Here is a 56,041-nt window from a genome sequence, read left to right as displayed (position 1 = left end):
GTGAGCCGTTACCCTTCATAGCTGGCGGGCTGTCCAGCGACCCGCGCCTGTACCGCGCCAGTGAAGCCTTCGTGCAGGCACTGGACCACCCCCTGGAAACACTGGAAGAGCAGGACGCCGTCTATGACCTGGCCATGGCCTTGCGTGCAGTCGGCGGCAAGCCACGCGGTCGCAAACGCCTGGACTACCGCTCGGCCGAGCGCGCCCGGGCATTCATCATGGAGCACCTGCACCTGGGCATCACCCTGGAAATGCTCGAACAGGCCAGCGGGCGCGAGCAGTGGAGCTTGTCACGGGACTTCCGCGCCCTTTACGGCACCAGCCCCTACCGCTTTGTCACGCTGCGGCGCCTGGACACTGTTCGGCGGCTGATGCTGGATGGCTTTACGCTGGTCGATGCAGCCCTGGCTGCAGGCTTTCACGATCAAAGCCACATGACCCGGCACTTCACCCGCAGCTATGGCGTGTCGCCGTTGCGCTGGCTGGAACGGCTGCGGCCTAAGCGCTGACTTGCAGGATCGTACAAGCGCCGCGCGCTTTGGGTTCGATAGGCTGACTACCTCAACTACAGAGAATCCGTCATGTCCGACACCAACTTGCAACCTGTAAACCTGGCCCAAAAGGCTTCGCTGATCGATCGACAGTGGAGCCCGAGAGTGGTCGCCGAAATGAACGACTACCAGTTCAAGGTCGTGCGAATCGAGGGTGAATTCATCTGGCATTCGCACCCTGAGACCGACGAAGCGTTTCTTGTGCTTGAAGGCACGTTGCGCATCGACCTGCCCGAGGGCTGCGTCTATGTGAACCCGGGCGAACTGTATGTGGTGCCACGTGGGGTGGAGCACAGAACAGCGGCCCAGGGCGAAGCGAAACTGATGATGATCGAGCCACGCGGCGTGCTGAATACCGGCCATGAAGGGGGTGAGCGCACAGCCTTGAACGACGTGTGGATCTGAGTCGGCGCCGCTTCAGGGGCGGCATTACGGCAGAATAACAGGCTCAACGCCGCCCCCTGTAGGAGCGGCCTTGTGCAGCGAAAGGGCCGCATAGCGGCCCCAGCGTTTCAAGAAAAGGCCCACGTTGAGCGGTAGTAAGGCCGCTCCAGTTCCGCCACAATCGGCCACTCAGTTCAAGCTGGGACGCCCCGCATGCTCACCACCCTCGCCATCGGCAACTACCGCTCGATCAACCACCTTGTGTTGCCATTAGGCCAACTCAACTTGGTGACCGGTGCCAACGGCAGCGGCAAATCCAACCTGTACAAAGCCCTGCGCCTGCTCGCCGAAACCGCTCAGGGCGGCGTGATCGAAGCGCTCGCTCGCGAAGGCGGGCTGGATTCGACCTGGTGGGCGGGGCCTGAGATGAGCGCACGCATGAAGCGCGGTGAAGTGCCCATCCAAGGCCAGCACCCGAGCGACGCCAAACGCCTGCGGCTCGGCTTCGCCACCGAAGATTTCGGCTTTGCCATCTCACTCGGCCTGCCGATTCCCCTGCCCTATCCCAGCGCATTCATGCTCGACCCCGAGATCAAAACCGAAGCCATCTGGGCCGCCGGCGCGTACCGGCCATCGTCCTTGCTGGTTGAACGTAAAAACGCGATGGTTCGTGCCCGGGAGGGAAACAGTTGGACGGTACTCGATCAACATGCCGACAGCTGTGAGAGCTTTTTCAACATCGTTGGCAGGCCACGCCAAGCACCTGAGATTGGGGAGCTGCGGGCGTTCATCAACAGCTGGCGGTTCTACGATCACTTCCGCATCGACCGCGACGCGCCTTGCCGTCAACCACAGCTCGGGACTCGCTCGCCGGTTCTGCATCACGATGGGCGCAACCTTGCCTCGGCATTGCAGACCATCATCGAGATTGGTGAGGTTGAGGACCTCGTAGCGGCACTGGATGACGCGTTTCCTGGGAGTCGCCTGGCGATTGATGCACCGCCGGGTGGGCTGTTCAGCGTACAGCTCTATCAGCATGGGCTTTTGCGCCCGCTGGGGGGTGCTGAATTGTCGGATGGGACCCTGCGTTATCTGCTGTTGATGGCAGCACTGCTGACGCCACGGCCGCCGTCATTGATGGTGCTGAACGAGCCGGAAACCAGCTTGCATGCTGACCTGCTTCCTGCGCTAGCGCGGTTGATCATTCGCGCTTCGCGTCGTAGCCAAGTTTGGGTTGTGTCTCACAGCGCCCCGTTGATAGAGGCGCTGTCGGCCTGTGATGGCTGCAATGTGCTGGAGCTGGAGAAGATCCAGGGGCAAACGCAGCTGCGCGGTGTTGGGCTGTTAGATGAGCCGCTGTGGCGCTGGGTGGATTGATCGCGACCTGAATGCTCTTTCGGGACTGTCAGATTCTTGGTGTGCGGGCCGGTAACGGCCTGCCGTCAGGTAGCCGTGGCTGCAAGCCTGGAATGCCCCTTCGCTGGGTCAATTTTTTGTAAATTTTCAGTAAATTATTTTTAACATTTTCTTTTAAACAATTCTCATTTGCGTTAGTGTCCTGCCCCGATTGCATTCTGCCCCTGGAATCCAACCGCTCGACAAGGACTGTTTCACGATGCCATGCCCACCTTTTTCCCGTGCCCTGCTCACCGTCGCGCTGCTCACCGCGACTGCCGTCCAGGCCGAGGAAGCCCATGAGCTTGAACCGCTCCCCGCCACAGAACTGGAAGCTTCGTTCGTCACCGCCACGGGCGGCGGCACTGATGTGCGCGACGCGCCGGCCAGTGTCAGCGTCATTACCCGGGAAGAAATCGAGCGACAGCCGGTCTACGACCTGAACACCCTGCTACGCCGCATACCCGGCGTCACCGGGGGCTACGGCCCGGTGGGCGAGCAGTCGAAAATCAAGCTGCGCGGCCTCGACGACAAATACACCTTGATCCTGGTGGACGGTAAACGCGTCGGCAGTTCAGCCGACACGAATTACCGCCGTGATCTGGGTCGCCAGGACATCAACTGGATCTCGCCGAACATGATTGAGCGGATCGAGATCGTGCGCGGGCCGATGTCATCGTTGTATGGGTCAGACGCCATGGGCGGCGTGATCAATATCATCACCCGCAAAGTGTCCCGTGAGTGGAGCGGCTCGCTCAACGTCAACACCACGATCCCGGAAGACTCCGACCGCGGTCAGACCAACCAGACCAGCGTTAACCTTTCTGGCCCTGTCACCGACTCCCTGGGGCTGCGCCTGGGCGCCAACCTGACTCGGCGCGCTGCCGACGAAGCCGCGCCACGCCTCGACGCACTGGGTGACTTCGTTTACAACGACGGCGCCGGCGGCGCCAAAGACCACAGCGTCAACGCGTTGCTTAATTGGCAGTTCAACGAAAACCATGAGTTGTCCTTCGAAGCGATCCAAGGCGTCGAGCGTTCGTGGTCGTCGAAGAAAACCTACGGCGACTGGGGTGACACGGTAGGTGAAGCCTTCGGTGCCGGACGCCTCACCCGTGATAGCTTCGTAGTCTCCCACCACGGCGACTGGGGCTTTGGCACCTCGCGTATCGACGCTTACCTGAACAAGTTCAACAACGACCTCAGCGAGGGCAAGGCTAACTCGGAAGAAAAAATCGTCGAGGGTAGCCTTAACATCCCGTTTGACCTATTGGTAAACCAGCGCCTCACCGTTGGCGGCCAGTGGAAGCGTGAGCAACTGACCAACACCGACACGCTGGGCACCGTACCCGTTGATTACCAAGGGGCAGCGGTGGGCGGCGCGGACCTTGAGGGCGACTACTCTGCGCTGTTCGTCGAGGACGAGCTGTTTCTGCTCGATAACCTATCGCTGACGTTGGGGAACCGCTTCGACCACAGCGACGAATACGGCAACCATAACAGCCCACGTGCTTACCTGGTCTATCACCCTCACCCTGACTGGACGGTGCGCGGTGGCGTGTCACGAGGTTTCCGTGCCCCCAGCCTGAAAGAAGGCAGTGCTGGCGCGGCGACCAACTCGGGCGGTCGCGGTTGTACATCGCTACGCCCGCTGGGTTACGTCACCGGCAGTTGCTGGATGGCCGGCAACCCGAACCTACGCCCAGAAATCAGCACCAACAAGGAGATTGGTGTCTCCTTCGACCGCGACGGTTGGGAGGCCAGCCTCACTTACTTCCACACCGACTTCGAGGACAAAATCGAGTACGCGCCGCTGGGGTATTTCCAGGGCCGCTGGTGGACCATGCTTGAAAATGCTGAGGAGGCCCGCACCCGCGGCTGGGAAGGCAGCACCAAAGTGCCGTTGTGGGAAAATGCCAGCTGGCGCACCAACGCCACCTACATGCTCGAAAGCCGCAACCTGTCGACCGGTGAAGACCTGATCAGCTCGCCGAAGCTGTCGTTGTTCAGCGCCATCGACTGGCAGATCACCGAACGGATCGGCACAGAATTGTCAGCTCAGCACGTGGGCAAGCAACGCGGCCTGGGCACCGACTTCGTCAAGTCGTACACCACGTACGATCTGACCGCCAACTGGTCAGCCACCCGCTGGCTGACCCTGAACGTCGGCGTGCAGAACCTGCTGGATGAAGATCCACGTGATGACTCGACCAGCTTTTATGTACCCGGTCGGGCGTACTTCGCCGGGGTAACTACCTACTTCTAATTGGAAGCGTACAACCCAGAATTCGCACTTTTACGCGAATTCTGGGTGAGTTGAGTGAGGCGCCGTCGGCGCTCAAGCGGCAGCGACCCGTTCGCCATCACCGCTGACCTCGAACTGCCCCACCAGCTTCTGCAGCTTGCCGGCATCCACCTTCACCTTCTGCGCGCTGTTTTGCAGCACCACTGCGGTTTGGCGCATCTCGCTGGAGGAGTGGTTAACCTGCTCGATGGTCTTGCCGTACTCGATGCTGCGGCGGTTGAGCTGCTGGATGATGGCGAACATGCCCTCCACCGCCTGATGAAGTTGCACGTTCTCCGACGATGCATCCTCGGCCAGGCGCAAACTATCATCGACGTTCTGCACGCCCTCCTCCATAAAACTCACCGCTAGCTGCGTTTCGTTCTGCAGGCCTTCAACCATGTGCCGGATATCGTCGGCCGCCCGCGCGGTGCGGGCCGCCAGGCTGCGCACTTCATCGGCCACCACCGCGAACCCACGGCCATGCTCGCCCGCCCGTGCCGCCTCAATGGCGGCATTCAGCGCCAGTAAGTTGGTCTGGTTGGTGATGTCGCTGATCAGCCCGGTGATATTGCCAATCTGCGCCATGCGGCTGTCGAGCAGCTGCACACTCGAGGCCGAGCGGGCCACCACATCGCGAATCGATTGGGTGCCTGCCTGCACAGCCAGGTACTGCTCGCGGGCGCGGCTGACCACCTCGTCCATGGCCTGCTTCATCTGTTCGGCGCTGACCGACGCCTGCTGCAGCTCACCGAGTTGCTCCTCCATGATGATCATCATCTGGTGCACCGCATCGGCCACCTCGACAGAGCTCACGCTCGCTTCCTGGCTGCGCCCGAGCATCATCTGGTTGGTGCTGCCAACCGTGCGGCTGGCCTTGACCACCTGCCCCACCACGGCATCCAGGCGGTCGATGAAACTGTTGATCCAGCGCGCCATGTCGCCACTCTCGTCATTGGCCAGGGCGCCCGTGTCCAGGCGCTGGCGCAGGTTGCCCTCACCCTCGGCGATGGTACGCAGCACACCGCTCATGCCGTTCAACCTGGCCGCCAGGCGCCTGGGCCCGAGCACGCCGAACAGCAGCGTAGCGCCGAGCATGCTGAGGGCCTGGATGGCGTCGTTCACCCCCTGTGGCAATCCGGCGTAATGCTGCACCAGGTAATTACAGCCGAACAGCCCAACCATGGTCGCCACGTAGGGTTTCATTAACCGGTAGCTCAGCGAACGGCGGCGGTAGACCTCCTCCAAGTCTGCCTCGCACATCATGCCCCAGCGGTCGGGCGACCCTGGTAACTGGAAGGTCACGCCCTTGCCGACCACCGGCACATGGCGGTAGTCCGAATAACCCGGGTACGTCACGAACAGGTTGGCGCCACGCCGTATGGTTTCCCGCACGCCGGGGTGCAGTTCACGCGTCGCGGGGTCGGTGAAGCGCAGCTCCAACTCGGTATGGCGCTGCACCTGCACAGTGCTCCAGGGCGTACGCACGCCGCTCTTGAGGTTTTCACCATGGGTAAACGTCCCGTCTTCGAAGCGCGAACGGGACAAGGCGGTGCCTGGCTGCACGGTCGGGTCGAAGCGTGACTGCACCATGAACAGGTAATTGTCGCCCGACTCGGCATAGATATGCCCGGCCTCGCGTTGGATCAGGTCGCCCAGCACATCATTGGGGACCCGGCCACACAGGCAGCCCAAGACTTTGCCCGCGTGCCTGATCGGCTGATAGAACATCAGCGTCACCTCATCGTGAAAACGCGACGAGGATGGGCCGATCTGCAAGGTCAATGGGTCGCTGTAAGGCCCGTGAAGAAACGGCGCCTTCAAACCATGGGCCAACGCCGCGAGCTGCTCGATCTGCATGCTGCCACGCTTTGGCCAAGTGGATACCCTGACGTTGCCCGTGCAGTCGATCACACTCAGTTCGGAAAAGTCTTCGGCCTGTGCCAGCTTGTCGAGTAATGCCGAAGGCTGCACATGAGCGAAGTCTGCTGCCAGGTATTCCGCCAACTCTGCCAGGTGATCCCATTGTTCGCGCGCCCAGTTGTGCAGCAACTGCACCCGCGTTTGGGCAATGGCTTCGAATGTCTGCTCGATTTCTCCATAGTTCGAACGATTGAGGCGGCACGCCCACCCCATGCTGAACTTGCCGGCTTTGCCGAACCAGGGCAGCCAGCCCCGCTCGCTCGATGACAACTGCATGGAACTACTTGAAAGCGACATTAAGTTCACCATAAGCGACACAGATGCCAAAATGCCAGCAACTTCTACGCCAACTGTAATCCAAGCGTATTGAGGGGTAGTAGCTAGCACTGGACGCTTACTGATGGTGCATAAAGGCTGTTATTTCAGGCCACTTTGCACCCTGAAGGGGCGCGGGGAGAATGAAGCGATCGTTGTGGGAGCAACTGTCTTGTGGTGCTTGTGCCGGCCTCATCGCTGGCAAGCCAGCTCCCACAGGTGCGGCGCTAGCCTTTGAGGCTACACAGTTCGGGTGGGAGCGGCCTTGTGCCGCGATGGGCCGCAAAGCGGCCCCACTACAGGCGATGAATAACTTAACTGAACAGCATTACGCACTAGGCGGGCTCTAACGACTATTGAGGTGTACGTTAGGAAGGCTGGAATCTCGTGTTGCAGGCATGGCACAGCCAGGTACGACGCCACTCTTCGTACTGATCATATTGCACAACGTTGTGCCGCCAGTGCCGCACAAATCCAATCACACCGATGGTGATGAACGTCACACCAATGAAGAACCTGGTCCAGTCCACTTCCCAGGACAATTTGAGCCCATCGTAAAGGATGATGCCCCCCACCACTGTAAGCACCATCGGGCCACGCAGACGTTTAGCGCCTGGAGGTGCGACGCTAGCGCTCAAGTTAGTCTGCTGGCGCCCGGTCGTTTCAACAGTTACACGCGGCCCGAATCCTGAGTGCGCCTCATGAGTGGCTTGGAAATGAGAGGTTCCGGCGGCATGAATGACAGAAAGAAGCTGTACGTTTTGACCCTGACAGTGTGGGCAGGTGATGGCATTTTGACTTACCACAAATTCAGTCCTTTGAGATGGTAGAGGCGCGAATTTTAAACTAATTCTGAATATCCGTGCACTCACATGGCGTTACGTTTCCCTGTGCGGTGAGCGCGATACATGTAGTTACGCCTAACCGCTGAAAAATCAGATTTAGCCCCTTTCTTGTAGGGCATTTCCCAAAGATACTCGCGACGCCTATTTTTCGTTGCGCACGCAAAACGTGAGTCATAGTCTCGGCCTGTCGCTGCTAATCGGCGATACGGTTTTGACAGACCGTGGGTCACTGAGTGCATGTGCAATGCCAGTTATGGCAGCTGTGCGTGGGGCACCTTTGTGTGCGCCGGGACTCTCAGTACCCTCGGTCTGTCAACCCACACACAGCTGCCACCCTTCCGTTTGACAGCGGGTTTGCGGCAGCCCTTGAAGGTACTGAGAGGGTTTATGCTGAAGATAGTCCCCGATCCACCCCACAACTTCCACTCCCTGGAAGACACGCTAATGATGGCTGCGGACTACGCACTCTGTGCCGAAGCCGTTGCCCAGCAGGCGATGATGATGCAACCCAAGTCGCCCTCCTCCTTGTTGATCATGGCCTCAGTGCATGAACTCGAAGCCCTGCGCAGAATGCTTGAAGTGGCATTGGCACAGCTGCAAATGCCGACGGGTCCGACGAGCCAGCACTGAAGGGAGATCAAACCATGGCCACCGAAGAAACCAAATTCACTGTCGGTAAAACCACCTTCTACCAAGGTGAAAACCAGACCCACCCATTGTTCCGCATCGAACCCGGCATCCCCTGCCAAAGCGCCCGCGAACAAGCCTCGGAACTGATGGGCTATGCCCGCGACCTCTCCATCGACGGCCTCATGGAAGACAAACCCCAACTGCTCTGGGCCTCGCACTACCTCTGCGCCCTGGCCAAGGCCCTGCTCGACGATGCTGAACTTGGAATGATGGCCACCTCTTGATTACAAGCCCCTCCACAGGCCCGACGCCTCCACTATAGGTGCGGCCTTGATAGGTGCGGCCTTGCCGGGGCGCCGGACCAGTGGAAAGGGCCACAAAGCGGCCCCAGCGATCCAAGCACAATCGCAGACATCCAGGAGCCTCCATTAATGCCCAAAGACGACATCACAACCGTCGCTCGCGAACGCAATCCCTATCATCTCTACGGCGTACCCCAACGACTCTTCACCGTCGTCCCCGGGATACCTGCCAAACAAGCCAAAGAACAAGCCTTCAAATTGATGGACTGCGCCCGCTACCTCAACCACACCGGCGTCATGCTGGGCGACCACCAAATGGTCGCAGCGTCCTATCACATCAATACGATGGTTCGTGCGCTTTTAGACCATTTTGAGCTTTAGTAAGGCAGCTCCAGTTCCGCTACGATCGGCAACTCGGTTCAAGCTGGGATTTCCAACATACTCACCCCTTCGCCAGCGGCAACTACCACTCGATCAACCACCTTGTGTTTCCATTGGGCCAACTCATCTTGGTGACCGGTTGGTGAGATGAGGGCGCTCATCAATAGCTGGCGGTGTTACTACCACTTCCGTATCGACTGCGACGCGTCCTGTCTTCAAACGCAGTTGGGGACTCGCTCGCCTGTGCTGCATCAAGATGGGCGTAACCTTGAATCGGCATTGCAGACCATCATCGAGATTGGTGAGGTTGAAGGTAAGCGCTCCATGAACCCCACATTCAAAGCGCTTACCTGATCCCCGATGCTGTGCTCCCGATTTCTTTCTGGAGCTCGCTGACCATGATGCGACCCGACGCCAAAGTCGAAAAAGTGTACCTCTACCCCAAGCCCGTCGACTTTCGAAAATCCATTGATGGCCTGGCCGCACTGGTCGAACTCGATATCAAGGTGGCGGTGTTCGACCCGGTGCTTTTCGTCTTCCTCAACAAGCCGCGCAACCGCGTGAAGATCCTGTATTGGGAGCGCAACGGCTTCTGCCTCTGGCTCAAACGCTTGGAGTCCGAACGTTTCAAAACCTCGCCCGATGTCACTGACGAAGCCATTGTCTTGACCGTCCAGGAACTGAACTGGCTACTCGACGGCTTCGACCTCTGGCGTAACCGTCCGCATGAGGTCTTGACCCCTCGTTTCGTCGCCTGATTCGGTATAATCCGCGGCATGATTTCCATGCCCGAAAACCTCCCTGACGATCCTGTTCTGCTCAAGCAACTGCTTGAGCAGATGATCAACGAGCGCGCGTCCGACAAGGGCAAGATCGTTCATCTCGAAGAGGAGGTTGCGCTGTTGCGCCAGCGCCTGTTCGGGCGCAAGACCGAGCAGACAGGCGATGTGGCGACGCCACAATTGCCGCTCTTCGACGAAGCGGAAAGCCTGGCAGAACCCTTGGATGAAGCTGACGACGAAGAAGTCGTTGCGCCGACCAAGCGCCGTGGCAAACGCAAGTCGCTGCCGGCTGATTTGCCGCGTATCGAAGTTGTCCACGAACTGCCCGAGCATGAACTGACTTGCGCTTGCGGCTGCCGCAAACATGCCATCGATGAAGAAGTCAGCGAACAGCTTGAAATCGCCCCGATGCAGATTCGCGTCATCAAGCATGTTCGCAAGGTGTACGGTTGCCGCGACTGTGAATCAGCGCCCGTAACGGCGGACAAACCCGCCCAGATGATCGAGAAAAGCATGGCCAGCCCGAGTGTGCTGGCCATGCTGCTGACCACCAAGTACGTAGACGGCTTGCCGCTTCACCGCTTCGAAAAAGTGCTGGGGCGCCACGGTATCGATATCCCGCGCCAAACCCTGGCACGCTGGGTGATTCAGTGCAGCGAGCACTTGCAACCGCTGCTGAATCTGATGCGCGAAAGCCTGTTGAGCAGTCGGATCATCCACTGTGATGAAACCCGTGTGCAGGTGTTGAAAGAGCCTGGTCGTGAGCCCAGCAGCCAATCCTGGATGTGGGTGCAAACCGGCGGCCCACCTGATCGCCCGGTGATCCTTTTCGACTCCACCACCAGCCGAGCGCAGGAGGTACCCGTGCGCCTGCTGGATGGCTATCGCGGCTATGTCATGACCGATGACTACGCCGGTTACAACGCGCTGGCCGCACAGGACGGCGTGGAGCGATTGGGCTGCTGGGCGCACGCACGGCGCAAGTTCGTTGAAGCACAGAAAGTGCAACCCAAGGGCAAAACCGGGCGGGCAGACATAGCACTGAATTTTATCAACAAGCTCTATGGCATCGAGCGCGATCTTAAGGAAGCCAGCGATGAAGATCGCAAGCTAGCCCGCCAGGCGCGCAGTCAACCGGTGCTGGCCCAGTTGAATAGCTGGATAGAGAAGACGCAGCCACAGGTCACGAGTCAGAATGCGTTGGGTAAAGCCATCGGTTATCTGGCCAGCAACTGGAGCAAGTTGGAACGCTACGTCGAGCAGGGAGATTTGCCGATCGACAATAACGCCGCCGAGCGCGCGATCCGCCCGTTTGCCATCGGCAGAAAGAACTGGTTGTTCAGTGACACGCCTAGAGGGGCGATGGCCAGTGCGCAACTTTACAGCCTGGTCGAGACGGTCAAAGCCAACGGCCAGGAGCCCTATGCGTGGCTGCGCCACGCACTGGAGCACCTGCCGCTCGCGTCCTCAGTAGAGGACTACGAAGCGCTGCTGCCGTGGAATTGCACGCCTAAAATACATAGCTGAGTGCTCTGCCCATCGCGGGTGAGCTGGAGCCTTGAAGAACAAGAGCGGAGTAACGACCATGGAATACGACGATAGGCTGATTGAAGACGCAGTGCTTGCCCTGTTGGCAGCCTATAGCTCCAACAAAGGTAACGCGTGGAAAGGATTCGACTTCGAGGTCATGAATCGACTGCATGAACAGGATTTCATCAGTGATCCTGTTAACAGAAACAAATCCATTTGGTTGACTGCGGAGGGACTGGAGCGAGGCCGTCAGCTAGCTGACCAATTGTTCGGGTTAAGGACTCAAGCGGGGCAAGCGCCCGACTCGAATACCTGATTTCCCCGTCCGTCATGTAACGGGTGGGGTTTATGGATCGCTTACGGTTGAAGATCTAATAGCAGGATTGGATGACGCGTTTCCTGGTAGTCGCATGGAGATCAATGCTCCACCTGGAGGACCGTTCAGCGGGCGGAGCCGGAGACTAGCATGCATGCCAACCTGCTGCCGGCCCTGGCGCAGCTGATCATTCGCGTTTGGTGTCGTAGCTAGGGTTGGGACGTGTCACACTGCACCCCGTTAATTAAGGCGCTGTCGGCGTGTGATGTAATCGAACTTGAAAAGGGCCAGGGCAGACGCAATTGCGTAGCGTCGGCTAGGTTGTTGAGCCCTCATCGCGATGGACCGAATGATCGCGATAGCCAACAGTATGAAGCAACTGACTAAACTACTTTTGGCAGCTCCCGGCTTGAAAATGAAATACAAGCGCCCTCGCTACGACCTCATTTAATTTTTAGCAAATATTGTCACACGACACTCAACTAGAGTACTGATTCAATTGCAAGAATTTAGAGAAAGCTCATGCGGGCAGATTCTGCAGAGAGCCCGCTACAGAGATCGGCTTATACATTGCTGCACAAAAACAAAACAGCTCATCCGAAAAAGAACTCCTCAGCAAGCTCAGGCAAGACATCAAGTTGAGCACCTGAATTGATTCGATAGAAGCTCTTCAACATTTCAATTGATGGGATTGGCAAAGAGTTCAAATCTGTCGCATTAATTTGTGTATGACCAGAGAACCGTCGTATAAATTTATCTATTGTAGACGTAGACAAGTAAGCATAGATTGACTTAGACAAGTCTTCATCCAACCGCTCACTCTCTCCCCATATATAATTCAAGTGATTATCAAGTGCAATGCAGCTTCTATTAATCGCTTTTTTGAGTAAAGGAGCAGCAACAATGCGAGTTCTAGATTCTTTAAATGAAATACGCCTAACAACTACAAAATTGCCTGAGTCTAATAGCCGCGATCTCGAACCAAAAGAGACATTTATATAACCTGGCTTTGCTGAAACGCCTGTTTTGAAATTCAATCCACCACCAAGTGTAACACTATGCTGATAAAGCAAGTAGGTTTTGTCAGGACCATCAACATCAGAAAGGTATTCCAAACTTCTAAAGTCGACAACCTTACCTGTCGACGCACGAAACCCCAGACTCAACAAAGTGTCAGTGTACCTGGAAACTTTTGATAGCAAATTTTCATCCCCCTCCATTAGTGGCACATGGATGAAACTTTGCAAGTCACCTTCAAAACAAATCAAAGAGATCGGCACCTCACGAGTTTTAACCAACCCATCTTTCGACTCATGGGATACTAAAACTTGCTCACATGGTGCCCTAGAAACCTTAAGCAAAAGAACTTCTTGCAAAACGCCGGACTCAGAAAAGAGCTCTCTACTCTCAAATAAATATATCTCATTGATATAAAACGATCCAAGCAAGTACTTCCTAAAGCCTTTGAACATGGGGCCATTACAAAAACTTCTAGGTATGATTGCTACTAATTCACCACATTCCGAAAGCCGCCCCAGACAACATGCTAAAAAAGCTGTATAGAGATTAGTTTCGCCATAGCCGAGCCGCTCCTTTAAAGTCTTGTATACAGGGTCTTTATTTAGAATTTTCGCATAAGGGGGATTAATAATAATCCTATCATAAAACTTAAGCTCATCATAAACTTGAAAGAAATCATTTGCAATAACGGAAACGCTGCCTTCAGCCTTGAAGTTTTCCGCAGCTACACAGGCAAGAGAATTATCACGCTCAATTAACAGGCAGTCCGCTACGGCAGAAGAATAATCACTTCTTTTTAATACTGCCGCAGCGAGATTACCAACACCGCAGCACGGATCTAACACACTCAATTTTTCGTTACTTGCAACTGCCGAAAACATGCCCGCCATCAAATGTGAAATACGAAAAGGCGTGAAATATTGCTCAGACAATTTACGCTTTTCAGCCTCAATACGATCTAGGCATTCCCGTCGACTCTTTTCGATCACGCTCAAAAAATCATTACTCACGCTTGAGCATCCCAACATATTTAAAATAGGCCACAACAAGCTCGCAAAGTTTATTTACTTGCTCACGGTCATCTTCGCCAAAATCTTTATTTAGAATCCTATGCGCGAGTTCCGTTTTCTGGATCTCCATTCGCTCCAACAACCAGCAAATTTGTCTTCTTTTCAAATTCAACTTGAGTTTTCTATGGATATAGCTTCCCAGAGGTGTGATCGCGTGTATCAATCCATCTGAGGATCTTTGCAAATGAGATTGGTACTCCTCATTGCATGGGTCGACATAACCTTTATCATCCAGCACCGAGATCGCGTGATCCTTACCTGGCCAATCATTACTCTTTCCTATATTGCAAACCGGGCAACAATATACCAAATTACTGTAGTCATTTTTTAAAAAATCAAATTTTGATTTGGGCGCAAAATGATCAATATGATAGCCTCGCTTCCCTCCAGAGTAATAATCTGGGGTATCACAGTATCCGCAGCGGGAATAAAAATCCTCGCGAAGCTCGTCTTTATACAAGCTATATTTCGAACGTAAAGGAAGACCTAAACGCCTCACAGGCCGAGTAATTTGTATAGGGTATTGCACTTCCACTACTCTCTCTTCAATATGACATCAACTTGAGAAATCAGTTCTATCAATAGCTCAATGCTTCGATCAGTTTTAAGCTCATCGGGCAAAGCAGCAGAAGTCAAACCGTGTTCTTCAAGATAAGTATCTAGCTGAATAATCCTTTGTCGTTGCTCAGCATTGAGAGCATTTTTTTGCACACCCAAAAGTCCAGTGAGCTCTTCTTCAGCAGAAGTGACTTCCGCCTTGTGGTCCTTTATGACCTTTGCTATTTGCGAGATAAACAGCGAGCGGAGCTCATCTCCACCAAGCATCACACCTTTAGCCTGAACTAGCCTAGCATCATGGGTAGCCTCTATTGCGTCGGGAGCGTGCGAAGTCAATAAAAAGCAAGGTATATGTTTATTACGTTTTTGGAGCGCCTCAATTAGACCTTGTCCATTAAATCCTACAGTGGCTTTTTCGTTCAGCATAAAATCCGTAACCACTGCATCCGGTGGTGAGTCTAATATTTCATCCACTAACTCATCCAAGGCCGTGCCGTTCATCACTTGAATAGCCTCGAGCTCAAATACTCCTTCTGTAAAGTCCTGGAAATACATAATATCTTCCGGATCTTCATCAACATAAATAATTCTTCCTTTCACCATCATTACATCTCCATAACAAGGGTAAAGCCTGGGCCCATTCCCAGCGTAGCTTTGCCATTATATTCATCAAGAGTTTTTTCAAGCAACCACATCCCGAGCCCAGTCCCTGTTTCTTCACCTAAGCTGTTTGTTTTTGTAGTAAACGTCGGCTTAAATATGTTCTTAGGTTCCAGAATATCTGGATGTAGACCTGGACCGCTATCCGTATATGTAAAAACGACATTAGCCGCCCCTGATCGAGCATGAATATTTATATTGCGAACACCGCTAAAGCCTGTCCGCTTAAATGCATCAGCAGAATTGATAATTAAGTTGTTAAATATGCAGTCAAGATCAATCTCGTAAGCGCGCATGGAAAGGCTTGTTTCAGGCACATCAACTGTAAGTTTAACCTGGCGCTCATCAAGAGTATTATTCCACTCATCTCTTAAAGTTTCAAGGTATGGCTTTATGTTGATTTTTACCCGTTTCCGCTTATCCTTACGAATAGTTCGCAAAGAATACTTAATCCAATTCTTTACGCGCTCATCATCTTTTCTTAGAATCTCGATTCTCTTGTAAGGACTTTTATGATCCTTGACATTAACCCGGTCAAAATCATTCAACAAAACAAATTCTTTAATCAGACTTTCAAGCTTTTCAAATCTATTACCTAACTTAAAATTCAAGCTTTCCAACTCATGAGTAAATGCAGCAATAGTAACACCGCTTGAAGCAAATACTCTCAGCAATGAGTTTTCCTTCTTCATATCTTCAAGCCTATCATCAAACTCACGAGTCTTAGCCTTTTCTTTTAGCAAGGCTAATGCAAGTGTCTCGGATTCACCCATCGATGAAGCAGCTTCTTGCTTTATATTTTCGTAGATTTTTTGAGCCAGCTTTTCTGCGTCTTCTTCTTGCTTAATACTCAAATCGTCATCTGAAGGGGCAGCCTGAATGCTTTGATGATATGCCCAAAACTCTTTGAAAATATTACTTCGATCTTGTTCAAACTCTTTGATTAATGATTCCATGACCGAACGAAACAAGCTGAAGGCGTGATTTTCTTGTATTCCTTCTCGGCTAGACTTATCTTCAAGACCAAAATTTGATATCCGAGAAATGCTAACAACCCCAGATATATTATTCGGCGTTACTTTCCACCTACCACTTCTTACAGACGATGGATCTTCGGCCTGTCGCCTGCCCAAGCCTAGCCAATCCCATGATGATTTACCCATTTCCCCATAGGGACGAACACGAAAATTGTCTCTATATATTCTGATACCGGCATTATAATCCAACCATTTTTTTCGAGAGGTTGAATCAACAGCCTTATGCCTATATATCTCAATATCTTTTTTATTAGTCGTGCGTTTAAGAAAATACAGAGTAAAGTCGAAAGCACCTACTGTTTTATGCGCACTAGCATCTGCATCCTTTAATCCTGGAATCAACTCATAAATTGTTTTTTCGTATTCAAAAGCACTGCCAAGCAGATACCTTTTATTGAAACGCTCAGCCTTGAAAAACTCCCGCCCCAAAAGCTCTTTAGGCAGAAGCCCTCCATCAAGCTCTTGACGAGTCAAACTAACTTTAATCAACCCACTATCATCCATGGATGCCTTTAACTTGTAATCAAAATCATCACAAATGTTTGGAAGCACCTGCCCGAAACTGCCTTGATAGCGCCGACTAAATACAAAAACGTCAAAGCCTCCTACTTCCGATGGAGGCACCAGAGATTCAAGCTCAGAGTAAACCTTCTCAATACCGCCATAACGCCAGTAGTCCCGAACCCCAAGTATTTTAATATGGGTACCAGTTTCAGGGTTATCGAAGTTAGTTTTCCTATTATCATCTACGACCAAAAAGTTATCTATACTCTGTTGCAGCGAGAGCCTAGTCGGCCTTAATGACGCCGTAACACCATCAATATTTAAACCCTGCTTATCAAAATCTGTCCAGTCGACTTTCCATAAGAGAGCCTTATCAGCGGACTCAGTCTTTGAAATCACCCTGCATTTATCCCCTAAGCGATCTAACGCAAAACGGCCAATGCCTTTCGCCCCCGACTTAACACGATTATTTTTGCTTAGGAAATTCTGTTGCTTGTTATCAGTTCCAATCGTCATCCATGCCTTTTCGATTATTTCTTCGGTCATCCCCTCGCCATCGTCAATTATGTATATTTCCGCACTTTTCTGCAGTTTGTACTCGAGATCTAACCTCTCGCCCTCAGTCAATTCCTGCTCGTATAAATCTCTTGAAAAAATATACTCTTCTTGCTCACTGCAATATGAAAAATAATTTCCGAGTTGACTGATATCTAACTGATGTAAGCGCTCTTGAAATTCTTTATATTCTTTAGGAGAGACACTAACTGGCAAATCAGTGAATCTATCATCGAAATAAACGATGCAATAATTAGCATCTGCATCATAACAGTTCTTGACAAGCTCGATTATAGCTCCCTCTGCAGAGGAAACGTTCTCCCTACCAATTAAACGTGCAGTCCTGGCGGAAACGTTGAATGGAATTTTTCTCATTAACCACCCATCCCTGTCTTAATAACTGGATTGGCTCACAACAACACTCAACAACTCGACTATCGAGCGCATGCAAGCATAATGACATCATATAATTTTAGCGTGCCAAATTACTAGAACTGACTGCTACTAATATAGAGGGATACATAGCACACACATTCTCAAAAAGACAATGCACGTTAAAAATTCTGAAAACGAAAAAGCCCAGTCGTCGCCGACTGGGCTTTTTCGTTTTCAATAATGGTCGGGACGGAGTGATTCGAACACTCGACCCCTTGCACCCCATGCAAGTGCGCTACCGGGCTGCGCTACGCCCCGACTGGGCTTTGAAGCATGTTCTCAATCTTGCCGAGAACGACGAACAATTTACCCTAACCTTTTGATAAATGAAAGCTTTTTCTCAAAAAAATTTCCATTCGTCGGAGCAAATCACTTCTTCAACACCACCAACACATCCTCCAACTCAACAATCATCTGCCGAATCAGCTGCTTGTACTGGCTTGACTCATCCTTCACCTCATCACTGGAGAGCCGCAACCGCGCCCCGCCAATGGTGAACCCCTGGTCATACAGCAGCGCTCGAATCTGGCGGATCATCAGCACGTCCTGGCGCTGGTAATACCGCCGGTTCCCCCGCCGCTTCACGGGGTTCAACTGAGGGAACTCCTGCTCCCAATACCGCAGCACGTGCGGCTTTACCGCACAAAGCTCGCTGACTTCACCAATGGTGAAGTAGCGTTTGCCCGGTATGGGGGGCAGTTCGTCGTTATGGCTTGGTTCCAGCATAGGCCTCAACCCGGGCCTTCAACTTCTGCCCTGGACGAAAGGTGACGACACGGCGAGCGGTGATCGGGATCTCTTCCCCTGTCTTGGGGTTGCGGCCCGGCCGCTGGCGTTTGTCGCGAAGGTCGAAGTTGCCGAAACCGGACAGCTTGACCTGCTCGTTCTCTTCAAGTGCGTGCCGAATTTCTTCGAAAAACAGCTCGACCAACTCCTTGGCCTCACGCTTGTTAAGCCCCAGCTCCTCGTACAGCCTTTCGGCCATCTCAGCTTTCGTCAGAGCACCCATGCCGTTATTTCCTTAACGTGGTGTTCAACCTTTGTTCGAGCGAGGTGAGGATATTTTGCAGGGTAACGTTCACCTCATCGTCGTTAAGAGTGCGCGATGGATGCTGCCAGGTCAAGCCGACGGCCAGGCTTTTTCTATCAGGATCAATGCCTTTACCTTGGTAGACATCAAACAGCCTGAGGTCTGTGAGCCATTCGCCTGCATTGTCACGAATTAATTCAAGCACCGCGTTAGAAGCTACATCACGTCCTGCAATTAACGCCAGGTCACGACGGGTTTCTGGGAACTTGGACAGTTCGCTGAACTTCGGCAGGCGGCCTTCGACCACGTCACCCAACACCAACTCGAACAGGAACACCGGGCGATCCAGGCCCAGGGCTTTGGCAAGCTCAGGGTGAATGGCGCCGAGGTGGCCGACGGGCTTGCCGTCGCGTTCGATGAGGGCGGTTTGGCCTGGGTGCAGGGCGGGGTGTTTGCCGGCGCTGAAGGTGAAGTCGCTCAGCGCGCCGGAGTAACCCAGCAGGGCTTCCACGTCGGCTTTGACGTCGAAGAAGTCGATGCCGTCGCGGCCATTGGCCCAGCCTTCTGGCAGACGGCTGCCGGTGACGACGCCGGCGATCATCGGTTGCTGCTCGAGGTTACCGAGTTGGCCGACGAAGCGCAGGCCGCTTTCGAACAGGCGTACGCGGTCTTGCTGGCGGTTGAGGTTGTGCTGCAGCGCCTTGACCAGGCCCGGCCACAGGGACGCGCGCATGGCGGCCATGTCGCTGGAGATGGGGTTGGCCAGCAGCAGGGGCTCGACGCCAGGGGTGAACAGCTCGAACAACTTCGGGTCGATGAAGCTGTAGGTGATGGCTTCCTGGTAGCCGCGGGCGACCAGCAGGCGGCGCAGGTTCGGCAGGTCACCGCGGGTTTCCGGCTTGCCCTGGGGCGCGAGGCGCGCCTGTGGGTAGCGGACCGGCAGGTTGTTGTAGCCGTACAGCCGGGCCAGCTCTTCGATCAGGTCGACTTCCAGGCTGATGTCGAAGCGGTGGCTTGGGACGTTGACGGTCCACTGCCCTGCCCCGTTCGCCGTGGTGGTCAGTTCCAGGGCGTTGAGCAGTTGCTCGACCTGGGCGGCTTCCAGCTCCATGCCAAGCATCTGGGTGATGCGTTCGGCGCGCAGGGTTACCGGGGCGACGTCGGGCAAGTGCTGTTCGCTGACGGCTTCGACGATCGGGCCGGCTTCGCCGCCGACGATTTCCAGGATCAGCGCGGTGGCGCGTTCCATGGCTTCGCGGGCCAGCTGCGAGTCGACGCCGCGCTCGTAGCGGTGCGAGGCATCGGTGTGCAGGCCGTAGGAACGGGCCTTGCCAGCGACGGAGATCGGCTCGAAGAAGGCGCTTTCGAGGAACAGGTCGCGGGTTTTTTCGGTGTTGACGCCGCTGTGCTCGCCACCCATGACGCCGGCAATGGCCAGGGCGCGGGTGTGGTCGGCGATGACCAGGGTATCGGCACGCAGGGCGACCTCCTGGCCGTCGAGCAGGACGAGTTTTTCGCCCTCTTCAGCCATGCGGACGCGGATGCCGCCGTTGATTTCGGCGAGGTCGAAGGCGTGCATCGGCTGGCCGAGTTCGAGCATCACGTAGTTGGTGATGTCGACGGCAGCGTCGATGCTGCGCACGTCACTGCGGCGCAGGCGTTCGACCATCCACAGCGGGGTCGGCTTGGACAGGTCGACGTTGCGGATGACGCGGCCCAGGTAGCGTGGGCAGGCAGCCGGGGCAGTCACTTCGACCGGACGCACTTCGTCGTGGGCAGCCGGTACAGCCGGGACGACTGGGCGGGTGACCGGGACGTTGTACAGGGCGCTGACATCGCGGGCCAGGCCGGCCAGGGACAGGCAGTCGCCGCGGTTCGGGGTCAGGCCGATTTCGATGCTGGCGTCGTCCAGGCTCAGGTACTGGCGAATGTCTTCGCCAACCGGGGCGTCAGCCGCCAGTTCCAGCAGGCCGTCGTTTTCTTCGCTGATCTGCAGCTCGGCCGCCGAGCACAGCATGCCGAACGACTCGACGCCGCGCAGCTTGGCCTTCTTGATCTTGAAGTCACCTGGCAGTTCGGCACCGATCATGGCGAACGGGATCTTGATGCCCGGGCGCGCATTGGGGGCGCCGCAGACAACCTGGAAGGTTTCCTGGCCGTTGCTGACCTGGCAGACGCGCAGCTTGTCGGCGTCCGGGTGTTGCTCGGTGGCGAGGATTTCGCCCACGACGATGCCGCTGAACTGGCCGGCAGCGGGGGTCACGCTGTCGACTTCGAGGCCGGCCATGGACAGGCGGGCGACCAGTTCGTCACGGGAGACTTGCGGGTTTACCCAACCGCGCAGCCACTGTTCACTGAATTTCATGCTGTTCTCCTGAAAGTTGCGTCGGGCATTGACCTAGCGGAATTGCGCGAGGAAGCGCAGGTCGTTGTCGAAGAACAGACGCAAATCGTTGACGCCGTAGCGCAGCATGGCCAGGCGCTCGGCGCCCATGCCGAAGGCGAAGCCCTGGAATTCTTCAGGGTCGATGCCGGACATGCGCAGCACGTTCGGGTGGACCATGCCGCAGCCCATGACTTCGAGCCAGCCGGTCTGCTTGCAGACGCGGCAGCCTTTGCCAGAACACATCACGCACTGGATGTCGACTTCAGCGGACGGCTCGGTGAAGGGGAAGAACGACGGGCGGAAGCGCACAGCCAGTTCTTTTTCGAAGAAGACGCGCAGGAATTCTTCGATGGTGCCCTTGAGGTCGGCGAAGTTGATATCGCGATCGATCAGCAGGCCTTCGACCTGGTGGAACATCGGCGAGTGGGTGATATCCGAGTCGCAACGGTAGACGCGGCCCGGGCAGACAATGCGAATGGGCGGCTGGCTGGACTCCATGGTCCGCACCTGCACCGGCGAGGTATGGGTGCGCAGCAGCATGTTGGCATTGAAATAGAAGGTGTCGTGCATCGCCCGCGCCGGGTGGTGGCCGGGGATGTTGAGCGCTTCGAAGTTGTGGTAGTCGTCTTCGACCTCTGGGCCTTCGGCAATGCCGTAGCCGATGTGGGTGAAGAACTGCTCGATGCGCTCGAGTGTACGGGTAATCGGGTGCAGGCCACCGGTGGTCTGGCCACGGCCTGGCAGGGTGACGTCAATGCATTCGGCAGCCAGGCGAGCGCTGAGCTCGGCTTCTTCATAGGCGGCCTTGCGTGCGTTGAGCACCTCGGTGACGCGTTCCTTGGCATCGTTGATCAGCGCGCCGACTTTCGGCCGCTCTTCGGCTGGCAGGTTGCCCAGGGTCTTCATCACCTGGGTCAGCTCGCCTTTCTTGCCGAGATATTGAACCCGGATCTGTTCCAGGGCATTGATGTCTTCAGCGCGCTCTACGGCCTCAAGGGCTTGGGAGACCAGCGCATCCAGGTTTTCCATGTACAGACTCCAGATACGAAAATAGGGGAAGAGCTTTGAAGGCTCTTCCCCTATCGATGACGTTCAATGCCCGGCGACGCTAGCGCCGCCGGGTGATTGTCGCGGGTACTTAAGCCAGAACGGCTTTAGCTTTCTCGACAATCGCAGCAAACGCCGCTTTTTCGTTCACTGCCAGATCGGCCAGAACCTTACGGTCGATTTCGATCGACGCCTTTTTCAGGCCAGCAATCAGACGGCTGTAAGACAGACCGTTGGTGCGGGCACCGGCGTTGATACGAGCGATCCACAGTGCGCGGAACTGACGCTTCTTCTGGCGACGGTCACGGTAGGCGTATTGACCGGCCTTGATGACAGCCTGCTTGGCTACGCGGAATACGCGCGAGCGTGCACCGTAGTAACCTTTAGCCAGTTTCAGAATTTTTTTGTGACGCTTACGAGCGATAACGCCGCGCTTTACACGAGCCATGAGTAACTTCCTCTATCTTTGACCAGAATTAACGAACGCGCAGCATGCGCGCGACTTTCGCGACGTCAGACGGGTGCAGCAAGCTGCTACCACGCAGTTGACGCTTACGCTTGGTCGACATTTTGGTCAGGATGTGGCTCTTGAAAGCGTGCTTGTGCTTGAAGCCCGAAGCTGTTTTCAGGAAACGCTTCGCAGCACCGCTCTTGGTTTTCATTTTTGGCATGTTGGAACTCCGCATTCGATAAAATTACACATAATCATCAGGCCTGCCGTGCCCGGGAGATTACTTCTTTTTCTTGGGGGCGATGACCATCATAAGCTGGCGTCCTTCCATCTTAGGATGCTGCTCAACGGTGCCGTATTCAAGCAGGTCATTTTCAACCCGCTTCAACAGCTCCATGCCCAGCTCCTGGTGGGCCATCTCACGACCACGGAATCTCAGAGAGATCTTGGCCTTGTCCCCATCGGTAAGGAAACGTACCAGGTTGCGTAGTTTTACCTGGTAATCCCCATCCTCCGTCCCTGGACGAAACTTGATTTCTTTGATCTGGATCTGCTTCTGGTTTTTCTTGGCTTCGTTAGCCTGCTTCTTCTTTTCGAAGAGGTGCTTGCCGTAGTCCATGACCTTGCAGACCGGCGGTACCGCGTCTGCAGAGATTTCCACCAGATCCAGCTTCGCTTCATCAGCGATACGCAGCGCTTCATCAATCGAGACGATGCCAACCTGCTCGCCGTCTGCGCCAATTAACCGAACCTCGCGGGCCGAGATATTCTCGTTGATCGGGGCCTTCGGTACAGCACGTTTATCGTTTCTCATTTCACGCTTAATAGTCATTACTCCGATTCTTGGCGACCACGCCGGGAAACCGCTTGTGTCAGGAGCTCAGCGAATTGCGCGACGGGCATGGAGCCCAGGTCTGCGCCTTCGCGAGTACGCACAGCGACGGTTTGCGTTTCGACTTCGCGGTCCCCTATAACCAAAAGGTACGGGACCTTGAGCAAAGTATGCTCGCGGATTTTAAAGCCGATCTTCTCATTTCTCAAGTCCGACTTGGCACGGAAACCGCTACCGTTCAGAGATTTCTCAACCTCAAGGGCGAAATCGGCCTGTTTGTCGGTGATATTCATGACCACTGCCTGGGTCGGCGCCAGCCATGCCGGGAACACACCCGCGTAATGCTCGATGAGCATGCCGATGAAGCGCTCGAACGAACCGAGGATGGCGCGGTGCAGCATTACCGGGCGCTTGCGGCTGTTGTCTTCGGCGATGTAGCTGGCGTCCAGACGCTCTGGCAGGTTCGGATCGTACTGCAGGGTACCACACTGCCAGTTACGGCCGAGGCAGTCGCGCAGGGTAAATTCGATCTTCGGACCGTAGAACGCGCCCTCGCCCGGCTGGTATTCCCACTCCAGGCCAGACTCGTTCAGGGCATCGGCCAGGGCGCCTTCGGCGCGGTCCCACAGCTCTTCAGAGCCCACGCGCTTGGCTGGGCGGGTCGAGAGCTTCATGGCGATGTCGCTGAAACCGAAGTCCTTGTAGACGTCCAGGGTCAGCTTGATGAAGTCGGCGGCTTCTTTCTTCACCTGATCTTCGGTGCAGAAGATGTGCGCGTCGTCCTGGGTGAAGCCACGTACACGCATGATGCCGTGCAGGGCGCCGGACGGCTCGTTACGGTGGCAAGCACCGAACTCGGCCAGGCGCATCGGCAGGTCGCGGTACGACTTCAGGCCCTGGTTGAACACCTGCACGTGGCACGGGCAATTCATCGGCTTGACCGCGTAGTCACGGTTTTCCGACGACGTGGTGAACATGTTCTCGGCGTAGTTGGACCAGTGGCCGGAACGCTCCCACAGAATACGGTCAACGACCTGCGGGGTCTTGATTTCGAGGTAGTTGTTGTCGCGCTGAACCTTGCGCATGTACTGCTCGAGCACCTGATAGACGGTCCAGCCGTCCGGGTGCCAGAACACCATGCCTGGGGCTTCTTCCTGCAGGTGGAAGAGGTCGAGTTGCTTGCCGATCTTGCGGTGGTCGCGTTTTTCGGCTTCTTCGATGCGCTGGATATAGGCGGCCAGCTGCTTCTTGTCGGCCCAGGCGGTGCCGTAGACGCGTTGCAGCTGCTCGTTCTTGGCATCGCCGCGCCAGTAGGCGCCGGACAACTTGGTCAGCTTGAATGCCTTGAGGAAGCGCGTGTTCGGCACGTGCGGGCCGCGGCACATGTCGACGTATTCTTCGTGGTAGTACAGGCCCATGGCCTGTTCATCCGGCATGTCTTCGACCAGGCGCAGCTTGTAATCTTCGCCACGGGCCTTGAACACGTCGATGACTTCGGCGCGCGGGGTCATCTTCTTGACGACGTCGTAATCCTTCTCGATCAGCTGCAGCATGCGCTTTTCGATGGCGGCCATGTCTTCTGGGGTGAAGGGGCGCTCATAGGCGATGTCGTAATAGAAGCCTTCGTCGATCACCGGGCCGATCACCATCTTGGCGGTCGGGTACAGCTGTTTCACCGCGTGGCCGATCAAGTGGGCGCACGAGTGACGGATGATCTCCAGTCCCTCTTCATCTTTAGGGGTGATGATCTGCAGGGTGGCGTCGTGGGTGATCAGGTCGCAGGCGTCGACCAGCTTGCCGTCGACCTTGCCGGCCAGGGTGGCCTTGGCCAGGCCGGCACCAATAGAGGCGGCGACGTCGGCTACGGATACGGCGTGATCAAACGAACGTTGACTGCCATCGGGAAGAGTAATAGTGGGCATGGCGCCTCCTCTCCTAGTGGTGACCCCTACCAAAGGTCACGTGGGTTGGGATGAGCCAGTACAAGATCCGCGCTGTCTTTCTCGAGAGAAAGCCTGCCTCACAGTGGCAGAAGCCTTTCGGCTTACCAGGGGCGAACCAGAGTGACTGGAAGGTAAAAAACAGGTGAGCTGCACGTTGTCAGCTACAAGCCGAGCATGCTAGCACGCGGGGTTGGGCACGATGCAGAAATATTTGGAAATTACACAACCGGGGTGAACTTACGCGGAAAAATTCCTATCAGACTTTGGGAAGCATCCTACTCTTGATGAGACCTAAACCAAGGAGTGTCTGGTTATGAGATTTCCGTCTCTTCTGGCCCTGAGCGTTGCTGGCGCCCTGCTGCTGCCGGTTGCGGCCAACGCGGGTTCGTTCCCGGCTGGCGCGAAGCAAAACTACATGTCCCAGTGCATCGAGGCCGCCACCGCCCAGGGCCTGGACGCCAAGGCGGCGCAGCAGCACTGCAGCTGTGGCGCAACGGCTATTGAAAAGAATTTCAGCGATGAGCAGATCAAGGACCTAGACAGCAAGGATGGCGTTGACGCCAAGCTGATGCAGAAAGCACAAACGGTTGTGCAGCAAGCATGCATGAAGGGCTGAAACCATAAAGCCGCGATTCGACACCCATTGTTTGCGCTGGATCAACATCTGGCGAACGTAAAAGGCGCTAGATGCGCAGAATTAGACTATGATGTTGCCGGTGCTTCGGAGCCTCGGCAACATCGCACCACTGAAAAAATCAAATGTCTGGAGATTCACCCCATGTCCAATCGCCAAAACGGCACCGTCAAATGGTTCAATGATGAAAAAGGCTACGGCTTCATCACCCCACAAAGCGGCGGCGACGACCTCTTCGTACACTTCAAGGCCATCGAATCTGACGGCTTCAAGAGCCTGAAAGAAGGCCAGGCTGTTTCCTTCGTGGCCGAAAAAGGCCAGAAAGGCATGCAGGCTGCACAGGTTCGTCCGGAGTAATTCGGACAGCTGTAAAAAAACCCGCCCAAGTGGCGGGTTTTTTTATGGGGTTCGCAACGGCTTAGCCGCAGTTGACGCGGGTTACCACACCTTGCTCATCCACATTCAGGTTAAGGCGCTCGGAGCGGTACTCCAGGGTCACCACGTCGTGCGGCTTGAGAATACGGGCCATCTGCGAGCCACTGGCCTTGCGGGCCTGCTCCAGCAGGTCTGGGCTGCCCGGCTTGCCGATGGCAAAATCGGCACCGCTGGCTTCGCAGCGACCGTCGTTGCCTGCCGGTGCGGCAGGCGCACTACCAGCAGAATTGCCACCTGTACTGCAACCAGCCAGCACAGCAGCCACCGCCAGGGTCGCCAGGTAAGCACGGGTACGGAACATGAATCCTCCTAAAATCGATCTGGGCACTGTCTGATCCGACAGCTGCGCGCATTGTTTGTTGCAAAACCGCCCAAGTCTGCCTGAACATGCCGGTGGAGGCGAAATGCAATCGTGACTGGATTTTGCACAATACGCTTGGTTTGCCGCGCAAAGCTTTTTATTCTTATGTCGCAGAGTCATTGACGCAAAGGCATGATTTACTGCAAGAAGTGGAGCGCGCCGTGCCTCCCTCGAACATCAGGATCCGGTGTTCGCCCCTTCGTCCCAGGCCCCCAGTGAGAGCCTTTCATGAGCAGCCACAGCATCGACGCCGATATCAAGGTCAAATGGGCGGAGGGCCAGAGCGCCTACAGCCCCAGCACGCCGGAGGAGTTGCTACTGATTGCCATCGACCTGCTGGTGCGCGACCGCGGCAGCGAAGCGGCGCGCAGCTTTATGGACCAAGCGTTCGAGCGCTTCGCCAGGCATTCCCCTATTGCAATCGAGCCAGGCGCGCGCTGAGCAGGTCGAAAAAGCCCTGAGCATCCCCCTCCTCTACCCACATGACGTTGGCGGGCTGTTTCAGCACGCCATACCAGTCGGCGATGGTCTGGCCAAAGGTCGGGCCCTCGCGGCTGTCGATGGCTATGTGAATGCGTCGCCCACTGAACAGCTCGGGTTTTAGCAGGTAGGCAATGACACTGGCGTCGTGCACCGGGCCGCCAGGCATGCCGTACAGGTCCATGTCGTGGGTGATGTAGGCATTGAGAATATCCACGACCCGCTTGCTGGCCTGGTTGTTGACCGCCGCGAGTTGCTTGAGGCGTGCTTCGCTGGTCAGCAGCTTGTGGGTGACGTCCAGCGGCAGGTAAGTCAGTTGTATGCCACTGGCCAGCACCACCTCGGCGGCATGCGGGTCGGCGTAGAGGTTGAATTCGGCTGCAGGGGTGATGTTGCCGCCGTTGAAATGGGCGCCGCCCATGACCACGACTTCTTTGATGCCTTGGGCGATCTCCGGGCGCTGGATGAGTGCCAGGGCCAGGTTGGTCTGTGGGCCGAGCATGGCCAGGGTGATGCTGTGGGGTTGTGCGCTACCGAGGGTGTCGACCAGGTATTGCACAGCATTACCTTGGGCCAGCGGCTTTTGCGGCGCGTGGACTTGCACACCGGTCAGGCCTTCTTCGCCATGCACTTCGGCGGCGTAGATGGGCGTGCGCACCAGCGGGCGGCCGGCCCCGGCGTACACGGGGATGTCTTCACGGCCAGCCCATTCGCGGGCCAGGCGGGCGTTGCGCGAGGTTTTATCGAGGCGCACGTTGCCGGCCACGGTGGTGATGGCGCGGATGTTCAGCTCATCGGGCGAGGCCATGGCCAGGAACAGCGCGACCACGTCGTCGGCACCGGGGTCGGTGTCGATGATCAGGTCGCGCGGGGCGGCCTGGAGGGTGGTGGTGGTGGCTGCGGCCATGAGGGTGAGTCCTTGTAGCAGGGGTTTGAGCATGGGGCACTCCTGTTGCCTTGGTTAAAGGTTGCGGGGCCGCTTTGCGGCCTAATCGCCGGCAAGCCAGCTCCTACAGAGATTGTGAATACTTCGGCAAACTGCACAGGACCTGTGGGAGCCGGCTTGCCGGCGATCGAGGGCAGCGCCCTCGGCTAGAAGGTCACCCCGGATATCAGGGCAATGTTGCTGTACGGCTGGCACTCCCCCGTGCGCACCACGGCACGCGCACTGCGCGACAGCACTTTAAATTCCTCATGGCTCATCCACTCCCGCTTGCCCAGCTTACCCCGCAAGCGCTCAATCTCGACCAGCCCGGGTGGCACCACTTTCTGCATTTCCTCGGCCAGCACATGCCGCTCTACCTGCATCTCGCTCAGCACCACCCGCAGCACACTGGCAAAGTCCGGTATGCCCGGCGTCAGCGCCAGGTCGATCAGCTCGACGCCAGGCGGCACCGGCAGCCCGGCATCGCCAATCACCAGAATGTCACCATGCCCCAACCCGGCAATGGTCCGTGACAGGGCGATATTGAGCAGCGCGGTCTTTTTCATGGCTGCAGCTCCGAGAGGTAGGGAATCGACGGTTGCGCCCCCACGCGGGTGACCGACAATGCCGCGGCGCGCTGGCCGAAGGCGATTGCTTCGCCCTCCTCCAGGCCCCGCACCAAAGCTGCGGCAAAACCACCCACGAAGGTGTCGCCAGCGGCCGTGGTGTCCGCCGACTGCACCACCGGCGCGGGGAAGTGCTGATGGCCCTGCGCGGTCACCAACAGGGCGCCTTGGGCGCCGAGGGTGATAATCACTTTGCCAGCACCCAGTTGCAGCAATCGCTCACCGGCGCGCAGGGCGCTGCCCTGGTCGGTGACAGTGATACCGGTCAGTGCTTCGGCCTCGCTTTCGTTTGGGGTCAGGTAGTCGATATGGCCAAACCAGGTTGAGGGCAGCGGGCCTGTAGCAGGCGCCGGATTGAGGATGACACGCTTGCCCAGTTCGTGCCCCCTGGCCAAGGCCCAGGCCACGGTTTCGGCCGGCACTTCCAACTGACAGATGATGACGTCGGCCGCCTGCAGCAACTTGTCGAAGCGCTGCACCGACTGCGGCGTCAGCAGGCCATTACCACCCGGGATGATGACGATGCAGTTCTGGCTGGCGGCGTCGACGGTGATCAACGCCACACCGCTGGAAACCCCTTCGCACACGCTCACCGCCTGACAATCAACGCCTTCGCGCTCCAGCGCCTTGCGCAGTTGCTGGCCATAGGCGTCATCGCCGACGTTGCCGACCATCGCCACACTTCCACCCAACCGTGCCACCGCCACCGCCTGGTTGGCGCCCTTGCCGCCGGGCGCCGTGAAAAACGCCTCGCCAGGCAAGGTTTCGCCCGCCCGTGGCAAACGCTGGGCGCGGGCGACCAAGTCCATGTTGAGGCTACCGACCACCACTACCTTGGCATGCATAAGCGCTCCTTAGCGGTAATCATTGAACAGGTCCGGGCGTGGCCCGGTGGACTCGCGCTGCACGATGCGCGGGGCAACGATGCGCTGCTCTGCCGAACCCTGCCGAGGCGTGGCGATGCGCGAGAGCAGCAACGCGGCGGCGTTTTCGCCCAGCTCGCGGATCGACTGGCCCACGGTGGTCAGCGGCGGGTAAACGTAACGGCTGAGCTCGATGTCATCGAAGCCAATTACCGACAGTTCACCCGGTACGTTGATGTTGCGCTCGGCGGCGGCGCGCAGCACGCCAAAGCCGATCATGTCGTTACCGGCGAAGATCGCCGTCGGCCGGTTGCCGTCCAGCAACTGTGCGGCCGCGCCGTGGCCGCCTGGGCTGGTGAAATCGCAATGCAGCACGCGGCTGGGCTCCACCGCTACGCCAGCCTCTTGCAGGGCGCGACGGAAACCGGCCAGGCGCAGTTGGCTGACACCGGTTTCGGCCGGGCCGCCGATGTAGGCGATGTCGCGATGGCCAAGCTCCAGCAGGTGCCGGGTGGCCAGGTAAGCGCCGTGCTCGTGGTCGATGCGCACCAGGTCGGCGTCGACGCCGTCCAGCTCGCGGTCGACGATGACCATGGGCGTGCGCACGCAGGCCAGGCTTTGCAACAGGTCGCTGTCTTCACCTACAGACGCTACCACCAGGCCATCGATGCGTTTTTCCAGCAGCACACGCAGGTAGCTGCGCTGCTTTTGCGGGTTGTCGTCAGAGTTGCACAGGATCACGCAGTAGCCGTTGCGCTCGCAGGCGTCTTCGATCCCTCGCGCCAGTTCGGCGAAGTATGGGTTGACGCTGTTGGGCACCAGCAAACCGATGGTGGCGGTGCTGCGCGCCTTGAGCGAGCGCGCCACCGCGCTGGGTACATAGTCGAGCTCGACGATGGCGGCCTCGACCTTGAGCCGCACCTGTTCACTGACAGGGCGGGTCTTGTTCAACACATGGGACACGGTGGTGTAAGAAATACCCGCCAGTGCCGCGACGTCTTTAATGGTTGCCATGTTTTCAGTTCCGCCGGCCTGCACGCCGGCTACGGTAAGTGTCGAGCACCACGGCGATGACGATGACCGCCCCGGTGATGATGCGTTTTGTGGGTTCCGATGCGCCGATCTGCGCCAGCCCTGCGGCCAGCACTGAAATGATCAGCACGCCAAAGAAGGTACTGATGACCGAACCGCGGCCACCCATCAGGCTGGTGCCACCGATCACCACGGCGGCAATCACCTGCAGCTCAAGGCCGGACCCGGCGTTGGGGTCGGCGGCTTCGAGGCGCGAAATCTGGAACAGCGCAGCCAGGCCGGCGAGCAGCCCCATCAAGGCGAACACCAGCACTTTGTAGGGGCGCGGGTCGATGCCCGCCAGGCGCACGGCCTCTTCGTTGGTGCCGATGCCGATCAGGTAGCGGCCGAACACCGTGCGGGTCAGCACCAGTTGGGCCAACACGATCACCAGCAAGGCGATGAGGAATGCCGGCGAAATACCGAACGCGATCGGGTTGGAGAACCAGGCGTAGGCATCGCCGATATAGGCGGTGCGCGAGTCGGTGAACTGGTAGGCCAGGCCGCGGGCCATCTCCAGCACACCGAGCGAAACGATGAACGAGGGGATGCGCCAGGCCACGGTAACGCCGCCGGTGATGCTCCCGGCCAGGGCTGCCACGGCCATGCCGAGCAGCGCCGAGGGCAGCACGCCCCAGCCCCAGCCGAGAATGGCCACGCTGACCGTCGAGGCCGCCAGCGCCAGCACCGAGCCGACCGACAAGTCGATGCCGCCGATGATCAGCACGAAGGTCATGCCGACCGCCAGCACCATCAGGTCGGGGATCTGGTTGGCCAGGGTGCTGAAGGTGGCATAGGACCAGAAGTGGCTACTGAGGAACGAGAACAGCACGATCATCGCCAGCAGCGCGCCGGCCAGGCCCAGGTAAGTGCCCAGGCCGAAGTACGTGCCACTGCGGCGCACGGGGGCGGCGTTTTGGCTGTCGAGGGGAGTGGTTTTCATGCATCCATCCTGGGTGCTGCGTCATGCAGCAGTGCGTCACGTGTTTGATAGCCGGCAAAGGCTGCGGCAAGCAGTTGGTCCTGGCTCCAATGGTCGCGCTCGAAGGTGTCGATCAGGCGCCCAGCCGAGAGCACGGCAATGCGGTCGCAGATCAGCATCAGTTCGCGCAGGTCGCTGGACACCACCACCAAGGCCTTGCCTTGGCGCGCCAGTTCGGCCAGCAAACCGTAGATGTCGAACTTGGCGCCAACGTCGATGCCTCGGGTTGGCTCATCGAACAACAGCACCTGGCAATCACGCTCCAGCCAACGGCCGATCACCACCTTCTGCTGGTTGCCACCGGACAGTTCGCCCACGGCCTGGTGCGGGCCGGCGCTGCGGATGCGCATGGCCTGGATCTGGCGTTCGGCCAGGGCCATTTCAGCCTCGCTGTCGAGCACACCGGCGCGCGATACCGCGCCAAGGTTGCCCAAGGCGATATTGGCGCTGATCGACTGGGTCAACAGCAGGCCTTCGCCTTTGCGGTCTTCAGTGATCAGGGCGATACCGGCTTTGACGGCGGCTTTGGGTGAGTCGATGGTCACTGCCTGTGGCGGCTGGCCCAGGGCGATGCTGCCACTGTCGGCGCGGTCGGCACCGTAGATCAGGCGCAGCAGCTCGGTGCGGCCGGCGCCGATCAGGCCAGAGATACCGAAGATCTCCCCTGCCCTGACCTCGAACGACACCTCACGCACCTTGTCGCCCCGGCTAAGCCGGTCGACCTTCAGCAACGGCGCGCCAATCTCGCGGCGGCCCAGGTCGATGTGTTCGCCCAGCTCACGGCCGACCATCAGGTTGACCAGCTCGGCGCTGCTGTAGCGCTGGATCGGCTCGTCGCACACCAGCTTGCCGTCACGCAGCACGACGATGCGCTGGGCCACGCGCTGCAGTTCTTCGAGGCGATGGGAGATATAAACGATGGCCACGCCGCGTTGGCGCAGGCGTTCGATCTGGGTGAACAGCAGCTCCACTTCACGCGCAGTGAGCATGGCGGTGGGTTCGTCGAAGATCAACACACGGCAATCGCCGATCAGGTTGCGTGCGATTTCGACCATCTGCTGATGGCCGATGCCCAGCTCGCCGACCAGGGTGTCCGGGGCGATGGCGTCCAGCCCGACCTGGGCCATGGCAGCGGTGGCCAGTTGGCGCAGGCGCTTGCGGCTGATCCAGCCGAAGCGGCTGGGCAGGTTGTCGAGGAACAGGTTTTCGGCCACGGTCAGGGTCGGCAGCAGGTTGAGTTCCTGCATGACCATGCGCACACCGAGGCGCTCGGCCTCGCTGCGGCTGCCGGGCGCGTAGGCCTGGCCGCGGTAGGTCATGTGCCCGGTGGTGGGCACCTCGAGGCCACTGATGAGCTTGGACAACGTGCTCTTGCCAGCACCGTTCTCGCCCGTCAGGGCCAGTACTTCACCGGCGCGCAGGCTCAGGCCGACGTCACCGAGCACCGGCTGGGCGTAGGTCTTGCCCAGCCCGCTGGCGGCGAGCACCACTTCATTGGCCGTTGCAGGCATGGCCCTCTCTCCTGGCGGGTATCAGGGCTGGGTGATGAGCGTGACGGGGGTCTGGATGACATTGTCGGCATCCACGCCCGGCTTCTCACCGTTGATCATCTTCAGCGCCGCCTGGATACCGAACACCGCCTGCTGGCTGGCGGCCTGATCAAGCGTGGCGAGTACGCGGCCGTCCTTGAGCATGGGTTTGATGGCATTGATGTTGTCGTAACCGACCACTTGCACCTGGCCGGCCTTGCCTGCGGCGCGCACGGCCGACACGGCGCCCAAGGCCATGCTGTCGTTACCGGCCAGCAGGGCCTTGAGCTCGGGGTATTCGTTGAGCATGGAGGCGGCAACGGCGTTGCCTTTGTCGATTTCCCAGTTGCCGGACTGCACCGAAACGATCTTCATCTGCGCGGCTTCCATCGCATCCTTGAAGCCGGCGGTGCGCTGCTGGGCGTTGGTGGTGGTCGGCACGCCTTCGATGATGCCGACTTGGTCACCGGCCTTGAGCTTCTGCTGCGCCAGGTAGTCTCCCACCAGGCGGGCGCCTTTGCGGTTGTCGGGGCCTACGAAGGGTACGCTGATGCCTTTGCTTTTGAGCAGTTCGGGGTCTAGGCGGTTGTCGATGTTGATCACCACCACGCCTTGGTCCATGGCTTTTTTAACGGCTGAAACCAGGGCTTTGGAGTCCGCTGGCGCAATTACCAGGGCTTTGGCCCCTGCGTTGACCATCTGCTCGACGATGCGGATCTGCTCGCCGGTGTCGGTTTCGTTCTTGATGCCGTTGGCGATCAGGTCGAAATCATTGGCGTGGCTTTTTTGATAATCCTTGGCGCCGTCTTCCATGGTGCGGAAGAATTCGTTGGCGAGAGACTTCATCACCAAGGCGACTTTGGGCTTTTCTTCGGCGTGTGCAGCACTGAGCGGCAAGGCCAGGGAAAGTGACGAGACGACAGCGAGGGCCAGCAGACGACCGGGGAACGGCAGTTTCATGGACGATGACTCCGAATCTTGTGTTTTTTATCGGATCGCAAACGTTTGCGTTGACTCACTATGGAAACAGGACCTGGTTTTGTCAAATCCGTTTGGCTCTTAAGGGCGAGTCACGCCTGGCGCAGATTATCCGGAATTTTTCCGAAAAACCGAACAGGTTTTCCTATGCTTGTTCGGGATTCCGAATGAATAGGGCCGCTGCGAGCCCCATCGCGGGCAAGCCCGCTCCCACAGGTGCAGGGTTGCGCAGGCAAATACGGGCTCTTGCCAGGAATGGTACGAAACATGCGTTGTTTCTTGTGCGATACAGCAATCGCCTCAATAGGAAGAGAGAGAACAATAACTATGAATGCTGCACTTAAATCCTTCGCCCCCAGCGCACTCGCGTTGCTGCTGATCCTGCCGACCGCCGTTTCCGCCAAAGAAGCCGAAACCCAACAGAAGCTGGCCAACGTGGTCATCCTCGCCACCGGCGGCACCATTGCCGGTGCGGGCGCCAGCGCGGCCAACAGCGCCACCTACCAAGCGGCCAAACTGGGCGTCGACAAGCTCATCGCCGGTGTGCCCGAGCTGGCCGACCTGGCCAACGTGCGCGGTGAACAGGTGATGCAGATCGCCTCCGAAAGCATCACCAACGAAGACCTGCTGAAACTGGGCAAGCGCGTCGCCGAATTGGCCGACAGCAACGACGTCGACGGCATCGTCATCACCCACGGCACCGACACCCTGGAAGAGACCGCCTTCTTCCTTAACCTGGTGGAGAAAACCGACAAGCCAATCGTGGTGGTCGGCTCGATGCGCCCTGGCACCGCCATGTCGGCAGACGGCATGCTCAACCTGTACAACGCCGTGGCCGTGGCCAGCGACAAGCAGTCGCGTGGCAAGGGCGTGCTGGTGACCATGAACGATGAGATCCAGTCTGGCCGCGATGTCAGCAAGTCGGTCAACATCAAGACCGAAGCGTTCAAGAGCGCCTGGGGCCCGATGGGCATGGTCGTTGAAGGCAAATCCTACTGGTTCCGCCTGCCGGCCAAGCGCCATACGGTCAATTCGGAATTCGACATCAAGCAGATCAGCAGCCTGCCGGCCGTGGACATCGCCTACGGCTATGGCAACGTGACCGACACCGCCTACAAGGCACTGGCGCAGAACGGCGCCAAGGCGATCATCCATGCCGGTACCGGCAATGGTTCGGTGTCGTCGCGGGTAGTACCGGCGCTGCAAGAGCTGCGCAAGAACGGCGTGCAGATCATCCGTTCGTCCCACGTCAACCAAGGCGGTTTCGTACTGCGTAACGCCGAGCAGCCGGACGACAAGAACGATTGGGTCGTGGCCCATGACCTGAACCCACAAAAAGCCCGCATCCTGGCCATGGTCGCAATGACCAAGACCCAGGACAGCAAAGAGCTGCAGCGGATTTTCTGGGAATACTGAGTGCTGTAATACCAAGGCCGGTGCACGGGTTGCACCGGCCCTCCCCCGCAGCCCGGCCTACGGCTCGATGCGTTTGAGCTCGTTCAACAACCCCATCAGTTGCGCCAACTTGTCTTCGCCGAACTGCGCCTGGATCTTGCGGTAGTTGGCCTCCATGCCCTCGCGCATCGACTCGAAACAGGCCTCGCCGCGTTCGGTGAGGCTCACCAACACGCGCCGCGCGTCCTGCGCCGCCTTCTGCCGGCGCACCAGGCCATCGCGCTCCAAACGGCTCAACACCCCGGTCATGCTCGGTTTGAGGATGCACGCCAGGTGGGCGAGCTGGTAGCTCTCCAACTCACCTTGCTGGCTAAGAATACGAATGACTCGCCACTGTTGCTCGGTCAGGTCGTGTTCGTTCAGCAACGGTCTGAAAAATGCCATTGCCGCTTCCCGGGCCTGCAGCAGGCTCAATGTCAGCGAGGGTTGCGTCTTGGTCATGTGGGCGCCTGTGATTGGGGTACGACTGGCAAGATTAGGGGCATAGGCAAAAAGGGACAAGGCGCCTGGAAAGTGCAAGCTCTTCCATGGAAAACCCATTCAAGGCCGCCCGCCAAGCTGCGACCATCCGGATCAAACAACAACGACGCGATCCGGGCGGTACGCCATGGCCCTCTCACAACAACTCCGCTTGCCGCTGGCGGTATTCGCCGGGCGTGAGCTTGGCGTAACGGTTGAAGAACCGGCTGAAATAGGCCGGGTCCTTGAAGCCCAGCTGGTAGCAGATTTCGTTTGCCGTGCTGCCGGAGAACAACAGCAGGCGCTTGGCTTCCTGCATCACGCGTTCAAGCACCAGGCGCTTGGACGGCAAGTCGGCGATGCGCCGGCACACATCGTTCAGCCGCGCCTCGGTCACGCCGATCTGCTGCGCATAGCGCGCCAGGGGCCAATGCTCAAGGTAATGCGCTTCGATCAGTGCGTTGAAGCGGTGGAAGATTTTCAGGTCTTCGTGCCTGGCCGGGGTGGCCTCGCGCGAGTTGGGGCACAGCCGCAGCAAGCTGATCATGATCAGCCGGGTCAGCGACTGCAGCGCCGCATCGCGCCCCGGATGGGGCGTGGCAACTTCGTCGCTGAGCGCTTCCAGCCAGCGTTCGAGCCTGCGCGCCTCGGCCTTGTACGCAGCCGGCACCTTGGCCAGGGCAACGCAGGCAGGCCGCACCTGCACCCCGGCCGGCAACAGGCTGGCGTCGGCTTCGATCAGCTGCCAGACCAGTTGCTGACGCACCGTCAGCACATGGCCGTCGCTGTCTGGCTCGGTGACGAAGGCATGCGCCACCGTCGGCGGCGTCAGGAAGAACATCGGCCCGGCCTCGATGTACTGCTGATCGTCCAGGTAAACCCGCACCGTACCGGACTTCACGTAATGCACCTGGAAAAACCGGTCGTGCCGGTGCACGGGCATGTTGCGCCCGAAAAACCCGGCAAGGTTGCCCAGCCGGTCGTAGTGCACCTCGCTGTCGCTGTAGCGCTGGTCATAGACCTGGCCGATGTTGATGTTCGGAATGGGATGCCGATCACTCATGACTGCTTACCCGCAAAGCGCTTGCCCGTATTGACGATCACCCATGGTGCCCCGGCTGCTTGGCAGATGCCACTGGGTGAAGCCTTGACCTTCGTTAACATATTAACTATAACATTAACACATTAACAATCTCGGCAGGACGACCCTCGCCCTGCACCGCCTGGAGAAAAGCATGAGCCATGCCCTGCATGACGTTGCGACCGGCACCCTGTTCGGCGTTGCGCTGAACTACCAGGGTCTGCTGCAGCAGCACGAAGCGGCGTTTCACGAAGCGCCCTACAAACAACCGCCCGTCAAGCCGGTGCTGTTCGTCAAGACGCCCAACACCCGCAACCACCATGAAGGCAACGTGGTGTTTCCGGCCGGTGTCGAGCGCCTGCAACCGGGCCCTGCCCTGGGCGTGGTGATCGGCAAGGACGCCAGCCGGGTCAGCGCCGAAGACGCGCTGGGCTACGTGGCGGGCTACACCATCGTCAACGAAGTCAGCCTGCCTGAGACCAGCTACTACCGCCCTGCGGTCAAGGCCAAGTGCCGCGATGGCTTCTGCCCGGTCGGCCCCACCCTCGTGCCGGCTGCACAGGTGGCCAACCCCGACGCCCTGGGCCTGCGCCTGCGGGTCAACGGTGAAGTGCGCCAGCAGAACACCACCGCCAACTGCGTGCGCACGGTTGCCCAGCTGATCGCCGAGATCAGCGAATTCATGACCCTGCATGCGGGCGACATCCTCATTACCGGCACCCCCGAGGGGCGCGTCAATGTGCAGCCAGGCGACCGCGTCGATGTCGAGATCGATGGCCTGGGCACGCTCACCAACCACATCGTCGCCGAATGAGGACTGCACCTGTGAAACACGCCCGTATCCAGTTCGACGGCCAGGTCCATAACGTCACCGTCGAAGACGACCACCTGCGCCTGGCCGACGGCCGCCTGGTGCATGAAGACCAGGTGACCTGGCTGCCACCGGCCACCGGCAGCATGTTCGCCCTGGGCCTGAACTACGCCGACCACGCTGCGGAACTCGCCTTCACGCCGCCCACCGAGCCGCTGGCGTTCATCAAGTCGCCGGGCACCTACACCGGCCACAAGCAGGTCACCTGGCGCCCGGACAACGTCGCCTACATGCACTACGAGTGCGAGCTGGTGGCGGTGATCGGCAAGCAGGCACGTAACGTCAAGCGCGAAGACGCCCTGCAGTACCTGGCCGGCTACACCGTGTGCAACGACTACGCCATCCGCGACTACCTGGAAAACTACTACCGCCCCAACCTGCGGGTGAAAAACCGCGACGCCACCACCCCGGTCGGCCCGTGGATCGTCGATGCGGCCGACGTGCCAGACCCGTCCAACCTGAAGCTGCGCACCTGGATCAACGGTGAGCTGAAACAGGAAGGCAGCACCTCGGACATGATTTTCGACATCCCTTACCTGATCGAATATTTCTCCAGCTTCATGACCCTGCAACCGGGCGACATGATCGCAACCGGCACCCCAGAAGGCCTGGCAGACGTAGTGCCAGGCGATGAAGTGGTGGTGGAAGTGGAAGGCGTCGGTCGCCTGGTCAACCGCATCGTCAGCGAAGCTGACTTCTTCAAGAACAACAAGGCATGAGCAGCATGATCAAGCACTGGATCAACGGCCGTGAGGTCGAGAGCAAAGACACCTTCGTCAACTACAACCCAGCCACCGGTGACGCGATTTGCGAAGTCGCCAGCGGCGGTGCCGAAGAGGTCGCGCAGGCGGTTGCGGCGGCCAAGGAAGCCTTCCCGAAATGGGCCAACACCCCAGCCAAGGAACGTGCCCGTCTGATGCGCAAGCTGGGCGAGCTGATCGACCAGAACGTGCCGAAACTGGCCGAGCTGGAAACCCTCGATACCGGCCTGCCGATCCACCAGACCAAGAACGTGCTGATCCCGCGTGCCTCGCACAACTTCGACTTCTTCGCCGAAGTGTGCACCCGCATGGATGGCCACACCTACCCGGTCGACGACCAGATGCTCAACTACACCCTGTACCAGCCGGTGGGTGTGTGCGGCCTGGTAAGCCCCTGGAACGTGCCGTTCATGACGGCCACCTGGAAGACTGCGCCGTGCCTGGCCCTGGGCAACACCGCCGTCTTGAAAATGAGCGAATTGTCGCCGCTGACTGCCAACGAACTCGGCCGCCTGGCCGTTGAGGCCGGCATCCCCAACGGCGTGCTGAACGTGATCCAGGGCTACGGCGCCACCGCCGGCGATGCGCTGGTGCGTCACCCCGATGTGCGTGCGATTTCCTTTACCGGCGGCACCGCCACCGGCAAGAAGATCATGCAGACCGCCGGCCTTAAAAAATACTCGATGGAGCTGGGTGGCAAGTCGCCGGTGGTGATCTTCGAAGACGCCGACCTGGAACGCGCCCTGGATGCAGCGCTGTTCACCATCTTCTCGCTCAATGGCGAGCGCTGCACGGCCGGCAGCCGCATTTTCATCCAGGAAAGCGTTTACCCGCAGTTCGTCGCCGAGTTCGCCGCCCGCGCCAAGCGCCTGATCGTGGGTGACCCGACCGACCCGAAAACGCAAGTTGGCTCGATGATCACCCAGCAGCACTATGACAAGGTCACCGGGTACATCCGCATCGGCATCGAAGAAGGCGCACGCCTGGTTGCCGGCGGCCTGGAGCGCCCGGCCAACCTACCGGCGCACTTGGCCAAGGGGCAGTTCATCCAGCCCACCGTGTTCGCCGACGTGAACAACAGCATGCGCATCGCCCAGGAAGAAATCTTCGGCCCAGTGGTGTGCCTGATCCCGTTCAAGGACGAGGCCGAAGCACTGCAACTGGCCAACGACACCGAGTACGGCCTGGCCTCGTACATCTGGACCCAGGACATCGGCAAGGCGCACCGCCTGGCGCGTGGCATCGAAGCTGGCATGGTCTTCATCAACAGCCAGAACGTGCGCGACCTGCGCCAGCCGTTCGGCGGCGTAAAAGGCTCCGGCACCGGGCGTGAAGGTGGGCAATACAGCTTCGAAGTGTTCGCCGAGATCAAGAACGTGTGCATTTCCATGGGCAGCCACCACATCCCGCGCTGGGGTGTATAAAACCGTCTCGATCAAGCGGGTAACCCTGTGGGAGCCCACGGTGCATGGCACGGGCTGCGCCCGTGTTCGCGGGCAAGCCCGCTCTCACAGGCTTCTACACCCTAACAACATCCTCTTACCGGAGATTTCCATGGGCAAACTCGCTCTCGCTGCCAAGATTACCCATGTACCGTCCATGTACCTGTCCGAGCTGCCTGGCCCGCGTCAGGGCTTTCGGCAAGCCGCCATCGACGGGCACTACGAGATCAGCCGACGCTGCCGTGAGCTCGGGGTCGACACGATTGTCGTGTTCGACACCCACTGGTTGGTCAATGCCAACTACCACGTGCTCTGCGGCCCGCATTTCAAGGGCGTCTACACCAGCAACGAACTGCCACACTTCATCAGCAACATGGAATACGAGTTCCCGGGCAACACTGCACTCGGCCAACTGCTGGCAGCCGAATGCAACCGCTTCAACGTCGAGACCATGGCCCACCACGCCACCACCCTGGGCCCTGAGTACGGCACCCTGGTGCCGATGCGCTACATGAACCAGGACCAGCACTTCAAGGTGGTTTCGGTCTCGGCGCTGTGCACCTCCCACTACCTGGCCGACAGCGCACGCCTCGGCTGGGCCATGCGCAAGGCCGTGGAAGAGCACTACGACGGCACCGTGGCGTTCCTGGCCAGTGGCTCGCTGTCACACCGCTTTGCGCAGAACGGCCAGGCGCCGGATTTCGCCACCAAGGTGTGGAGCCCGTTCCTGGAAACCCTGGACCATCGCGTGGTGAAGATGTGGGAGAACGCTGAATGGGAAGAATTCTGCGGCATGCTCCCCGAATACGCCGCCAAGGGCCACGGTGAAGGGTTCATGCATGACACCGCGATGCTGCTCGGAGCCCTGGGCTGGTCGAAGTACGACGGCAAGGCCGACGTGGTAACGCCCTACTTCGGCTCGTCGGGCACCGGCCAGATCAACGCGATCTTCCCGGTCACCCCGCAGGATGGTGCTGCCATCCCCGCCGCGCAGGCCGCCAACCCGGCCGCGGTGGTGTCCACCAGCCGCCTGTAGTTCCGCTGCCTGGCCGCTCTGCCGGGCGGCCAGGCGTTTCTGCCAAGAGGATGCCCTTCATGCCACACCTGGTTCTGCTCTACACCCCCGACCTGGAAACAGACGCCGACATCCCGGGCCTGTGCCGTGCGCTGGCCAACACCATGCTCGAACAGCGCGATGCCGCCGGCAAGGCCGTGTTCCCCACCGGCGGTACCCGCGTGCTGGCCTACCCCGCCGCGCACTGCGCAGTGGCGGATGGCAACGGCGACTATGGCTTTTTGTACGCCAACCTGCGGATGGCCAACGGCCGCTCCGCGGAGGTTCACAAAGCGGTCGGCGACAGCCTGTTGCACGTGCTCAAACAGCACCTGGACGCGCTGCTCCAGCAGCGCCCCATCGGCATCACCCTGCAGATCGACGAGAGTAACGCGCAGGTCTACGACGCCAAGCACAGCACCCTGCACCCGCTGTTCAACAAACCGGCCTGAGCCAACGGCCGACACCTTTCACCGTCTCATCACACAACAAGTACAACAAATATGAGCACACTCGAGCACGCCTCGCGCAGCACGGCGCAAGCCACACTCATGGACAGTACACACCGGGCCGTCACCTGGCGGCTGATGCCGTTGCTGCTGGTCTGTTACCTGTTCGCCCACCTGGACCGCATCAACATCGGCTTCGCCAAGATGCAGATGAGCCAGGACCTGCACCTGTCCGACACGGTCTACGGGCTGGGCGCCGGGCTGTTTTTCATCGCCTATGCGTTGTTTGGCGTACCCAGCAACCTGATGCTCGACCGCGTCGGCCCGCGCCGCTGGATCGCCAGCCTGATGGTGGTGTGGGGCACACTGTCGACCTGCATGCTGCTGATCGAGAGCAGCAGCGCGTTCTACCTGCTGCGGTTTGCCCTGGGCGCGGCGGAAGCCGGGTTTTTCCCAGGCATTCTGGTTTACCTCAACCGCTGGTACCCCGCGGGCCGCCGTGCCCAGGTCACGGCATTGTTCGCCATTGCCGTGCCGCTGGCAGGCGTGGTCGGCGGGCCGCTGTCGGGCAGCATTTTGGCGTTCATGCATGACGCTGCGGGCCTGCGTGGCTGGCAGTGGATGTTCCTGATCGAAGGCGCCCCGGTGATCCTGCTCGGCCTGGTGGTGCTGGCGGTCCTGCCCGAGCGTTTCGAGCAGGTGGCCTGGCTCGACGCCCAGCAAAAGGCCGCCCTGCGCGCCCAGTTCGGCCAGGAAGAACAGCGCAAGCCGGTCACCTCGTTCGCCGGCATCCTCGCCAGCCCTGCCGTGTGGCTACTGGTGGCGGTGTACTGCGCAGTCATGCTGGCGGTGAACACGCTGGCGTTCTGGATGCCCAGCCTGATCCACACCGCCGGCATCGGCAGCGACGCCAGTGTCGGCCTGCTCAGCGCCGTGCCGTACCTGGCCGGCTGCGTGTTCATGCTGGCCTGCGGACGCTCGTCCGACCGCCACCGCGAGCGCCGTTGGCACCTGTCCATCCCCCTGCTGATGGCCGCGGCCGGTATCGCGATCGCTGCCCTCGCGCCCAACCAGGCACTGCCCGTATTGGCCGGCCTGGTGCTGGCAGGCATGGGGGCAAGCGCCGCCCTGCCGATGTTCTGGCAACTGCCTACGGCGTTTCTCAATGACCGCACCCAGGCTGCCGGCATCGCTCTGATCAGCTCGCTGGGCAGCATCGCCTCGTTCGCCACGCCCTATTTCATCGGCTGGGTCCGCGACACCACGCAAAGCGCCAGCCTCGCGCTGTATGTGCTGGCTGCGTTCATCACCCTCGGCGGCCTGCTGGTGCTGCGTACCCGCGCCGCCATCGTCAACCCTTGAACCTTGAGACTTCAACCATGCTCGATAACGCATTCATCCAACAGGCCGCCGAGCGGCTCGACCAGGCCGAGCGCTCGCGCGAACAGGTGCGCCAGTTCTCGCTCGACCAGCCTGCCATCACTATCGAAGATGCCTACGCCATCCAGCGTGCCTGGGTGGCCAAGAAGCTCGCCGCCGGGCGCAAGCTGGTCGGCCACAAGATCGGCCTGACCTCACGCGCCATGCAGGTCTCGTCGAACATTACCGAGCCTGACTACGGCGCGCTGCTGGACGACATGCTGTTCGATGAAGGCAGCGACATTCCGTTTGAGCGTTTCATCGTGCCGCGCGTCGAGGTCGAGCTGGCCTTCATTCTCGGCAAGCCGCTCAAGGGCCCGAATGTGACGGTGTTCGACGTGTTGGACGCCACCGAGTGGGTCATCCCGGCGCTGGAAATCATCGACGCGCGCATTCAACAGGTCGACCCGCAGACCCAGGCCACGCGCAAAGTGTTCGACACCATCTCCGACAACGCCGCCAACGCCGGCGTGGTCATGGGCGGGCGCGCGGTACGCCCCACCGAGATCGACCTGCGCAAGGTGCCGGCCGTGCTTTACCGCAACGGTGTGATCGAAGAGTCCGGGGTCAGCGCCGCGGTGCTCAACCACCCGGCCAAGGGTGTCGCGTGGCTGGCCAACAAGCTGGCCGCGTACGACGTCACCCTGCAGCCGGGCCAGATCATCCTCGGCGGATCCTTCACGCGCCCAGTAGCCGCACGGCCTGGCGACACCTTCCACGTCGACTATGACCTGCTCGGCTCGATTGCCTGCCGTTTCGTTTGAGGACTTGCCCATGGACATGCCCGTCAACCGCTTCAAACAACGCCTGCGCAGTGGCGAGCCGCAGATTGGCCTGTGGCTCGGCCTGGCCGATGCATACTGTGCGGAGCTGGCGGCCAATGCCGGCTTCGACTGGTTGCTGATTGACGGCGAGCACGCGCCGAACGACCTGCGCGGCATGCTCGCGCAGTTGCAGGCGGTGGCGCCCTACCCGAGCCAGGCGGTAATTCGCCCGGTCATTGGTGACACAGCGTTGATCAAGCAAGTGCTGGATATCGGCGCGCAGACCCTGCTGGTACCCATGGTGGAAACCGCCGCGCAAGCACGCCAGCTGGTGCAGGCCATGCAGTACCCGCCCAAGGGTATACGCGGCGTGGGCAGCGCTCTGGCGCGGGCGTCGCGCTGGAACAGCATCCCGGGTTACCTCGACCAAGCCGACGCGCAGATGTGCTTGCTGGTGCAGATCGAGAACAAACAAGGGCTGGCCAACCTGGATGAGATCGTTGCGGTCGAGGGCGTCGATGGCGTGTTCATCGGCCCGGCCGACCTGAGCGCCGCCATGGGCCACCGCGGCAACCCTGGGCACCCTGAGGTGCAGGCAGCCATCGAGGACGCGATCGTGCGCATCGGCAAGGCAGGCAAAGCGGCGGGTATTCTCAGTGCGGACGAGACGCTGGCGCGGCGCTACATCGCCTTGGGCGCGGCGTTTGTGGCGGTGGGGGTGGATACCACGGTGCTGATGCGTGGGCTGCAGGATCTGGCGGGGAAGTTCAAAGGTACGTCGGCGTCGGTGAGTGACGGGGGCGGGGTTTACTGAACAGCAATGGGGCTGCTTTGCAGCCCTTTCGCGAGCGAGCTCGCTCAGGGACCGCGTGATCCCTGGGGCGATGGGCCGCAAAGCGGCCCCTGGTTATCAACAGCTCACATCTGAATGATCGCCTTCAACACCGTCTTGAAGGTATCCAGCTGCTCTTCACTGAACTGCCCAAACACCTTGTCCTGCTGCTCCCTGGCAATGGTCCACAGCGCCTCGGTCTCATCCACACCTTTCACCGAAAGCCGCACCCGCCCCTCATCGTCAGCAATCAGGCCCTTGCGCTTGAGGTTGGCAACCGCTTCCTCGATCTCACGCGCAGGCATCGCCACTTCGCGCTGCAGGTCGTTGAGGCTGAGCCCGGCATCGTTCTCCAGCACCATCAACATGCGCGCCTCACTGGTACGCAACCCGGTGCTCAGTTGACGTGGCTGGTAATCACCCTGGTAGGCACGCAACGCCTGGGTCATCAGGTAGTACAGGTTGTGCTGCAGGCGGCCCTGGAAGTGGCTGCTCGGCGCCTGGCCCTCTGCACGCTGGGTCATGCGCGTGTGGGGCAGCACCATCGAATAGGCGCCTTGGTGGTACAGCAACGGCGAGCGGCCGAAGTCATCGAACGCCACCACCTTGCCCACCAGAATCCAGTGGTCGCCGCCGTCCAATTGCTGAAACTTCTCACACTGGAAGCGTGCCGAGCAGTCAGCCAACAGCGGTGCGCCCCCCGCCCCTTGCTGGTAATCGATGCCTGCGAACCGATCGTCCTTGGGCCGCGCGAAGTTGTTGGACAGCTCGATCTGGTCCGCCGCCAGAATGTTCACGGCGAAGTGCGACGCTTCTTCGAATACTTCATGGCTGGTGGAGCGTTTGTCGATGCTCCACAAGATCAACGCAGGCTCCAGCGAGACCGAGTTGAAGCTGTTGGCGGTGACGCCAACCTTACGCCCGCTGGCGCCAGCGGCGGTGACTACGGTGACGCCGGTGGCGAAGTTGCCCAGCGCGCGGCGGAAGGCTCGGCTATCGAAGGCCGTGGTGTTTTCAGTGGACATGCAAGACTCCCGGGCAGGCCAAGGGCCCGCCCTGTTTGTTGTTGTGGTTGTAAGGGGAATTGACCCGCGCGAGGGTCAGACCATCGCCGGATCAGGCTCCAGGCCCATCAGCTCGCGGCCGAGGATCTGCGCGCAAACGTCATAGTCGGTGTAGGCGTGGGCACCGGTCAGGTGCGCATCACGGAACAGCCGCTGCATCTCGTTGCTTTCAAACCAGGCGCCGCCGCCGGACGCTTCCATCAGCCGGTCTACCGCCTGGATACACATCTTCACGGCATAACCCTGGTTGGTCCGCCAGAACGCCAGTGTGGCGCGTGTGGGGTATTCGTGGCGCTCGCTGTACTCGGCGATTTCATCCCAGCTTTTTTCCAGCAGGGCACGGGCGGCGGCCACTTGATGGGTGGACTCGGCCAGGCGCATCAGCGCAGGGGTTGCAGCCCCCACTGCGGCGCCGGTGTAGGCACGTACGCGGTTGCGGGTTTTCTCGCGGAACACCTCCAGCATGCGCTCGGCGACACCGAGGCTGACGGTGGAAAAACCACTGGCGAAATACGGGCGGTACGGGGCGAAGAAGATCTTGCTGTCTGGGTACAGACCAAAGCCTGCCGACTTGCCTTCCATCATGTCCTTGGCCTTCTGGATGCGGTGCTCCGGCACGAAGGCGTCACGCACGATCAAGGTCTTGCTGCCGCTGCCGCGCATGCCCACGGCATACCAGTCATCACGGATTTCGTAGTCGCTGCGCGGCAGAACGGCAAAGCAGTAGTCCTGCGTACCTTCGGCATTCTTGCGGCGGAACCCCATGATCGCCCACTCGGCATGGTCACAGCCGGAACTCCAGCCCATTTCGCCGCTGAAGGTCACGCCGCCTTCGACTTCCTCGGTACGGCCAAAGGGCGCGATGCTGCTGCTGGCCGTGGCATCCGGGTTGGTTTGCCAGACCTCCTGCTGCAGCGTGGGCGAGAACATCGCCATCTGATGGCTGTGGGTGCACAGCAGGCTCATGGCCCACGCGGTGCTGGCGCAGGCGCCTGCCAGCAAGGCGATGCACTGGGCAAACTGCGGCAGCGAGATCTCCATGCCGCCATAGTGTTTAGGCAAAAAGGCACGGTGCATGCCGATGCTCTTGAGCAGCGCGATATTCTCTGCCGGGACACTGCGATCTTGCTCTGCACGCACCGCATTCGCAGCAATTGTCGGCAGGATCGACTTGAGGTCTTCCAGCAGGGGATTTGGCTTTTTCATGAACGGTCTCTTTATTATTGGAGAGTCAGCTGCGGCTGCGCACGCCCTGTGGCACAGGCGTTACGGTGCTATGGCACAGCCGGCAAGTCAGTAAAGACACGTTCAGTATGTGAGGTGCGAGTGCGCCTCGAAATGCACGTTACGGCGGGAAAATTGCACTTTCCATGGTGTTGATCAGCCGAGGTGCGGTGGGCTCTGGCGGGTCACGGTTTGATCTTTTTCATTTCGTGGAGCAGCTGCATCAGTTGCTGCAGTTTGTCTTCGCCGAACTGGCTGAGGATCCGTTCATAGTTGCGGGCCATTTCCTCGCTCATGGCCATGAACGCCTGCTGCCCCTTGTCGGTCAGGCTGATGAACACCCGGCGCTGGTCTTCTGGCGACTTGCGCCGGGCGACGACCCCATCGCGCTCGAGCCGCTTGAGCACACCGCTCATGCTGGGCTTGAGGATGCAGGCAAGCTCGGCAAGCTGATGGCTTTCCAGCTCGCCTTGCTGGTGCAGGATACGAATCACCCGCCACTGCTGTTCGGTCAGGTCATGGGCATTCAATGCCGGCCGAAAGAACGCCATCGTGGCTTCGCGAGCCTGCAGCAGGGTAAGGGTCAGAGAGGGTCTTGGTGTGGTCATGCGTGCCCGAGCATCATGGAAAGTGGCGAGCAGGCCAGTATGCCAGCCCGGGCTCATTAATACATTAACCAATCAGCCGCTGGCAGCCCTGTGCAACCGCTGCCAGTGGCACTGGCAGGCTGGTTACACTCGCTGGCAGGCAAGGACAAGACACCCGCCAATGTTCAAGCGCTCAATGGCCTCATGTGCCAGAGCGCTTGCCAAACGGCCCTATCACACTTCTATACAGCAGGCGGCGTCATGATCACCCTCGAGAGCCCGACCTATTACTCTGCGACCAAAAAGTACAACCTGAACTTCCCCACGCTGGAATGTGACATCGACGCCGATGTAGTGGTCATCGGGGGCGGCTTTTCCGGCATCAACACCGCGCTGGAGCTGGCGGAAAAAGGCGTGACCAACATCGTCGTGCTTGAAGCGCGCTACCTGGGTTACGGCGGCACCGGGCGCAACGGCGGGCAGATCATGGCGGGCATCGGCCATGACCTTGAGAAGATCCGGCGCAGTGTCGGCGACAAGGGCCTGCAGGAGATCTTCGCGATCAGCGAACTGGGCGCCGGCATCATCAAGGCACGCATCGCCCGCTACGACATCGACGCCGACTTCTGCCACGGCTATGGCTACATGGGCTTCAACAGCCGGCAGGAAAAGACCCTGCGCGCCTGGGAAAAGCAATTCAAGGCCATCAACCCACACGACGAGATCCGTTTTCTGGGCGGCTCGGATGTGCGGCAGATCATCGGCAGCGACGCCTACAGCAGCGCCCTGCTGCACATGGGCGGTGGCCACGTGCATTCGCTCAACCTGCTGCTCGGCGAAGCCCAGGCCCTGGTCGGCCACGGTGCGCGCATCTTCGAGCACAGCCCGGCGCTGGAGGTGACCTACGGTGAGCGTATCAAGGTGCGTACCGGGCGCGGCTCGGTGCGCGCCAGCAAGCTGCTGTGGGCCTGCGACAGCTTCCTCAACAAGCTGGAGCCCGAACTGCACAGCCGCACCATCAACACCTACGCCTTCCAGATGATGACCGAGCCTCTGCCGGAGGCGCTGATCGACCGCATCAGCCCGATCCGCGGTGCCTACAGCGATATCCGACCGGTGATCGACTACTACCGGGTCACCCGCGATAACCGCCTGCTGTTCGGCGCTGCCACGTCCTGCATCGAGCATATCCCGCTGGACCTCAAGGCGTGGAACCGTGCACTGATGCTGAAGATCTTCCCGTACCTCAAGGACGTGCGCATTGACCTGGCCTGGGGCGGCCCGATGGCCACCAGCGCCAACCTGTTCCCGCAGATCGGCACGCTGAGCAACCGCCCCAATGCGTTCTATGTGCAGGGCTATTCAGGCTTTGGCGTCACGCCTAGCCACATCATTTGCAAGATCCTCGCCGAAGGCATGCACGAAGGGTCCGCACGCTATGGCCTGCTCAGCTCGGTCAAGCATGCGCGAATCCTTGGCAAAGACCATTTCCGCCCGCTGCTGCTCACCGCCGGTAAGGCCGCGCACCAGCTGTCGGGCTATTTCAACGGCCGCCGTTAAACCTTTCCCTCTCATCACTGGAGCACTGCCATGACCCTCACCGCCGCCAAACAAGGCGTCCAACTGTCCGAACTCGACCCGTGGGGCAGCGTTGCTGACTTGGGCTCGGAGATTCTCGAAGGCGATGTCAACGCCTTCGGTAAGATGACCCACGGCGCGCCGACTGACCCGGTCAGCAGCGCCTACTTCGGCACCACGCGTGGCAAGTTCCGCATGGTCTACCCGTTCGACGAGCAGGCGGTGATCGTCACCGGCGAAATCCAGCTGACCGATGAATCCACGGGGCAAGTCACCCGCTTCAAGGCCGGTGATGCCTGGTTCGTCAGCAAAGGTACGCCGGTGCTGTGGGAGGTGCTGAGCGAATCGTTCGTCAAGCATTACCTGGCAGTGGCCTGAGGTTTGCCCCCGGATTGACACGACCTGGGTAGGAGCAGCCTTGTGCTGCGAAGAGGCCGGTGAAAACACAGTGAACTTACACTGCTTTCACCGGCCTCTTCGCAGCACAAGGCTGCTCCTACCTGGGTCGCGGTAAGCGCGTGTCAGGCCATGGCCTGGGCGCGGAAGTCCTTGGGCGATTGCTCGAACTGCTTTTTGAACGAGCGGCTGAAATGCGCCGAGTCGGTAAAGCCCCACTTGTAGGCGATCGAGGTGATCGACTCGCGCTTGAAGAACGGGTTGGCCAGGTCGTCCGCGCTGCGCTTCAGGCGCGCACGCTGGATGTAGCGGCAGACGCTGTCACCCTCCTCCTCGAACAGGCGGTACAAATGCCGAACCGAAATGTTCAGCCGGCCGGCCAGGTTGGCCGGTGTCAGCCCGGGCTGTGACAAGGACTCGTCAATCACCTGCTGCACATAGCTACGCAGGTTGGCCCCACTGAGCGGGCCAAGGGTGTGCGGCGAGTCGCCATTGCGCTCGAAACCGGGCTCCAGCAACGCAATGAATGCCGTCTGCAACGCATCGCCTTGCGCACCATCGCCACTGGCATGGTCGTCCTTGCACAGTTGGTCCATCAAAACATGCAGCATGCGCCCGCAGGCATTCGATGAGGAAATCTTGCCGAACATCGCACCGCTGCCTTGCACATGCTTGCGCACCTGCTCGCGGGAAAGGGCCAGCGAAACATGCTCGATCAACCCACTGGGGGTGATCTCGCAACGCCCGACAGAGTCCATCAGCAGCAACTCGCCCGGCGCCAGGCTGACCTGCATGCCGCCCTGCGCCACCGTCGAGTAGCCCATGCGCTGGCTGACCAGAAAGCAATGCTGGTCGTCGTCGAGGGTCGGGTTTTCGCCCAGGCGGCGGATGTTGCCGGCATTGGTGCGCAGATTGGCCAGTGGTAACCCCGCACGGGAAAACGTCGACACTTCGCCGATGAACAACGCCGGGTTGGAGGCCAGCTCGGTCTCGAAACGGCCGCAGATCTGCTGCATGTCCGTGGTCCAGCGTTCCAGACCCTGACGGTTGGGTTGTTGAGTGTGCATGGATGCCCTCGACGCAGAATTTGTTGTTATGCAGACATTGTTAACATGTTATCAATGGCCGCACAACTGTGATCTCTCGTCTGAAGCTTGAGCAAGGCACGTGCCAAAAAAGGCTTAGAGACGGGGTAGCGATTGCCCGAACAGGCCGAGGCAGGCCATCAGGTGCGCGCGTTGCGGCGGGCTGATCTGAATGTAGCGACGAAACGCTGGCATGCGGTTGACCACTTCGCTGCCGCCCATGTGTTCCAAGGTCAGCCACCAGTGGCCAGCGCGGCATTCCAGGGTCAGGCGCTTGAAATCCAGCGGCATCAGGGCGGCGGTCAGTTGCGCATTGTTCAGCAGTTGCTCACGTACCTGGGTGAAACGCGCCTTGTCGCCGCTGCGGTACACGCACGCCAGGCCAGTACGACGGATTGCACCCGCATGACGCATTTCAAGCGTTACCCCGCCCCCTTGCAGGGCAGGCAGGCACAGGCGGAATTCGCAGGTGACCACATGCATCAGCAAGTGTGCCTCGACACACTCACGTACCTCGGCACGCCAGCCCAGCGCCGGGTTGTCGATCACGCCGCGGGCGGGTTCCAGCAACTGCATGTGCACCTGCCCCAGGTTACGCGACAGCAGCCCCAGCGTGGCCCCGGGCCGGTAGCCGGCCGGGGCACGCGGCGCCAGCAGGCGATCACGCAAACGTCTGATCATGGTGCAGGTGCTCCACTGCATGGCCCGGCTCTGCCGCAAATTCTTTTTCCAGCACATCCTCGACCCGCGCCGGCTTGAACGGGTTGACCTTCTGCACGCACAGCGTCCAGAACAGCGCATAGGTAGCGGTGCCGGCCAGCATGATGGCGAACGGCACATAGATGTCGGCCGGGTTCATGCCTGGTGGGGTGATGAACGCCATGCCAATGACGATACCGCCACTGGAAATGATCTGCGGCAGCGGGAACAGTGGCGAGCGGTAGGCCCGTGGCAGGTCGGGCCGGCGGATGCGCAGGATCACCACCGACAGCGTCACCAGCAGGTATGCCGTGCTCCAGGCACACACTGCCGCCAGCACCAGGTGCAGGATGTTGTCCGGGTTGCCGCCCAGGTACCAGGCGTGCAGGCAAGGGATCAGGGCAACCACAAGAATGCACAGCAAGGGCGTCTTGAACCGCGGATGCAGGTAGGCGAAAGCCTTGGGCAGCGCGCCGTCCACCGCCATGCCGTACAGGATGCGAGGCACCCCGGCCATCAAGGTGTTGATGGTGGCGGCGCCGGCAAACAAAAAGCCGATACCCAGCCACACCGGGCCGATATCGCCCATCACCTGTTCAGCGAAACGCGGGATGGCCATGGGTGTGTCGAGCAAGTGCACGCCGCTGGCAGCATCGAGCACGACGTTTTCCACCTGGCGCTTCATGGCTGCGCCATAGATGAACATGCAGCTGGCCACGCCAAACAGGCCCAGCGCCATGGCCCGCGGCAACACCCAGGCCGAACGGCGCAGCTCCGGCGCCAGCGGCGTGACGAACTCACAGCCGACGAACATGAACATGGCCATGCCGATCAGCGAGAGGATGGTCATCAGGTCGGTGCCGACCAGCGACGCCCCGAACGGCCCTTCCAGCTCGACCGCCGGTGCGGCGATCAGGCCCAGCACGCCGAACACCATCAGCGTGGTCCACATGCCGAAGGTCAGGATCACTTCGGCCCGGCTGAACGCACTGACCCCGAAGGCATTGAGCACGGCGAACGCCAACACGAAGCAGACACCCAGCAGCCACGAACCGCCCGCCGACTCAGCCAGGGTGTTGAGGTGCTCGAAGTTCACCAGCGCCATGACCCCCGACAGGATGGTTTCGGCAGTACCGGCGAACACGTGCACGATCAGGTAGGCCGACAACGTGCCGGTGATGGCGAAGAAGCGGCCCATGCCGCAGTTGATGTAGTCGTAGACCGACCCTGTGGTTGGCAAGATCGAGGCCGCTTCGGCAAAGGTGGTCGACTGCGCCAGCATCATCAATGCCGCGATGACCATGGCCAAGGCGAAGGCACTGCCGCCAATGCCAAACCCCATGGTCGCGGTGAGGATCACCGGGCTGGCCATGATCAGCCCGACGGTGCTGGCCAGCGCCGTAGGAAAACCGACACTGCCCCGGTTGAGATGCTCGGTGAGCTTATTGTTGAGTGACATCGTTATGCCCCGGCTTGTTTTTGTGGCGTTGAACGCGGCAAGTGAACCTGCACGCACGGCTGTTGTTTGCCTCCCTGCGTCATCACTGTGCGCCGCAGCCGGCGGGGCGTCTTGCCCATGGCTGCCGTGGCCCTTGTTGCTGCCTGCCAGCACCTGCATGCCTGGCAGGCAGCGTCATGCCGCCGTCAGGGAGATGCAAGATCAGCACCGGGCCCGTTCACTATGCTCGACGCTTTGGCGGCCGGTCAGGCCGCGTTCCTCTGCCTCAGGAGCCAGCATGAGCGACATTACCCTTCTTCCCGCGGTCACGGCATTCTTGGCCCGCCGACATGGCGTGTTCATTCACGGCCACTCCGTCGCCAGCCAATCTTCCTCGACCCTTGCCGTGGTCAACCCGGCCAATGGCGAAACCCTCGCGCGCATCGCCGATGCCAACCAGGCCGACATTGACCATGCCGTGAGTTCGGCGCGCCAAGGCTTCAGCACCTGGTCGTGCACCAGCCCGGCCGCCCGCGCCGGCGTGCTGTTCAAGCTGGCCGACCTGCTGGAAGCCAACCGCGAAGAATTGGCCCAGCTAGAGACCTTGCAGTCGGGCAAGCTGATCGGCATCGCGCGCGCGTTCGAGGTAGAGCAGGCCGCGCATTTCTTGCGCTACTACGCAGGCTGGGCCACCAAGATCACCGGCCAAACCATCACCCCGTCCCTGCCCTCGTTCGCCGGTGAGCGCTACAGCGCCTTCACCCTGCGCGAACCGATCGGGGTGGTGGTGGGCATCGTGCCGTGGAACTTCGCCACCATGATCGCCATCTGGAAGCTGGCCTCGGCGCTGACCACCGGCTGCAGCATCATTCTCAAACCCAGCGAGTTCACGCCCCTGACGCTGCTGCGCATCGCCGAACTGGCCAGCGAGGCCGGCCTGCCACCGGGCGCCCTCAACGTACTGACCGGCGGCGGCCTGGTGGGCAAGGCGCTGGTCGAGCACCCCGGTACCGACAAGGTTTCGTTCACCGGCTCCGTGCCCACCGGCATCGCCGTCGGCCAAGCCGCCATGGGCGCCAAGCTGACCCGTGCGACACTGGAACTGGGCGGCAAGAACTCGGTAGCGTTCCTGCCCGATGTAGCGCTCGACAAAGCCGTCGACGGCATCATTGAAGCTGGCTTTCTGCATTCCGGGCAGATCTGCGCCGCCGGTGAGCGCTTCTTCGTCCACCGCTCGCGCATCGACCCACTGCTTGACGCACTGTGCCAACGCCTGGGCCAGCTGAAGGTCGGCTCGCCGCTGGATGAATCGACCCAGTTCGGCCCGGTAGCCAACAAGCCACACCAGCAGAAGCTGGCCGAATTGTTCGCCACCGCACGCGCCGAAGGCAGCCAGATCATTCATGGTGGGCACATTGGCGATGGCCCAGGCTGCTTTGTCGAGCCGACGGTGATTCTCGCCAAGGGCGCCAGCGACACCCTGCTCAACCAGGAAACCTTCGGCCCGGTGGCGACCTTCTTGCCGTACGACGACGAAGACGAACTGTTGCACCTGATGAACGCAACGCCCTACGGCCTCAGCGCCAGCCTGTGGACCAACGACCTGGGCAAAGCCATGCGGATGGTCCCGCACATCCAGGCCGGTACGCTGTGGGTCAACATGCACACCCTGCTCGACCCCGCCGTGCCTTTCGGCGGTATCAAGGCGTCCGGCATCGGCCGCGAGTTCGGCTCGGCGTTCATCGATGATTTCACCGAGCTCAAGTCGGTGATGATCCGTTACTGAAGCGCCCTGCTGCATGCACCTGGCCAAGGCGGGCAAGCGCCTTGGCAGCCACGAACAAGACCCCACCCAGCCATCCACGCACTAATAGGCCGTCGCAGCCAACCGCGACGGCGCCTCGCCCCAACGAGGCTGCCCCCGAACAACAAAGGCCGCCTTGCGAGGTGCCGAGAACAATCGAGGGAAGTGCAATGTTCAAACCGCAACGGCTGTCCACCCTGGCCCTGGCCACGCTGCTGGCCAGCCAGGCCGCGCCGGCCTACGAACTCTACGCCGACGAAGACAGCCACGTGAATGCCGACATGCTCGCGGTGTGGGGCATGTTCAACAGCCGCAAGAATTATGACGGCACGGCCGGTGGCTCGACCTGGCGCGAGGGCTTCATCAAGTATGGCCTGAGCGGTGACCAGGGCCTGGCAGGCAACGGCAGCCTCTATGGCGCCTTGAACTGGGTGAGCTCCGCCACCTGGGGCGATGGCGATGCTGCCGGCAACACCGATGGTTCCGAGCGCACCACCAAGATCGAGGACGCCTACCTGGGCTGGCGTTCTGGCGACCTGCTGCCCTGGCTGGGCAAGGATGGCGTAGACCTTTCTGGAGGGCGGCAGGTGGTCCGCCTGGGCAGCGGCTTCCTGATCAACGACGACGGCCCGAACCTGGGCAACGGCGTGGCCGACGGCCACCTGGACCGCGGCGGCGCCTACTACTTGGCGGCGCGTCACGCCTTCGACCGCACTGCAGTACTGCGCCTGGGCGGGCAGGATGGCCTGCATGGCAGCCTGCTGTGGCTGAAGTCCGATAACCGCGCGCAGGCCGAAACCGAACTGGCCGCCGGCACCCTGGACTACACCCATGCTCTGGGCACCTTGGGGCTGACCTGGGTGCACGGTATCGACGTCACCGACCAATGGGCCAGCGCGTTTCAGAAAGCGCGTGAGGGCATGGACGTCTACAGCCTGCGTGGCGAAGGCAACGCCGGCATCGACAATGCCAGTTTCGCCTTCGAATACGCGTGGCAAGACAAGCAAGGCGGCCCGGAAAAAGCCTGGTACCTGCAGGCCGGCTATACCTTCGCCGACCTGCCTTGGGCACCCCAGGTGACCTACCGCTACACCCGCTACTCGGCAGGCTGGGACGCGCTGTTCAGTGGCCTGTCCAGTGGCTATGGCACCTGGTTCCAGGGTGAAGTCGCCGCCAACTATGCCGGGCCCTTCAACAGCAACACCGGCATCCACCATGTCGGCGTGAAGGCGACACCGCTGGAAAACCTCACGGTCGGTGCGCTGTATTTCGACTTCGACACGGTGCGTACCCGCGACAGCCTCAACCTCGATGCCCGGGAGCTCGACCTTTACCTGGAATGGGCGGTCAACGACCACGTGATCATCAGCCCGCTGGTGGGCCTGTATCAGCCCCGCAAGGACGAGCGCAACGGCGGCAATCAGGTGGGCGGCAACGGCACCAACGTCTACAGCCAGCTGACTGTCGCGGTGCCGTTCTAGATCAGCACATGAGCCACTGTAGGAGCAGCCTTGTGCTGCGAAGAGGCC

The 56,041-nt window shown here is 59.7% G+C and carries 55 protein-coding genes, 1 tRNA gene and 1 pseudogene (1 of these 57 running past the window's edge); 27 read left to right on the top strand and 30 right to left on the bottom strand.

The window, feature by feature from the left end; genetic code table 11:
* The 4 genes from D886_RS0123155 to D886_RS0123140 all read left to right on the top strand — a co-directional run.
* On the top strand, nt 1–509 hold the 3' portion of the coding sequence (locus D886_RS0123155) for an AraC family transcriptional regulator (RefSeq protein WP_027596164.1). Its footprint begins 316 nt before the window's first position; only the last 509 of its 825 coding nucleotides appear in the window; its start codon lies off the left edge, out of view; it ends in the stop codon at nt 507–509.
* Nucleotides 510–581: 72 nt separating this feature from the next.
* Complete coding sequence (locus tag D886_RS0123150) at nt 582–956, top strand: cupin domain-containing protein (RefSeq protein ID WP_027596163.1); 375 nt, start codon at nt 582–584, stop codon at nt 954–956.
* 192 nt (nt 957–1,148) lie between these two features.
* Nucleotides 1,149–2,312, top strand: coding sequence for an AAA family ATPase (locus D886_RS0123145; protein WP_027596162.1), 1,164 nt, complete (start codon nt 1,149–1,151; stop codon nt 2,310–2,312).
* 238 nt (nt 2,313–2,550) lie between these two features.
* On the top strand, nt 2,551–4,596 hold the full coding sequence (locus D886_RS0123140; RefSeq protein ID WP_027596161.1) for a TonB-dependent receptor domain-containing protein: 2,046 nt from the start codon (nt 2,551–2,553) through the stop codon (nt 4,594–4,596).
* A 72-nt stretch (nt 4,597–4,668) separates the two neighbouring features.
* Here D886_RS0123140 and D886_RS28940 read toward each other — a convergent pair whose 3' ends face one another.
* Nucleotides 4,669–5,319, bottom strand: coding sequence for a methyl-accepting chemotaxis protein (locus D886_RS28940; protein WP_371098675.1), 651 nt, complete (start codon nt 5,317–5,319; stop codon nt 4,669–4,671).
* 2,765 nt (nt 5,320–8,084) lie between these two features.
* Between D886_RS28940 and D886_RS0123125 the strand changes: the two genes are divergently transcribed.
* From D886_RS0123125 to D886_RS0123095, 7 genes and pseudogenes are all read left to right on the top strand, one after another.
* On the top strand, nt 8,085–8,327 hold the full coding sequence (locus tag D886_RS0123125; protein WP_027596158.1) for a hypothetical protein: 243 nt from the start codon (nt 8,085–8,087) through the stop codon (nt 8,325–8,327).
* Between the two features lie 14 nt (nt 8,328–8,341).
* A complete protein-coding gene (locus D886_RS0123120) occupies nt 8,342–8,611 on the top strand; it encodes a DUF3077 domain-containing protein (protein WP_027596157.1) in 270 nt (89 codons plus the stop codon).
* 147 nt (nt 8,612–8,758) lie between these two features.
* Nucleotides 8,759–9,010 (top strand): DUF3077 domain-containing protein, encoded by a 252-nt coding sequence (locus D886_RS0123115; RefSeq protein ID WP_027596156.1) that lies wholly within the window; start codon nt 8,759–8,761, stop codon nt 9,008–9,010.
* A gap of 138 nt (nt 9,011–9,148) precedes the next feature.
* Nucleotides 9,149–9,322: pseudogene (locus D886_RS28640) on the top strand (AAA family ATPase); the annotation flags it as partial.
* A gap of 86 nt (nt 9,323–9,408) precedes the next feature.
* Complete coding sequence (gene tnpB / locus D886_RS0123105) at nt 9,409–9,768, top strand: IS66 family insertion sequence element accessory protein TnpB (RefSeq protein ID WP_027596154.1); 360 nt, start codon at nt 9,409–9,411, stop codon at nt 9,766–9,768.
* A gap of 18 nt (nt 9,769–9,786) precedes the next feature.
* Nucleotides 9,787–11,319, top strand: a complete 1,533-nt coding sequence (locus D886_RS0123100) for an IS66 family transposase (protein ID WP_027596153.1) — start codon at nt 9,787–9,789, stop codon at nt 11,317–11,319.
* 58 nt (nt 11,320–11,377) lie between these two features.
* Entirely contained in the window at nt 11,378–11,638 is a 261-nt protein-coding gene (locus D886_RS0123095; RefSeq protein WP_027596152.1) for an IS66 family transposase, read from the top strand.
* 593 nt (nt 11,639–12,231) lie between these two features.
* Here D886_RS0123095 and D886_RS28055 read toward each other — a convergent pair.
* The 13 genes from D886_RS28055 to thrS form a co-directional block, all read right to left on the bottom strand.
* Complete coding sequence (locus D886_RS28055; protein WP_177323907.1) at nt 12,232–13,668, bottom strand: Eco57I restriction-modification methylase domain-containing protein; 1,437 nt, start codon at nt 13,666–13,668, stop codon at nt 12,232–12,234.
* A complete protein-coding gene (locus tag D886_RS28050; protein WP_177323906.1) occupies nt 13,661–14,263 on the bottom strand; it encodes an HNH endonuclease in 603 nt (200 codons plus the stop codon). The genes D886_RS28055 and D886_RS28050 overlap by 8 nt, the downstream gene beginning before the upstream one ends.
* Entirely contained in the window at nt 14,263–14,892 is a 630-nt protein-coding gene (locus D886_RS0123080) for a response regulator (RefSeq protein WP_027596151.1), read from the bottom strand. Before D886_RS0123080 ends, D886_RS28050 begins: the two co-directional genes overlap by 1 nt.
* A complete protein-coding gene (locus D886_RS0123075; protein WP_081717540.1) occupies nt 14,892–17,417 on the bottom strand; it encodes a sensor histidine kinase in 2,526 nt (841 codons plus the stop codon). The genes D886_RS0123080 and D886_RS0123075 overlap by 1 nt, the downstream gene beginning before the upstream one ends.
* Before the next feature lie 241 nt (nt 17,418–17,658).
* Nucleotides 17,659–17,735 (bottom strand) — tRNA-Pro (locus D886_RS0123065).
* A gap of 111 nt (nt 17,736–17,846) precedes the next feature.
* A complete protein-coding gene (locus D886_RS0123060) occupies nt 17,847–18,203 on the bottom strand; it encodes a MerR family transcriptional regulator (protein WP_008100384.1) in 357 nt (118 codons plus the stop codon).
* On the bottom strand, nt 18,184–18,486 hold the full coding sequence (gene ihfA / locus D886_RS0123055; protein ID WP_003250679.1) for an integration host factor subunit alpha: 303 nt from the start codon (nt 18,484–18,486) through the stop codon (nt 18,184–18,186). Before ihfA ends, D886_RS0123060 begins: the two co-directional genes overlap by 20 nt.
* Before the next feature lie 4 nt (nt 18,487–18,490).
* Entirely contained in the window at nt 18,491–20,872 is a 2,382-nt protein-coding gene (gene pheT, locus D886_RS0123050; RefSeq protein WP_027596149.1) for a phenylalanine--tRNA ligase subunit beta, read from the bottom strand.
* A gap of 33 nt (nt 20,873–20,905) precedes the next feature.
* On the bottom strand, nt 20,906–21,922 hold the full coding sequence (gene pheS, locus D886_RS0123045; protein ID WP_027596148.1) for a phenylalanine--tRNA ligase subunit alpha: 1,017 nt from the start codon (nt 21,920–21,922) through the stop codon (nt 20,906–20,908).
* A gap of 109 nt (nt 21,923–22,031) precedes the next feature.
* The gene (rplT, locus tag D886_RS0123040) at nt 22,032–22,388 is read right to left on the bottom strand and encodes a 50S ribosomal protein L20 (protein ID WP_003250671.1); all 357 of its coding nucleotides are present in this window, start codon (nt 22,386–22,388) and stop codon (nt 22,032–22,034) included.
* Nucleotides 22,389–22,416: 28 nt separating this feature from the next.
* A complete protein-coding gene (gene rpmI / locus D886_RS0123035) occupies nt 22,417–22,611 on the bottom strand; it encodes a 50S ribosomal protein L35 (protein ID WP_008100408.1) in 195 nt (64 codons plus the stop codon).
* Between the two features lie 60 nt (nt 22,612–22,671).
* Nucleotides 22,672–23,223, bottom strand: a complete 552-nt coding sequence (gene infC, locus D886_RS0123030) for a translation initiation factor IF-3 (protein WP_016487884.1) — start codon at nt 23,221–23,223, stop codon at nt 22,672–22,674.
* Complete coding sequence (gene thrS, locus D886_RS0123025) at nt 23,223–25,145, bottom strand: threonine--tRNA ligase (RefSeq protein WP_027596147.1); 1,923 nt, start codon at nt 25,143–25,145, stop codon at nt 23,223–23,225. The genes infC and thrS overlap by 1 nt, the downstream gene beginning before the upstream one ends.
* Before the next feature lie 334 nt (nt 25,146–25,479).
* Here thrS and D886_RS0123020 point away from each other — a divergent pair, with 334 nt between their 5' ends.
* Together D886_RS0123020 and D886_RS0123015 are read left to right on the top strand one after the other, a co-directional pair.
* Nucleotides 25,480–25,782, top strand: a complete 303-nt coding sequence (locus D886_RS0123020) for a hypothetical protein (RefSeq protein WP_027596146.1) — start codon at nt 25,480–25,482, stop codon at nt 25,780–25,782.
* Between the two features lie 162 nt (nt 25,783–25,944).
* Complete coding sequence (locus D886_RS0123015) at nt 25,945–26,157, top strand: cold-shock protein (RefSeq protein WP_027596145.1); 213 nt, start codon at nt 25,945–25,947, stop codon at nt 26,155–26,157.
* A gap of 61 nt (nt 26,158–26,218) precedes the next feature.
* Here the strand turns inward: D886_RS0123015 and D886_RS0123010 are convergent, their stop codons facing one another.
* Nucleotides 26,219–26,536 carry an I78 family peptidase inhibitor gene (locus D886_RS0123010; RefSeq protein WP_027596144.1) on the bottom strand — a complete coding sequence of 106 codons (318 nt, stop codon included), beginning with the start codon at nt 26,534–26,536 and terminating at the stop codon, nt 26,219–26,221.
* A 288-nt stretch (nt 26,537–26,824) separates the two neighbouring features.
* On the opposite strand from D886_RS0123010, the gene D886_RS0123005 reads away from it, so the two are divergent.
* A complete protein-coding gene (locus D886_RS0123005; protein WP_027596143.1) occupies nt 26,825–27,037 on the top strand; it encodes a hypothetical protein in 213 nt (70 codons plus the stop codon).
* On the opposite strand, the gene D886_RS0123000 is transcribed toward D886_RS0123005, so the two are convergent.
* The 7 genes from D886_RS0123000 to D886_RS0122970 form a co-directional block, all read right to left on the bottom strand.
* Nucleotides 27,009–28,016, bottom strand: a complete 1,008-nt coding sequence (locus tag D886_RS0123000; protein ID WP_027596142.1) for a nucleoside hydrolase — start codon at nt 28,014–28,016, stop codon at nt 27,009–27,011. The two genes, D886_RS0123005 and D886_RS0123000, sit on opposite strands and share 29 nt — an antisense overlap.
* A gap of 152 nt (nt 28,017–28,168) precedes the next feature.
* Nucleotides 28,169–28,567 (bottom strand): D-ribose pyranase, encoded by a 399-nt coding sequence (gene rbsD / locus D886_RS0122995; RefSeq protein ID WP_027596141.1) that lies wholly within the window; start codon nt 28,565–28,567, stop codon nt 28,169–28,171.
* Nucleotides 28,564–29,472 (bottom strand): ribokinase, encoded by a 909-nt coding sequence (gene rbsK / locus D886_RS0122990; protein WP_027596140.1) that lies wholly within the window; start codon nt 29,470–29,472, stop codon nt 28,564–28,566. The genes rbsD and rbsK overlap by 4 nt, the downstream gene beginning before the upstream one ends.
* Before the next feature lie 9 nt (nt 29,473–29,481).
* Nucleotides 29,482–30,504 (bottom strand): LacI family DNA-binding transcriptional regulator, encoded by a 1,023-nt coding sequence (locus tag D886_RS0122985; protein WP_027596139.1) that lies wholly within the window; start codon nt 30,502–30,504, stop codon nt 29,482–29,484.
* A 4-nt stretch (nt 30,505–30,508) separates the two neighbouring features.
* Nucleotides 30,509–31,504, bottom strand: a complete 996-nt coding sequence (locus tag D886_RS0122980; protein ID WP_027596138.1) for an ABC transporter permease — start codon at nt 31,502–31,504, stop codon at nt 30,509–30,511.
* Nucleotides 31,501–33,054, bottom strand: a complete 1,554-nt coding sequence (locus D886_RS0122975) for a sugar ABC transporter ATP-binding protein (RefSeq protein ID WP_027596137.1) — start codon at nt 33,052–33,054, stop codon at nt 31,501–31,503. The genes D886_RS0122980 and D886_RS0122975 overlap by 4 nt, the downstream gene beginning before the upstream one ends.
* Before the next feature lie 21 nt (nt 33,055–33,075).
* Entirely contained in the window at nt 33,076–34,032 is a 957-nt protein-coding gene (locus tag D886_RS0122970; RefSeq protein ID WP_027596136.1) for a sugar ABC transporter substrate-binding protein, read from the bottom strand.
* Nucleotides 34,033–34,377: 345 nt separating this feature from the next.
* On the opposite strand from D886_RS0122970, the gene D886_RS0122965 reads away from it, so the two are divergent.
* The gene (locus D886_RS0122965) at nt 34,378–35,466 is read left to right on the top strand and encodes an asparaginase (RefSeq protein ID WP_027596135.1); all 1,089 of its coding nucleotides are present in this window, start codon (nt 34,378–34,380) and stop codon (nt 35,464–35,466) included.
* Between the two features lie 57 nt (nt 35,467–35,523).
* Here D886_RS0122965 and hpaR (D886_RS0122960) read toward each other — a convergent pair whose 3' ends face one another.
* Together hpaR (D886_RS0122960) and hpaA are read right to left on the bottom strand one after the other, a co-directional pair.
* Nucleotides 35,524–35,946 (bottom strand): homoprotocatechuate degradation operon regulator HpaR, encoded by a 423-nt coding sequence (gene hpaR, locus D886_RS0122960; RefSeq protein WP_027596134.1) that lies wholly within the window; start codon nt 35,944–35,946, stop codon nt 35,524–35,526.
* Nucleotides 35,947–36,121: 175 nt separating this feature from the next.
* Entirely contained in the window at nt 36,122–37,027 is a 906-nt protein-coding gene (hpaA, locus tag D886_RS0122955; RefSeq protein ID WP_027596133.1) for a 4-hydroxyphenylacetate catabolism regulatory protein HpaA, read from the bottom strand.
* Nucleotides 37,028–37,199: 172 nt separating this feature from the next.
* Here hpaA and D886_RS0122950 point away from each other — a divergent pair, with 172 nt between their 5' ends.
* The 8 genes from D886_RS0122950 (at nt 37,200) to hpaI (ending at nt 44,619) form a co-directional block, all read left to right on the top strand.
* Nucleotides 37,200–37,859, top strand: coding sequence for a fumarylacetoacetate hydrolase family protein (locus tag D886_RS0122950; protein WP_027596132.1), 660 nt, complete (start codon nt 37,200–37,202; stop codon nt 37,857–37,859).
* Between the two features lie 11 nt (nt 37,860–37,870).
* On the top strand, nt 37,871–38,635 hold the full coding sequence (locus D886_RS0122945) for a fumarylacetoacetate hydrolase family protein (RefSeq protein WP_027596131.1): 765 nt from the start codon (nt 37,871–37,873) through the stop codon (nt 38,633–38,635).
* Between the two features lie 5 nt (nt 38,636–38,640).
* Nucleotides 38,641–40,101 (top strand): 5-carboxymethyl-2-hydroxymuconate semialdehyde dehydrogenase, encoded by a 1,461-nt coding sequence (hpaE, locus tag D886_RS0122940; protein WP_027596130.1) that lies wholly within the window; start codon nt 38,641–38,643, stop codon nt 40,099–40,101.
* 130 nt (nt 40,102–40,231) lie between these two features.
* On the top strand, nt 40,232–41,155 hold the full coding sequence (hpaD, locus tag D886_RS0122935; protein ID WP_027596129.1) for a 3,4-dihydroxyphenylacetate 2,3-dioxygenase: 924 nt from the start codon (nt 40,232–40,234) through the stop codon (nt 41,153–41,155).
* 59 nt (nt 41,156–41,214) lie between these two features.
* Nucleotides 41,215–41,625, top strand: coding sequence for a 5-carboxymethyl-2-hydroxymuconate Delta-isomerase (locus D886_RS0122930; RefSeq protein ID WP_027596128.1), 411 nt, complete (start codon nt 41,215–41,217; stop codon nt 41,623–41,625).
* A gap of 51 nt (nt 41,626–41,676) precedes the next feature.
* Nucleotides 41,677–42,984 (top strand): MFS transporter, encoded by a 1,308-nt coding sequence (locus D886_RS0122925; RefSeq protein ID WP_027596127.1) that lies wholly within the window; start codon nt 41,677–41,679, stop codon nt 42,982–42,984.
* Between the two features lie 17 nt (nt 42,985–43,001).
* On the top strand, nt 43,002–43,805 hold the full coding sequence (gene hpaH / locus D886_RS0122920) for a 2-oxo-hept-4-ene-1,7-dioate hydratase (RefSeq protein ID WP_027596126.1): 804 nt from the start codon (nt 43,002–43,004) through the stop codon (nt 43,803–43,805).
* A gap of 10 nt (nt 43,806–43,815) precedes the next feature.
* Nucleotides 43,816–44,619 carry a 4-hydroxy-2-oxoheptanedioate aldolase gene (gene hpaI, locus D886_RS0122915; protein ID WP_027596125.1) on the top strand — a complete coding sequence of 268 codons (804 nt, stop codon included), beginning with the start codon at nt 43,816–43,818 and terminating at the stop codon, nt 44,617–44,619.
* 104 nt (nt 44,620–44,723) lie between these two features.
* Here hpaI and D886_RS0122910 read toward each other — a convergent pair whose 3' ends face one another.
* The 3 genes from D886_RS0122910 to hpaR (D886_RS0122900) form a co-directional block, all read right to left on the bottom strand.
* Nucleotides 44,724–45,662: a p-hydroxyphenylacetate 3-hydroxylase reductase component gene (locus D886_RS0122910; RefSeq protein ID WP_027596124.1), complete on the bottom strand. Its 939-nt coding sequence runs from the start codon at nt 45,660–45,662 to the stop codon at nt 44,724–44,726.
* Nucleotides 45,663–45,737: 75 nt separating this feature from the next.
* On the bottom strand, nt 45,738–46,907 hold the full coding sequence (locus tag D886_RS0122905) for a p-hydroxyphenylacetate 3-hydroxylase oxygenase component (protein WP_027596123.1): 1,170 nt from the start codon (nt 46,905–46,907) through the stop codon (nt 45,738–45,740).
* A 203-nt stretch (nt 46,908–47,110) separates the two neighbouring features.
* The gene (gene hpaR, locus D886_RS0122900) at nt 47,111–47,533 is read right to left on the bottom strand and encodes a homoprotocatechuate degradation operon regulator HpaR (RefSeq protein WP_027596122.1); all 423 of its coding nucleotides are present in this window, start codon (nt 47,531–47,533) and stop codon (nt 47,111–47,113) included.
* A 240-nt stretch (nt 47,534–47,773) separates the two neighbouring features.
* On the opposite strand from hpaR (D886_RS0122900), the gene D886_RS0122895 reads away from it, so the two are divergent.
* On the top strand, nt 47,774–49,072 hold the full coding sequence (locus tag D886_RS0122895) for an FAD-binding oxidoreductase (protein ID WP_027596121.1): 1,299 nt from the start codon (nt 47,774–47,776) through the stop codon (nt 49,070–49,072).
* Between the two features lie 30 nt (nt 49,073–49,102).
* Nucleotides 49,103–49,468 (top strand): cupin domain-containing protein, encoded by a 366-nt coding sequence (locus D886_RS0122890; protein WP_027596120.1) that lies wholly within the window; start codon nt 49,103–49,105, stop codon nt 49,466–49,468.
* Nucleotides 49,469–49,611: 143 nt separating this feature from the next.
* On the opposite strand, the gene feaR is transcribed toward D886_RS0122890, so the two are convergent.
* The 3 genes from feaR to D886_RS0122875 form a co-directional block, all read right to left on the bottom strand.
* The gene (feaR, locus tag D886_RS0122885; RefSeq protein ID WP_027596119.1) at nt 49,612–50,553 is read right to left on the bottom strand and encodes a transcriptional regulator FeaR; all 942 of its coding nucleotides are present in this window, start codon (nt 50,551–50,553) and stop codon (nt 49,612–49,614) included.
* A gap of 114 nt (nt 50,554–50,667) precedes the next feature.
* Nucleotides 50,668–51,252 carry a DUF3156 family protein gene (locus tag D886_RS0122880; RefSeq protein ID WP_027596118.1) on the bottom strand — a complete coding sequence of 195 codons (585 nt, stop codon included), beginning with the start codon at nt 51,250–51,252 and terminating at the stop codon, nt 50,668–50,670.
* A complete protein-coding gene (locus tag D886_RS0122875; protein WP_027596117.1) occupies nt 51,233–52,729 on the bottom strand; it encodes an APC family permease in 1,497 nt (498 codons plus the stop codon). Before D886_RS0122875 ends, D886_RS0122880 begins: the two co-directional genes overlap by 20 nt.
* 277 nt (nt 52,730–53,006) lie before the next feature.
* Between D886_RS0122875 and D886_RS0122870 the strand changes: the two genes are divergently transcribed.
* Both D886_RS0122870 and D886_RS0122865 read left to right on the top strand, forming a co-directional pair.
* The gene (locus D886_RS0122870) at nt 53,007–54,494 is read left to right on the top strand and encodes an aldehyde dehydrogenase family protein (RefSeq protein WP_027596116.1); all 1,488 of its coding nucleotides are present in this window, start codon (nt 53,007–53,009) and stop codon (nt 54,492–54,494) included.
* Between the two features lie 188 nt (nt 54,495–54,682).
* Entirely contained in the window at nt 54,683–55,993 is a 1,311-nt protein-coding gene (locus D886_RS0122865; protein ID WP_027596115.1) for a hypothetical protein, read from the top strand.
* Nucleotides 55,994–56,041: the final 48 nt, after the last annotated feature.

The organism is Pseudomonas sp. LAIL14HWK12:I7 (assembly GCF_000483465.1).
Lineage (GTDB): Bacteria > Pseudomonadota > Gammaproteobacteria > Pseudomonadales > Pseudomonadaceae > Aquipseudomonas > Aquipseudomonas kermanshahensis.
The sequence above is the reverse complement of the archived record's forward strand: the minus strand, read 5'-3'. Positions and strand labels throughout refer to the sequence as shown.

What these genes read in the sequence shown, in the direction of transcription:
- D886_RS0123140 (WP_027596161.1), top strand. Translation starts at nt 2,551, where the DNA reads ATGCCATGCCCACCTTTTTCCCGTGCCCTGCTCACCGTCGCGCTGCTC.
- rbsK (WP_027596140.1), bottom strand. Translation starts at nt 29,472, where the DNA reads ATGCATGCCAAGGTAGTGGTGGTCGGTAGCCTCAACATGGACTTGGTC.
- D886_RS0122950 (WP_027596132.1), top strand. Translation starts at nt 37,200, where the DNA reads ATGAGCCATGCCCTGCATGACGTTGCGACCGGCACCCTGTTCGGCGTT.
- D886_RS0122880 (WP_027596118.1), bottom strand. Translation starts at nt 51,252, where the DNA reads ATGATCAGACGTTTGCGTGATCGCCTGCTGGCGCCGCGTGCCCCGGCC.
- D886_RS0123005 (WP_027596143.1), top strand. Translation starts at nt 26,825, where the DNA reads ATGAGCAGCCACAGCATCGACGCCGATATCAAGGTCAAATGGGCGGAG.
- D886_RS0122910 (WP_027596124.1), bottom strand. Translation starts at nt 45,662, where the DNA reads ATGTCCACTGAAAACACCACGGCCTTCGATAGCCGAGCCTTCCGCCGC.
- hpaR (WP_027596134.1), bottom strand. Translation starts at nt 35,946, where the DNA reads ATGACCAAGACGCAACCCTCGCTGACATTGAGCCTGCTGCAGGCCCGG.
- D886_RS0122970 (WP_027596136.1), bottom strand. Translation starts at nt 34,032, where the DNA reads ATGAAACTGCCGTTCCCCGGTCGTCTGCTGGCCCTCGCTGTCGTCTCG.
- D886_RS0123010 (WP_027596144.1), bottom strand. Translation starts at nt 26,536, where the DNA reads ATGTTCCGTACCCGTGCTTACCTGGCGACCCTGGCGGTGGCTGCTGTG.
- D886_RS0122895 (WP_027596121.1), top strand. Translation starts at nt 47,774, where the DNA reads ATGATCACCCTCGAGAGCCCGACCTATTACTCTGCGACCAAAAAGTAC.
- D886_RS28940 (WP_371098675.1), bottom strand. Translation starts at nt 5,319, where the DNA reads ATGGACGAGGTGGTCAGCCGCGCCCGCGAGCAGTACCTGGCTGTGCAG.
- D886_RS0123020 (WP_027596146.1), top strand. Translation starts at nt 25,480, where the DNA reads ATGAGATTTCCGTCTCTTCTGGCCCTGAGCGTTGCTGGCGCCCTGCTG.
- D886_RS0123125 (WP_027596158.1), top strand. Translation starts at nt 8,085, where the DNA reads ATGCTGAAGATAGTCCCCGATCCACCCCACAACTTCCACTCCCTGGAA.
- D886_RS0122925 (WP_027596127.1), top strand. Translation starts at nt 41,677, where the DNA reads ATGAGCACACTCGAGCACGCCTCGCGCAGCACGGCGCAAGCCACACTC.
- D886_RS0122890 (WP_027596120.1), top strand. Translation starts at nt 49,103, where the DNA reads ATGACCCTCACCGCCGCCAAACAAGGCGTCCAACTGTCCGAACTCGAC.
- hpaI (WP_027596125.1), top strand. Translation starts at nt 43,816, where the DNA reads ATGGACATGCCCGTCAACCGCTTCAAACAACGCCTGCGCAGTGGCGAG.
- pheT (WP_027596149.1), bottom strand. Translation starts at nt 20,872, where the DNA reads ATGAAATTCAGTGAACAGTGGCTGCGCGGTTGGGTAAACCCGCAAGTC.
- tnpB (WP_027596154.1), top strand. Translation starts at nt 9,409, where the DNA reads ATGATGCGACCCGACGCCAAAGTCGAAAAAGTGTACCTCTACCCCAAG.
- D886_RS0122875 (WP_027596117.1), bottom strand. Translation starts at nt 52,729, where the DNA reads ATGTCACTCAACAATAAGCTCACCGAGCATCTCAACCGGGGCAGTGTC.
- D886_RS0122930 (WP_027596128.1), top strand. Translation starts at nt 41,215, where the DNA reads ATGCCACACCTGGTTCTGCTCTACACCCCCGACCTGGAAACAGACGCC.
- pheS (WP_027596148.1), bottom strand. Translation starts at nt 21,922, where the DNA reads ATGGAAAACCTGGATGCGCTGGTCTCCCAAGCCCTTGAGGCCGTAGAG.
- hpaE (WP_027596130.1), top strand. Translation starts at nt 38,641, where the DNA reads ATGATCAAGCACTGGATCAACGGCCGTGAGGTCGAGAGCAAAGACACC.
- hpaA (WP_027596133.1), bottom strand. Translation starts at nt 37,027, where the DNA reads ATGAGTGATCGGCATCCCATTCCGAACATCAACATCGGCCAGGTCTAT.
- D886_RS0122965 (WP_027596135.1), top strand. Translation starts at nt 34,378, where the DNA reads ATGAATGCTGCACTTAAATCCTTCGCCCCCAGCGCACTCGCGTTGCTG.
- D886_RS0122980 (WP_027596138.1), bottom strand. Translation starts at nt 31,504, where the DNA reads ATGAAAACCACTCCCCTCGACAGCCAAAACGCCGCCCCCGTGCGCCGC.
- feaR (WP_027596119.1), bottom strand. Translation starts at nt 50,553, where the DNA reads ATGCACACTCAACAACCCAACCGTCAGGGTCTGGAACGCTGGACCACG.
- D886_RS0123100 (WP_027596153.1), top strand. Translation starts at nt 9,787, where the DNA reads ATGATTTCCATGCCCGAAAACCTCCCTGACGATCCTGTTCTGCTCAAG.
- rpmI (WP_008100408.1), bottom strand. Translation starts at nt 22,611, where the DNA reads ATGCCAAAAATGAAAACCAAGAGCGGTGCTGCGAAGCGTTTCCTGAAA.
- D886_RS0122985 (WP_027596139.1), bottom strand. Translation starts at nt 30,504, where the DNA reads ATGGCAACCATTAAAGACGTCGCGGCACTGGCGGGTATTTCTTACACC.
- hpaH (WP_027596126.1), top strand. Translation starts at nt 43,002, where the DNA reads ATGCTCGATAACGCATTCATCCAACAGGCCGCCGAGCGGCTCGACCAG.
- hpaR (WP_027596122.1), bottom strand. Translation starts at nt 47,533, where the DNA reads ATGACCACACCAAGACCCTCTCTGACCCTTACCCTGCTGCAGGCTCGC.
- D886_RS0123145 (WP_027596162.1), top strand. Translation starts at nt 1,149, where the DNA reads ATGCTCACCACCCTCGCCATCGGCAACTACCGCTCGATCAACCACCTT.
- D886_RS0122870 (WP_027596116.1), top strand. Translation starts at nt 53,007, where the DNA reads ATGAGCGACATTACCCTTCTTCCCGCGGTCACGGCATTCTTGGCCCGC.
- D886_RS0123075 (WP_081717540.1), bottom strand. Translation starts at nt 17,417, where the DNA reads ATGAGAAAAATTCCATTCAACGTTTCCGCCAGGACTGCACGTTTAATT.
- ihfA (WP_003250679.1), bottom strand. Translation starts at nt 18,486, where the DNA reads ATGGGTGCTCTGACGAAAGCTGAGATGGCCGAAAGGCTGTACGAGGAG.
- D886_RS0122865 (WP_027596115.1), top strand. Translation starts at nt 54,683, where the DNA reads ATGTTCAAACCGCAACGGCTGTCCACCCTGGCCCTGGCCACGCTGCTG.
- D886_RS0123060 (WP_008100384.1), bottom strand. Translation starts at nt 18,203, where the DNA reads ATGCTGGAACCAAGCCATAACGACGAACTGCCCCCCATACCGGGCAAA.
- rplT (WP_003250671.1), bottom strand. Translation starts at nt 22,388, where the DNA reads ATGGCTCGTGTAAAGCGCGGCGTTATCGCTCGTAAGCGTCACAAAAAA.
- infC (WP_016487884.1), bottom strand. Translation starts at nt 23,223, where the DNA reads ATGACTATTAAGCGTGAAATGAGAAACGATAAACGTGCTGTACCGAAG.
- D886_RS0123115 (WP_027596156.1), top strand. Translation starts at nt 8,759, where the DNA reads ATGCCCAAAGACGACATCACAACCGTCGCTCGCGAACGCAATCCCTAT.
- thrS (WP_027596147.1), bottom strand. Translation starts at nt 25,145, where the DNA reads ATGCCCACTATTACTCTTCCCGATGGCAGTCAACGTTCGTTTGATCAC.
- D886_RS0123095 (WP_027596152.1), top strand. Translation starts at nt 11,378, where the DNA reads ATGGAATACGACGATAGGCTGATTGAAGACGCAGTGCTTGCCCTGTTG.
- hpaD (WP_027596129.1), top strand. Translation starts at nt 40,232, where the DNA reads ATGGGCAAACTCGCTCTCGCTGCCAAGATTACCCATGTACCGTCCATG.
- D886_RS0123015 (WP_027596145.1), top strand. Translation starts at nt 25,945, where the DNA reads ATGTCCAATCGCCAAAACGGCACCGTCAAATGGTTCAATGATGAAAAA.
- D886_RS0123150 (WP_027596163.1), top strand. Translation starts at nt 582, where the DNA reads ATGTCCGACACCAACTTGCAACCTGTAAACCTGGCCCAAAAGGCTTCG.
- rbsD (WP_027596141.1), bottom strand. Translation starts at nt 28,567, where the DNA reads ATGAAAAAGACCGCGCTGCTCAATATCGCCCTGTCACGGACCATTGCC.
- D886_RS0122905 (WP_027596123.1), bottom strand. Translation starts at nt 46,907, where the DNA reads ATGAAAAAGCCAAATCCCCTGCTGGAAGACCTCAAGTCGATCCTGCCG.
- D886_RS0123000 (WP_027596142.1), bottom strand. Translation starts at nt 28,016, where the DNA reads ATGCTCAAACCCCTGCTACAAGGACTCACCCTCATGGCCGCAGCCACC.
- D886_RS0123080 (WP_027596151.1), bottom strand. Translation starts at nt 14,892, where the DNA reads ATGATGGTGAAAGGAAGAATTATTTATGTTGATGAAGATCCGGAAGAT.
- D886_RS0122975 (WP_027596137.1), bottom strand. Translation starts at nt 33,054, where the DNA reads ATGCCTGCAACGGCCAATGAAGTGGTGCTCGCCGCCAGCGGGCTGGGC.
- D886_RS0123120 (WP_027596157.1), top strand. Translation starts at nt 8,342, where the DNA reads ATGGCCACCGAAGAAACCAAATTCACTGTCGGTAAAACCACCTTCTAC.